The sequence below is a fragment of the Phyllobacterium sp. TAF24 genome (assembly GCF_052113785.1).
Taxonomy (GTDB): Bacteria; Pseudomonadota; Alphaproteobacteria; order Rhizobiales; family Rhizobiaceae; genus Phyllobacterium.
Window position 1 is genome coordinate 57,672 of record NZ_JBFRDN010000020.1, and the last position, 53,428, is coordinate 111,099.

Annotated in this window: 56 protein-coding genes, 2 tRNA genes and 1 pseudogene (1 of these 59 running past the window's edge); 25 read left to right on the forward strand and 34 right to left on the reverse strand. The window is 55.6% G+C overall.

What is annotated here, in order from left to right; genetic code table 11:
* A protein-coding gene (locus AB4Y96_RS17265; RefSeq protein ID WP_441918660.1) for a hypothetical protein crosses the window boundary here: on the forward strand, window positions 1-936 show its 3' portion. 588 nt of this gene lie to the left of the window's left edge; 936 of the gene's 1,524 nt are visible here — the last part of the coding sequence; its start codon lies off the left edge, out of view; the stop codon is at window positions 934-936.
* Window positions 937-1,225: 289 nt separating this feature from the next.
* On the opposite strand, the gene AB4Y96_RS17270 is transcribed toward AB4Y96_RS17265, so the two are convergent.
* Both AB4Y96_RS17270 and AB4Y96_RS17275 read right to left on the reverse strand, forming a co-directional pair.
* Window positions 1,226-1,302, reverse strand: a tRNA-Arg gene (locus AB4Y96_RS17270).
* A gap of 116 nt (window positions 1,303-1,418) precedes the next feature.
* Window positions 1,419-2,588: a M20 aminoacylase family protein gene (locus tag AB4Y96_RS17275; protein ID WP_441918662.1), complete on the reverse strand. Its 1,170-nt coding sequence runs from the start codon at window positions 2,586-2,588 to the stop codon at window positions 1,419-1,421.
* Between the two features lie 175 nt (window positions 2,589-2,763).
* Between AB4Y96_RS17275 and AB4Y96_RS17280 the strand changes: the two genes are divergently transcribed.
* Window positions 2,764-3,879, forward strand: coding sequence for a D-alanyl-D-alanine carboxypeptidase family protein (locus tag AB4Y96_RS17280; RefSeq protein ID WP_091879939.1), 1,116 nt, complete (start codon window positions 2,764-2,766; stop codon window positions 3,877-3,879).
* A 33-nt stretch (window positions 3,880-3,912) separates the two neighbouring features.
* A complete protein-coding gene (locus AB4Y96_RS17285) occupies window positions 3,913-5,091 on the forward strand; it encodes a CobW family GTP-binding protein (protein ID WP_441918740.1) in 1,179 nt (392 codons plus the stop codon).
* A 333-nt stretch (window positions 5,092-5,424) separates the two neighbouring features.
* Here AB4Y96_RS17285 and AB4Y96_RS17290 read toward each other — a convergent pair whose 3' ends face one another.
* A complete protein-coding gene (locus AB4Y96_RS17290) occupies window positions 5,425-5,649 on the reverse strand; it encodes a sulfurtransferase TusA family protein (RefSeq protein ID WP_091879940.1) in 225 nt (74 codons plus the stop codon).
* Between the two features lie 23 nt (window positions 5,650-5,672).
* Window positions 5,673-6,926 (reverse strand): L,D-transpeptidase family protein, encoded by a 1,254-nt coding sequence (locus tag AB4Y96_RS17295; RefSeq protein ID WP_091879941.1) that lies wholly within the window; start codon window positions 6,924-6,926, stop codon window positions 5,673-5,675.
* 319 nt (window positions 6,927-7,245) lie between these two features.
* On the opposite strand from AB4Y96_RS17295, the gene AB4Y96_RS17300 reads away from it, so the two are divergent.
* Window positions 7,246-7,713 (forward strand): SRPBCC family protein, encoded by a 468-nt coding sequence (locus tag AB4Y96_RS17300; RefSeq protein ID WP_091879943.1) that lies wholly within the window; start codon window positions 7,246-7,248, stop codon window positions 7,711-7,713.
* The gene (locus AB4Y96_RS17305; protein ID WP_441918666.1) at window positions 7,710-8,231 is read left to right on the forward strand and encodes a GNAT family N-acetyltransferase; all 522 of its coding nucleotides are present in this window, start codon (window positions 7,710-7,712) and stop codon (window positions 8,229-8,231) included. Before AB4Y96_RS17300 ends, AB4Y96_RS17305 begins: the two co-directional genes overlap by 4 nt.
* A 65-nt stretch (window positions 8,232-8,296) precedes the next feature.
* Here the strand turns inward: AB4Y96_RS17305 and AB4Y96_RS17310 are convergent, their stop codons facing one another.
* Together AB4Y96_RS17310 and AB4Y96_RS17315 are read right to left on the reverse strand one after the other, a co-directional pair.
* A complete protein-coding gene (locus tag AB4Y96_RS17310; RefSeq protein ID WP_091880272.1) occupies window positions 8,297-8,572 on the reverse strand; it encodes an HU family DNA-binding protein in 276 nt (91 codons plus the stop codon).
* 205 nt (window positions 8,573-8,777) lie between these two features.
* Window positions 8,778-9,719 carry a LysR family transcriptional regulator gene (locus tag AB4Y96_RS17315; protein ID WP_441918668.1) on the reverse strand — a complete coding sequence of 314 codons (942 nt, stop codon included), beginning with the start codon at window positions 9,717-9,719 and terminating at the stop codon, window positions 8,778-8,780.
* Window positions 9,720-9,887: 168 nt separating this feature from the next.
* Here AB4Y96_RS17315 and AB4Y96_RS17320 point away from each other — a divergent pair, with 168 nt between their 5' ends.
* On the forward strand, window positions 9,888-10,841 hold the full coding sequence (locus AB4Y96_RS17320) for a ring-cleaving dioxygenase (RefSeq protein ID WP_091879948.1): 954 nt from the start codon (window positions 9,888-9,890) through the stop codon (window positions 10,839-10,841).
* Between the two features lie 44 nt (window positions 10,842-10,885).
* On the opposite strand, the gene AB4Y96_RS17325 is transcribed toward AB4Y96_RS17320, so the two are convergent.
* The 6 genes from AB4Y96_RS17325 to AB4Y96_RS17350 all read right to left on the reverse strand — a co-directional run bounded on the left by AB4Y96_RS17325 (window position 10,886) and on the right by AB4Y96_RS17350 (window position 16,749).
* Window positions 10,886-12,439, reverse strand: coding sequence for a VOC family protein (locus AB4Y96_RS17325; RefSeq protein ID WP_441918671.1), 1,554 nt, complete (start codon window positions 12,437-12,439; stop codon window positions 10,886-10,888).
* 229 nt (window positions 12,440-12,668) lie between these two features.
* Window positions 12,669-12,818 carry a DUF1127 domain-containing protein gene (locus tag AB4Y96_RS17330; protein WP_091879951.1) on the reverse strand — a complete coding sequence of 50 codons (150 nt, stop codon included), beginning with the start codon at window positions 12,816-12,818 and terminating at the stop codon, window positions 12,669-12,671.
* Between the two features lie 181 nt (window positions 12,819-12,999).
* Complete coding sequence (locus tag AB4Y96_RS17335; protein ID WP_091879952.1) at window positions 13,000-13,383, reverse strand: low affinity iron permease family protein; 384 nt, start codon at window positions 13,381-13,383, stop codon at window positions 13,000-13,002.
* A gap of 63 nt (window positions 13,384-13,446) precedes the next feature.
* Window positions 13,447-14,223, reverse strand: a complete 777-nt coding sequence (locus AB4Y96_RS17340) for a hydroxypyruvate isomerase family protein (protein ID WP_441918674.1) — start codon at window positions 14,221-14,223, stop codon at window positions 13,447-13,449.
* A gap of 34 nt (window positions 14,224-14,257) precedes the next feature.
* The gene (gene otnK, locus AB4Y96_RS17345; protein WP_441918676.1) at window positions 14,258-15,511 is read right to left on the reverse strand and encodes a 3-oxo-tetronate kinase; all 1,254 of its coding nucleotides are present in this window, start codon (window positions 15,509-15,511) and stop codon (window positions 14,258-14,260) included.
* A 146-nt stretch (window positions 15,512-15,657) separates the two neighbouring features.
* The gene (locus tag AB4Y96_RS17350; RefSeq protein ID WP_441918678.1) at window positions 15,658-16,749 is read right to left on the reverse strand and encodes a hypothetical protein; all 1,092 of its coding nucleotides are present in this window, start codon (window positions 16,747-16,749) and stop codon (window positions 15,658-15,660) included.
* Window positions 16,750-17,096: 347 nt separating this feature from the next.
* On the opposite strand from AB4Y96_RS17350, the gene AB4Y96_RS17355 reads away from it, so the two are divergent.
* On the forward strand, window positions 17,097-17,225 hold the full coding sequence (locus AB4Y96_RS17355; RefSeq protein ID WP_281410732.1) for a hypothetical protein: 129 nt from the start codon (window positions 17,097-17,099) through the stop codon (window positions 17,223-17,225).
* 127 nt (window positions 17,226-17,352) lie between these two features.
* A complete protein-coding gene (locus AB4Y96_RS17360) occupies window positions 17,353-18,186 on the forward strand; it encodes a DUF6551 family protein (protein ID WP_441918680.1) in 834 nt (277 codons plus the stop codon).
* Between the two features lie 57 nt (window positions 18,187-18,243).
* Here AB4Y96_RS17360 and AB4Y96_RS17365 read toward each other — a convergent pair.
* From AB4Y96_RS17365 to AB4Y96_RS17385, 5 genes are all read right to left on the reverse strand, one after another.
* Window positions 18,244-18,320, reverse strand: a tRNA-Arg gene (locus AB4Y96_RS17365).
* 222 nt (window positions 18,321-18,542) lie between these two features.
* A complete protein-coding gene (locus AB4Y96_RS17370; RefSeq protein ID WP_441918742.1) occupies window positions 18,543-19,496 on the reverse strand; it encodes an acetyl-CoA carboxylase carboxyltransferase subunit alpha in 954 nt (317 codons plus the stop codon).
* A 180-nt stretch (window positions 19,497-19,676) separates the two neighbouring features.
* A complete protein-coding gene (locus tag AB4Y96_RS17375) occupies window positions 19,677-20,207 on the reverse strand; it encodes a hypothetical protein (protein WP_441918682.1) in 531 nt (176 codons plus the stop codon).
* A 50-nt stretch (window positions 20,208-20,257) separates the two neighbouring features.
* Window positions 20,258-21,184, reverse strand: a complete 927-nt coding sequence (gene xerD / locus AB4Y96_RS17380; RefSeq protein WP_441918684.1) for a site-specific tyrosine recombinase XerD — start codon at window positions 21,182-21,184, stop codon at window positions 20,258-20,260.
* A gap of 4 nt (window positions 21,185-21,188) precedes the next feature.
* Complete coding sequence (locus AB4Y96_RS17385; protein WP_441918686.1) at window positions 21,189-21,350, reverse strand: histidine kinase; 162 nt, start codon at window positions 21,348-21,350, stop codon at window positions 21,189-21,191.
* Between the two features lie 147 nt (window positions 21,351-21,497).
* Between AB4Y96_RS17385 and AB4Y96_RS17390 the strand changes: the two genes are divergently transcribed.
* From AB4Y96_RS17390 to AB4Y96_RS17405, 4 genes are read left to right on the forward strand one after another with little or no spacing between them, the layout of a single operon-like run.
* Window positions 21,498-22,103 carry a shikimate kinase gene (locus tag AB4Y96_RS17390; protein ID WP_441918688.1) on the forward strand — a complete coding sequence of 202 codons (606 nt, stop codon included), beginning with the start codon at window positions 21,498-21,500 and terminating at the stop codon, window positions 22,101-22,103.
* Window positions 22,100-23,215, forward strand: a complete 1,116-nt coding sequence (aroB, locus tag AB4Y96_RS17395; RefSeq protein WP_441918690.1) for a 3-dehydroquinate synthase — start codon at window positions 22,100-22,102, stop codon at window positions 23,213-23,215. The genes AB4Y96_RS17390 and aroB overlap by 4 nt, the downstream gene beginning before the upstream one ends.
* Window positions 23,212-24,501 (forward strand): HlyC/CorC family transporter, encoded by a 1,290-nt coding sequence (locus AB4Y96_RS17400; protein WP_441918692.1) that lies wholly within the window; start codon window positions 23,212-23,214, stop codon window positions 24,499-24,501. The genes aroB and AB4Y96_RS17400 overlap by 4 nt, the downstream gene beginning before the upstream one ends.
* A gap of 60 nt (window positions 24,502-24,561) precedes the next feature.
* On the forward strand, window positions 24,562-25,077 hold the full coding sequence (locus AB4Y96_RS17405; RefSeq protein ID WP_441918694.1) for a TerB family tellurite resistance protein: 516 nt from the start codon (window positions 24,562-24,564) through the stop codon (window positions 25,075-25,077).
* On the opposite strand, the gene AB4Y96_RS17410 is transcribed toward AB4Y96_RS17405, so the two are convergent.
* Window positions 25,074-25,376, reverse strand: a complete 303-nt coding sequence (locus AB4Y96_RS17410; RefSeq protein ID WP_091879967.1) for a BolA family protein — start codon at window positions 25,374-25,376, stop codon at window positions 25,074-25,076. The genes AB4Y96_RS17405 and AB4Y96_RS17410 overlap by 4 nt on opposite strands.
* A gap of 143 nt (window positions 25,377-25,519) precedes the next feature.
* Here AB4Y96_RS17410 and AB4Y96_RS17415 point away from each other — a divergent pair, with 143 nt between their 5' ends.
* The 4 genes from AB4Y96_RS17415 to AB4Y96_RS17430 all read left to right on the forward strand — a co-directional run bounded on the left by AB4Y96_RS17415 (window position 25,520) and on the right by AB4Y96_RS17430 (window position 30,184).
* Window positions 25,520-26,173: a J domain-containing protein gene (locus AB4Y96_RS17415; RefSeq protein WP_441918696.1), complete on the forward strand. Its 654-nt coding sequence runs from the start codon at window positions 25,520-25,522 to the stop codon at window positions 26,171-26,173.
* 94 nt (window positions 26,174-26,267) lie between these two features.
* Entirely contained in the window at window positions 26,268-27,254 is a 987-nt protein-coding gene (gene cobS, locus AB4Y96_RS17420; protein ID WP_091879970.1) for a cobaltochelatase subunit CobS, read from the forward strand.
* Window positions 27,255-27,267: 13 nt separating this feature from the next.
* Window positions 27,268-29,166: a cobaltochelatase subunit CobT gene (cobT, locus tag AB4Y96_RS17425; protein ID WP_441918699.1), complete on the forward strand. Its 1,899-nt coding sequence runs from the start codon at window positions 27,268-27,270 to the stop codon at window positions 29,164-29,166.
* Between the two features lies 1 nt (window position 29,167).
* Entirely contained in the window at window positions 29,168-30,184 is a 1,017-nt protein-coding gene (locus AB4Y96_RS17430) for an esterase-like activity of phytase family protein (protein ID WP_441918701.1), read from the forward strand.
* On the opposite strand, the gene AB4Y96_RS17435 is transcribed toward AB4Y96_RS17430, so the two are convergent.
* Window positions 30,157-30,807, reverse strand: a complete 651-nt coding sequence (locus AB4Y96_RS17435; protein WP_091879975.1) for a queuosine precursor transporter — start codon at window positions 30,805-30,807, stop codon at window positions 30,157-30,159. The two genes, AB4Y96_RS17430 and AB4Y96_RS17435, sit on opposite strands and share 28 nt — an antisense overlap.
* Before the next feature lie 88 nt (window positions 30,808-30,895).
* Window positions 30,896-31,195 carry a 50S ribosomal protein L28 gene (gene rpmB / locus AB4Y96_RS17440; protein ID WP_091879976.1) on the reverse strand — a complete coding sequence of 100 codons (300 nt, stop codon included), beginning with the start codon at window positions 31,193-31,195 and terminating at the stop codon, window positions 30,896-30,898.
* A 262-nt stretch (window positions 31,196-31,457) separates the two neighbouring features.
* Here rpmB and AB4Y96_RS17445 point away from each other — a divergent pair, with 262 nt between their 5' ends.
* Window positions 31,458-32,264, forward strand: coding sequence for a DUF3108 domain-containing protein (locus AB4Y96_RS17445; RefSeq protein WP_441918704.1), 807 nt, complete (start codon window positions 31,458-31,460; stop codon window positions 32,262-32,264).
* Window positions 32,265-32,336: 72 nt separating this feature from the next.
* Window positions 32,337-33,170 (forward strand): aromatic amino acid exporter YddG, encoded by an 834-nt coding sequence (yddG, locus tag AB4Y96_RS17450; protein WP_244518319.1) that lies wholly within the window; start codon window positions 32,337-32,339, stop codon window positions 33,168-33,170.
* Here the strand turns inward: yddG and AB4Y96_RS17455 are convergent.
* Both AB4Y96_RS17455 and gloB read right to left on the reverse strand, forming a co-directional pair.
* Window positions 33,167-33,601, reverse strand: a complete 435-nt coding sequence (locus AB4Y96_RS17455) for a cupin domain-containing protein (protein WP_441918706.1) — start codon at window positions 33,599-33,601, stop codon at window positions 33,167-33,169. The two genes, yddG and AB4Y96_RS17455, sit on opposite strands and share 4 nt — an antisense overlap.
* Window positions 33,601-34,371, reverse strand: coding sequence for a hydroxyacylglutathione hydrolase (gene gloB / locus AB4Y96_RS17460; RefSeq protein WP_441918708.1), 771 nt, complete (start codon window positions 34,369-34,371; stop codon window positions 33,601-33,603). The genes AB4Y96_RS17455 and gloB overlap by 1 nt, the downstream gene beginning before the upstream one ends.
* 159 nt (window positions 34,372-34,530) lie before the next feature.
* Between gloB and AB4Y96_RS17465 the strand changes: the two genes are divergently transcribed.
* Window positions 34,531-35,280, forward strand: coding sequence for a class I SAM-dependent methyltransferase (locus AB4Y96_RS17465; RefSeq protein ID WP_441918710.1), 750 nt, complete (start codon window positions 34,531-34,533; stop codon window positions 35,278-35,280).
* Between the two features lie 219 nt (window positions 35,281-35,499).
* Here the strand turns inward: AB4Y96_RS17465 and metW are convergent, their stop codons facing one another.
* Both metW and metX read right to left on the reverse strand, forming a co-directional pair.
* Window positions 35,500-36,114 (reverse strand): methionine biosynthesis protein MetW, encoded by a 615-nt coding sequence (gene metW, locus AB4Y96_RS17470; protein ID WP_091879986.1) that lies wholly within the window; start codon window positions 36,112-36,114, stop codon window positions 35,500-35,502.
* Window positions 36,111-37,298 carry a homoserine O-acetyltransferase MetX gene (metX, locus tag AB4Y96_RS17475; RefSeq protein WP_244518275.1) on the reverse strand — a complete coding sequence of 396 codons (1,188 nt, stop codon included), beginning with the start codon at window positions 37,296-37,298 and terminating at the stop codon, window positions 36,111-36,113. The genes metW and metX overlap by 4 nt, the downstream gene beginning before the upstream one ends.
* A 215-nt stretch (window positions 37,299-37,513) precedes the next feature.
* Between metX and hisC the strand changes: the two genes are divergently transcribed.
* Window positions 37,514-38,620 (forward strand): histidinol-phosphate transaminase, encoded by a 1,107-nt coding sequence (hisC, locus tag AB4Y96_RS17480; protein WP_441918713.1) that lies wholly within the window; start codon window positions 37,514-37,516, stop codon window positions 38,618-38,620.
* Window positions 38,621-38,623: 3 nt separating this feature from the next.
* Complete coding sequence (locus AB4Y96_RS17485; protein WP_441918715.1) at window positions 38,624-39,556, forward strand: prephenate/arogenate dehydrogenase family protein; 933 nt, start codon at window positions 38,624-38,626, stop codon at window positions 39,554-39,556.
* Window positions 39,557-39,847: 291 nt separating this feature from the next.
* On the opposite strand, the gene AB4Y96_RS17490 is transcribed toward AB4Y96_RS17485, so the two are convergent.
* Window positions 39,848-40,867 carry a DUF2125 domain-containing protein gene (locus AB4Y96_RS17490; RefSeq protein ID WP_441918717.1) on the reverse strand — a complete coding sequence of 340 codons (1,020 nt, stop codon included), beginning with the start codon at window positions 40,865-40,867 and terminating at the stop codon, window positions 39,848-39,850.
* 64 nt (window positions 40,868-40,931) lie between these two features.
* On the opposite strand from AB4Y96_RS17490, the gene AB4Y96_RS17495 reads away from it, so the two are divergent.
* Window positions 40,932-41,459, forward strand: coding sequence for a gamma-glutamylcyclotransferase (locus AB4Y96_RS17495; protein ID WP_441918719.1), 528 nt, complete (start codon window positions 40,932-40,934; stop codon window positions 41,457-41,459).
* Between the two features lie 198 nt (window positions 41,460-41,657).
* Here AB4Y96_RS17495 and AB4Y96_RS17500 read toward each other — a convergent pair whose 3' ends face one another.
* From AB4Y96_RS17500 to ftsE, 4 genes are all read right to left on the reverse strand, one after another.
* On the reverse strand, window positions 41,658-42,443 hold the full coding sequence (locus AB4Y96_RS17500) for a lysophospholipid acyltransferase family protein (protein WP_441918721.1): 786 nt from the start codon (window positions 42,441-42,443) through the stop codon (window positions 41,658-41,660).
* Window positions 42,444-42,510: 67 nt separating this feature from the next.
* Complete coding sequence (locus tag AB4Y96_RS17505; RefSeq protein WP_244518277.1) at window positions 42,511-43,239, reverse strand: YdcF family protein; 729 nt, start codon at window positions 43,237-43,239, stop codon at window positions 42,511-42,513.
* Window positions 43,240-43,335: 96 nt separating this feature from the next.
* Window positions 43,336-44,334 carry a cell division protein FtsX gene (locus AB4Y96_RS17510; protein ID WP_441918723.1) on the reverse strand — a complete coding sequence of 333 codons (999 nt, stop codon included), beginning with the start codon at window positions 44,332-44,334 and terminating at the stop codon, window positions 43,336-43,338.
* Window positions 44,327-44,986: a cell division ATP-binding protein FtsE gene (ftsE, locus tag AB4Y96_RS17515; RefSeq protein WP_091880275.1), complete on the reverse strand. Its 660-nt coding sequence runs from the start codon at window positions 44,984-44,986 to the stop codon at window positions 44,327-44,329. The genes AB4Y96_RS17510 and ftsE overlap by 8 nt, the downstream gene beginning before the upstream one ends.
* Before the next feature lie 327 nt (window positions 44,987-45,313).
* Here ftsE and AB4Y96_RS17520 point away from each other — a divergent pair, with 327 nt between their 5' ends.
* Both AB4Y96_RS17520 and hpt read left to right on the forward strand, forming a co-directional pair.
* Entirely contained in the window at window positions 45,314-45,520 is a 207-nt protein-coding gene (locus AB4Y96_RS17520; protein ID WP_139210434.1) for a hypothetical protein, read from the forward strand.
* A gap of 90 nt (window positions 45,521-45,610) precedes the next feature.
* Complete coding sequence (gene hpt, locus AB4Y96_RS17525; RefSeq protein ID WP_091880003.1) at window positions 45,611-46,147, forward strand: hypoxanthine phosphoribosyltransferase; 537 nt, start codon at window positions 45,611-45,613, stop codon at window positions 46,145-46,147.
* Between the two features lie 6 nt (window positions 46,148-46,153).
* Here the strand turns inward: hpt and AB4Y96_RS17530 are convergent, their stop codons facing one another.
* The 4 genes from AB4Y96_RS17530 to argH all read right to left on the reverse strand — a co-directional run bounded on the left by AB4Y96_RS17530 (window position 46,154) and on the right by argH (window position 51,763).
* Window positions 46,154-48,688, reverse strand: coding sequence for a TIGR02302 family protein (locus AB4Y96_RS17530; protein WP_441918726.1), 2,535 nt, complete (start codon window positions 48,686-48,688; stop codon window positions 46,154-46,156).
* A gap of 129 nt (window positions 48,689-48,817) precedes the next feature.
* Window positions 48,818-50,083: a diaminopimelate decarboxylase gene (gene lysA / locus AB4Y96_RS17535; RefSeq protein WP_441918728.1), complete on the reverse strand. Its 1,266-nt coding sequence runs from the start codon at window positions 50,081-50,083 to the stop codon at window positions 48,818-48,820.
* A gap of 11 nt (window positions 50,084-50,094) precedes the next feature.
* Window positions 50,095-50,283 carry an LPS translocon maturation chaperone LptM gene (gene lptM / locus AB4Y96_RS17540; RefSeq protein WP_091880008.1) on the reverse strand — a complete coding sequence of 63 codons (189 nt, stop codon included), beginning with the start codon at window positions 50,281-50,283 and terminating at the stop codon, window positions 50,095-50,097.
* A gap of 79 nt (window positions 50,284-50,362) precedes the next feature.
* On the reverse strand, window positions 50,363-51,763 hold the full coding sequence (gene argH, locus AB4Y96_RS17545; RefSeq protein WP_441918730.1) for an argininosuccinate lyase: 1,401 nt from the start codon (window positions 51,761-51,763) through the stop codon (window positions 50,363-50,365).
* Window positions 51,764-51,820: 57 nt separating this feature from the next.
* Between argH and tlpA the strand changes: the two genes are divergently transcribed.
* On the forward strand, window positions 51,821-52,501 hold the full coding sequence (tlpA, locus tag AB4Y96_RS17550) for a thiol:disulfide interchange protein TlpA (RefSeq protein ID WP_441918732.1): 681 nt from the start codon (window positions 51,821-51,823) through the stop codon (window positions 52,499-52,501).
* Window positions 52,502-53,221: 720 nt separating this feature from the next.
* Here tlpA and AB4Y96_RS17555 read toward each other — a convergent pair.
* A pseudogene (locus AB4Y96_RS17555) lies at window positions 53,222-53,428 on the reverse strand (hypothetical protein); the annotation flags it as partial.

Genomic DNA, 53,428 nt, shown 5'->3' on the forward strand with positions numbered 1-53,428 from the left:
TTCATACGCTCAGGAGGGTGGCTATCAGCTGCAGTTGCGAGTTTGGGTGTGTCGTTAATCGTTTTCTACAAAGAGACTTCAATAATACTTCCATCTGCTCTTGCTTTTTGTTGCTTTGCTAAAGCGGTTTATGCTGATCATAAATATAAAAATATACTTATTGTTGCTTGTCTTATAACAGCAATTCCGGTTGTAGTTTGGTTATCTCTATATGCTATTCTAATAATACCGCACATTACCGATAGGTATCATTCAACATCGACGTTTATCGATGCACTTGTTTATCAGCTGGAATCTCCGTGGATTTACCTGTGTCTCGGCGCTTCGATTTATCGGATCATGACGGGCAAGATTTTCGACCCCGTTTTTGATGCGCTGCCGCTCGCAGTTCTCGGGCACATTTTGGCTCTCGTTCTTTTGCAATTTGATATGCCCTACTACTCGGCATCTATCGCGCTTCTATCCATACTCTACGTGTTTTGGACATTTTCAGAGAGGACGAAACTGCTGTCTTTGATCGTAGCAGCATTGATAATCTGGCAAGCTCCCATCATGTGGAAGGATATTTCTGACAAGAAACAACTCACATACGCAAAAAGCCAGGCTGCCGATTTCCTGCTCAGCAAGATCCGGGATGGGGCGGTGATTCATATCTTCGGTTCAGCGTACGAAGCTGGTCTTTTCGGCGGATATCTGAAAGCTAAAAGCGGTATTGCCCTCGAGGTCGTCGTTCATACCAACAAATGGATGGGTGGAGATTGCTCACCCGATATCAAGATTTATTGCCATCCGCCTAGAGATATCAAAGGAGGCGAATACTTGCTTGGCTTGAGTGAAAAGCCCATTCTATCGGATGGCGACAATCTGGTTTTCGAGACGCAGCCTGCCCCAGAATTTTCAGGAAATTATCCTATGAAAGTTTATCAACGAAATTGACGATCTGCAGGAAATTGCATGTCTCAAGAAGATACACATAGCAATGAGTTTGACGCCTACAAATCGAGTTATGCTGATGCTGTAAATAAATCTATTTCGTTTCGGGTTTGAATGTTGTTTTTTTCATCCGTGCCAAGGCGGTTAGGCTCATCGATATTCTACGGAAGCATGGGACATGTCATCCGTTATTGCGCGGCCAAGTCGGAAAGATTTCTGGCATCGACCCATCGGCGGAATGCATTTCAGAAGCTGAGAGCAACAACCCGGATGTGGCCTGTGTTTGATTTTATGGTGATCCCGACTGGATTCGAACCAGTGGCCTACAGATTAGGAATCTGTCGCTCTATCCTACTGAGCTACGGGACCATGCGGCCAGACATACTGTTTTTCAGCGGCAACGCCAAGTCTCAACATGCAGGAAATACGCACATCTCTCAGAGCAGTTTCTGCATATGTTCAGGCAGAAACTGCTCGATGAGTAATCAGGATGCGGCGGGCAGGGCGCTTTCGGCAAGCTGTACCCAATAGCTGATGCCGTGCGGAATGACGTCGTCATTGAAATCATAGGCGGGATTGTGCAGCGAGGCACTCTCGCCATTGCCGATGAATATGAAAGCGCCGGGGCGTGCTTCAAGCATATAGGAGAAATCCTCCCCAGCCATCATCGGTGCAACTTCCTGATTGACCGCATTGTTGCCAGCCACACTCTGTGCCGTGCGGGCAGCAAACTCCGTCTCCTGATCATGATTGAACGTCACGGGGTAGTTGCGGTCGTATTCCAGCTTGGCAACCGCGCCGAGCGCCACCGCTACACCTTCGGCCACTTCGCGCAGGCGCTTCTCGGCAAAGTCGCGCATTTCCGGACGCAATGTGCGCACCGTGCCCGCAAGCTCCGCCTTCTGCGGAATGATGTTGTGGGCATCACCCGCATGGAATTTGGTCACTGACAACACAACAGAATCCAGCGGGTCGGTGCCGCGCGAAACAATGGTTTGCAGTGCGTTGACAAGCTGTGCGCCGATGACAACAGGGTCGATCGTGCGGTGCGGCTGGGCCGCATGACCGCCACGGCCTTCGATGGTGATGGTGAATTCGTCGGTTGCGGCCATGATAGGGCCTTTGCGAATGGCAAACTGGCCAATGGGAAGGCCGGGAATATTGTGCATGCCATAGACTTCGGAGATGGAAAAGCGCTCCATCATGCCTTCCTTGACCATTTCGCGGCCACCACCGCCGCCTTCTTCGGCGGGCTGGAAAATCACGGCCACCGAACCTTTGAAATTGCGGGTTTCAGCCAGATATTGCGCCGCGCCAAGCAGCATGGCGGTGTGGCCGTCATGGCCGCAGGCATGCATCTTGCCGGGGTTCTTCGACGCATAGGGCTTGCCGGTGATTTCATTGAGCGGGAGTGCATCCATGTCGGAGCGCAGACCAACCGTCTGGCCTTCGCCGTGGCGGCCATGAATGATGCCGACCACGCCTGTCTGGCCGATGCCGGTGACGACTTCATCAACGCCAAATGCATGCAGCTTATCAGCCACAAATTTCGCGGTCTCGTGAACATCGAACATCAGTTCCGGGTTCTCGTGCAAATGGCGTCGCCACTGCGAAACCTCTTCCTGCATTTCGATGGCGCGATTGAGCAAAGGCATTCTGGTACAACTCCAAACGTGCGGACTCTGACAATTCAGTGAACAGTTCAAAGGTGTTTTGCCTTTTGACTGCCACATAGGATAGATAAGGCCATTGCGACCCGGCGGGAAGCCCGGCAATGAAATCACAAGGCCATTTCCCTGGTTCTTTATACAGACAGGCTGGATATCTGGAATGCGTAAAACTGTAACACTCTTTCTTTCAGCTTGCATGGTGTCAACCATTGCGGGCCTGTCGACAGCAGCACTTGCGGGCCCGAACATCACTGTTGATGTGGGTACAGGCGAGATTTTGTCGCAGGAAGATGCGTTCCAGCGCTGGTATCCGGCGTCGCTTACCAAGCTGATGACGGCTTATGTGGCGTTTCGCATGATCGAATCAGGCCAGATCACACTGGACACGCCGATCAAGATGACGGCGCGCGCCGCAAAAGAGCCGCCGAGCAAAATGGGCTATAAGGCGGGCTCAGAGCTGACGCTCGACAATGCGCTCAAGATTCTGATGGTCAAATCCGCCAACGATGTGGCGATGGCTGTCGGCGAGACGCTGGGTGGCTCGTCGGAAAAGTTTGCCGTGCTGATGAATGCGGAAGCCAAGCGCCTTGGCATGTATGGCTCGCATTTCGTCAACCCCAATGGCCTGCATTCGGACGATCATTATACGACTGCCCGCGATCTGGCTGTCCTGACCGTGCAGATGCGCCATGAATTTCCGCAATATATGCATTACTTCGATATTGAAGCGATTGATTCCGGCAATAAAATTCAGGCCAACTTCAATGCGCTGATTGGCCGGTTCCAGGGTGCAGATGGTATGAAAACCGGTTTTGTCTGCCCGTCCGGTTTTAATCTGGTCGGTTCGGCCACGCGCGATGGCCGTAATGTCATTACTGTTGTTCTGGGTGAACTGAAGCAACCGGATCGCGCCACCAAGGCGGCGGAATTGCTGGCAAAAGGTTTTGAGACACGCGGCACCGGGACTACGCTGCAGGCATTGCAACCCTATGGTCCTGCAACGCGCGATGTCGCGGTGAATATGCGCCCGACCGTCTGCTCCAAGGAAGCTGCTGCTTCCGATAGCTGGGACGGCAAGGACGCGGAAGGTCATATCATTCAGGGCTCGCCCTATATGTACCGGATGGATCACGAGCCGCAGGCGGAACTCGTCGCGCTGCTGCCTTCGAAGATCGCTCCCAAAGGCAAGGATATGAGCCGTATTCCCATACCAATCCCGCGTCCTGATCGCGCATCGCTGAGCGATGCGGCGGATGCGGCAAAAACAGTGAACTGAACAATTCAAGCTTAGGATGATATCATGAGTGGCCTGCCTCTTCCCATTCCGGTTTCTGTACTCACGGGATTTTTGGGGTCGGGGAAGACCACCTTGCTCAACCGCCTGTTGAAAGATCCGGCTCTTGCCGACACGGCCGTCATCATCAACGAGTTTGGCGATGTCGGGATTGATCATCTTCTGGTGGAAACGGCGAGCGAGGGCGTTATAGAGCTCTCCGATGGCTGCCTGTGCTGCACGGTCCGGGGGGAGTTGGTTGATACGCTTGCCGATCTCATTGACCGTCTGCAGACGGGGCAACTGAAAAAGCTCAAGCGGGTCATCATCGAAACGACGGGTCTTGCCGATCCTGCGCCAGTCCTGCATGCGATTATGGGCCATCCGGTGCTGTTGCAGGCTTTCCGCGTTGACGGGGTGATTACCACTGTGGATGCGATCAACGGCATGGCCACGCTCAATGCGCATGAGGAAGCCGTCAAACAGGCGGCGGTTGCCGACCGTATTGTGGTAACAAAAACCGACATGCCGGAGGCCGCTGAAGGACTGTCCGCACTGCATGCCCGGCTTGCGGCGCTTAATCCCGGTGCTGATATTATTGATGTTGGCGACGCGCGCACGGGCTATGCGGCGCTGTTTGAATGCGGTGTCTATAATCCGCAAACAAAAACCATCGACGTGCAACGCTGGCTGAAAGCCGAAGCTTTTCGTGACCGGGAGCACGAACGTGAGGAAGCTGATCACCACGCCCATCACGAACATGATCACCACCATCATGACCATGCGCATCATCATGACCATGATCACGACGGGCATCATCATCACGACGTCAATCGCCATGATGCGGCGATCCGGTCGTTTTCGTTGACGCATGATAAGCCGGTGCCACGCGCTGGTTTTGAGATGTTTCTTGATCTTCTGCGTTCAGCCCATGGCGAAAAGCTGCTACGCATGAAAGGCATCGTGCAACTGGAGGATGATCCGGAGCGCCCGATGGTCATTCACGGTGTGCAGCAGATTTTCCACCCGCCAGTTCGTCTTTTGGCGTGGCCTGACTGCAAGCACGAAACACGTCTGGTGATGATCGTGAAGGATTTGCCTGAGAGTTACATCACGCAGCTTTTCAGTGCATTCCTCAATGAGCCAAACATTGATACGCCGGATCGGGCCGGGCTGTTTGAAAATCCCTTGGCCATACCGGGTATGAAAATTTAGCCATAAGCCGTTAATCCAGTTTGCTGCAATTCATGTAGTGCGTGGTTCGACAAGAGCTCACCATGAGGGGTGTTCATACCACAAGGGGCATACCTCTCCCCGTCATCCTCGGGCTTGACCCGAGGACCCATAATCAGAACGCGCCGAGCATCCAGATCATTTGATTTCCTTAGCCGTGGGTCCTCGGGTCAAGCCCGAGGATGACGGGGAGGGGTGGGATTGGGGGGAGTCTAGTTCTGCAACGTTGATCATTATCTTTGCAATCACCCATCTCTGTCATGGTGAGGCTGTTGAACCATGAATCATCGCTTTGCAGATATCTGGATTTATGGCTTAGCCACGCTCGATATGAAAGCGGTGACCGCCATCGATGGTCACCGTTTCAATCAGCCTGTGCCCATCGGTCATGCAGAAATTGGGCATGTCGATCACGGCGAGGGGATCGCTTGTTTCAACCCACAGCCGCGTGCCCTCGGGCATGGTTTCCAGACGTTTGCGGGTTTTAAGCACCGGCAAAGGGCAATTCAGGCCGCGCAGGTCGTAGATATCAGCGCTCATGCCGAATGCTCCGGATGGCTCACTTAGTTACCAATGATTTTCCACCAGGCCTTTTTGGCAGGCTGTTCCGCAACAGTCGCTGAAACGTCCTGCACCTGAGCTGGAGCAACGGATGGCACGGGCGCTACTGTCTGGGTAACAACCGGTGCTGATGCATTGGTTGCAACTTGATTGGCAGTTGAAGCCGGTATGGCGGCAACGGTCATGCGGTGCCGCTTACCTGCTTCTTTTTCGTCGCGCACCTTGTCGGCAGCCACTGCGGAAGCGAGGCGAACCATCACCTGCGGTTTCAGCGCTGCGTCCTTGTCCTGCGGCGACAGGGAGGGCGGCTCCTGCGTGACGCGTTCACCACGGGCGCGGCGGGCGCTCCATTCGGCGATGATCTTGGCTTCACTCAGTCCCTGGATCGAGCGGCTTGGCGGCGTGATGCTGCCTTTGCCTGCCATGGTCGAGAAGGCGGCTTCATAATTGTTCTGATAGCTCTGATAGGCCATCTTCAGCGTTTCAGGCTGCTGCATGGGCGGGCAGATAGCCGTCGCTGCAATCGGTGCATTCGGGTCGGTTGTGTGATTGAAGACATATTTCTTCTCGCACACATCCACCTTTGGCGGCACCTTGGTGATTTCGAAGTGGTCGTAACCTTCCTTCAGGTTCTTCCAGAAGCCATAGTTCGGATCGTCCTTGTAGCGCGCCATATTGGCTGCGGTCATACGGAACGGAAAGGCCTGCAACTGGATCGAATCCTGGCCGCCTTTGAAAGCGTCGCGGGCGAAAGCATAGATTTCCTGAACCTGCGCGTCGGTCATCGAATAGCAACCTGATGATGAACAGGCGCCGTGCACCATCAGATTGGCGCCGGTGCGGCCAAGGGCCTGATCAAGCGCGTTGGGGAAACCGGTGTTGAAGGACAGGTAATAGCTGGATTTCGGATTCATCTGGCCCGGACGCACGGCATAAAAACCTTCCGGTGCCTGACGGTCGCCTTCGATGAATTTCGGGCCAAGCTTGCCCGACCATTTGCAAATCTTGTAGCTCGTGACGATATCGTAGCGGCCATTGTCCTTGCGCTTCCACACTTCAAGAACGTTCTCTTCCTTGAAGATGCGAACCATAACCGGCGCGGTCATGCTCATGCCCTTGGTCTTCATCAGCTTGACCATTTTTTCGGACAGTTGCTGTTCGGACTTTGGCGCAAGATCAGAAACAGATGCGCCCTGACAACCTGCGAGAAACAGGGTCAGCATCAACGGTGCAAGGATATGTGTCGGTATTTTCATCTTCGCAGCTGTTACCAGTTCGCTTCGTCGAAATTGTGTGGATTGCTATCCACAACCCCCTATTTGCATCCGTTATAGTTGATAAAGCCTTACTGCAATGTAGCAAATTGCTCAATCACACAATCGTCACCTGCAATAAAGACAGGGCGGTTTTATGGCGAAATGCACTGTTTTCCCGGTATGATCTGCATTTTGTTGCCAGTATCTCTTCGAGAACGCGCCATTGACAGGAAGCATTCGCGCTCATCAATTGTTGTTTACTGACCCGCGGTCTCTCACATCAAATGTATGCTACACGACCCTTTCGGGGAGGAAAAGAATGGCAATTGCACCTTCATTGACGCTCAAACGCCATCTGAAAGCACCGCCGCGACTGGTCTGGGCTGCTTGGACCGATCCTGCCATGATTGTGCATTGGTGGGGTCCAACCGGTGCCAAAACCCTGAAAGCCGAGGCTGATCCGCGTGTGGGCGGCGCGTTTCGCGTGATTTTTCTTACGCCTGACGGGGAAGAGCACAATGTCAGCGGTGTCTATTGCGAAGTGCTGATCGAAAAACGTCTGGCTTTCACCTGGGTCTGGATCACTCTGCCCGATCGGGAATCGCTGGTAACGCTGGTGCTTGAGCCAGTGGACGGCGGCACGTTGTTCACTTTGATCCATGAGCGGTTTTTCGATGAAGCGGCACGTGATCGTCATCATGAGGGCTGGAGCGGGGCACTCGACAGTCTTGAAAAGTTTGTCGAACAACAGGCGGTTGCTCTCGCAACCGGGGGTAGCCGAACATGACTGAGAACCCTGCAATCAGCTTCCGCCCGGCCTCGCTGTCCTATCTGCCTTTGATGGCAAGATGGCTGATGACGCCGCATGTGCGCGCGTTCTATCAACCCGATCCTATCACGCCGCGGGAAGTGGCGGAGGAATATGGCCCGATGTTCACGGGCGAGACCCCCGATATTTGCCATATCGCCTATTATGGCGAGCAGCCATTCGGTTATCTGCAATGCTACAGCAATGCCGATTACGAGGAGTGGGTTGAGTCAACGGGAGCAGATGCCGGTATCAGCCTCGATCTTTTCATCGGCGAACCTGCCTATGTGGGAAAGGGTTTCGAACAGCTGATGTTGAAGCAGTATCTCGCACTGATCGCATTCTCGCATTTCGCCGATGAGCGCTTTGCTTACGTCTCCTATGAGGCGGAGAATCTTGATGCGATTGGAGCAGCGGAAACTGCCGGGTTCCGGCGCATTGATGAGTTTGATGAAGGCGGCGACCACATCATCGTTCTCAGGTTCGAACGGGATTGAGCCTACCACAAATGAAAAAGGCGGCGCCTGAGCACCGCCTTTTAAGAAATCAGCACCAACGGGGATTAGCCGTTGAGGGCATCCTTCAGAGCCTTTGCAGGCTGGAAGGCAACCTTCTTGGAGGCTGCGATCTTGATCGTTGCGCCAGTTGCAGGGTTACGGCCTTCGCGAGCGGCGCGCGACTGTACCTTGAACTTGCCGAAGCCTGGCAGCGAAACTTCGTCGCCTGCGACGACGGCATCGGTGATGCCCTTAAGAACGCTATCTACAATCGCCTTGGACTGAACCTTTGTAAGACCCTGATCAGCGACGAGCTTCTCGATAAGATCGGACGTATTCATGTTGGCGGTTTCCTCAGTATATTCGTTGATCGAAGGCGTCTGTATGGCACGCGTTGCCGCCTCTGTCATCAGGAATAGAGCGCATTTTCGGGGTTTATACCCAGTGTTTACAGGGTTTTTTGCAAATCCGGCTATGAATTTTCGGATGAGGGCCGGATCGGGCCTGCAAATTGACCCAGGTGATTCGCTCTCTGATTCTGTTCATTCAGGGCTGACCCGTCCGCAGAGCGTCGGGCATTTGCCATATTGGCGGCTCGCCAATATGGCGCGCTAGGTGATCGATAAAGGCTCTGACCTTGGCCGACACATGCCGGGTCGGTGGATAGACCGCATGGATGCGGTAGGGCAGCGGCTTGACTTGCGGCAGGACTGATATGAGCGTTCCATTGCGCAGGGCATCGGCCGCGATGAACATCGGCAGCAGCACCAGTCCCAGCCCGGCAATCGCCATGTCACGCATGGCCTCGCCATTATTGGCCACGATGCGCCCATGCATGGCGACGGAAACCGGTTCGCTTGACGATGCGGGATTTTCAAATTGCCAGAGCTGGCTGGTGTTGACGTTGGAATAGTCGATGCAGGCGAAGGAGCCAAGTTCGTCAAGATTATTGGGCAGGCCGTTTGCCGCCGCAAAAGCCGGGCTGCAACAAATGACGCGCGCGTCTGTGCAAAGCTTGCGGGCAATCAGACTTGAATCCTTGAGAATGCCGATGCGAACGCCAACGTCAAAACCGCCACGCACAAGATCGACCATGCGGTCATCAAGCTCGACGGCGATTTCAAGATCAGGATATTGCCGGGCAAAATCGGCGATCATGCGGCTGAGATAGAAAGTACCGAAGGTCATGGGCGCGGTAATGCGCAAAGTGCCGCGAATAGCGCTGTAGCGTTCACCTGCCGTATCAGCTGCCTCCATGATGTCGCGCACCAGCGGACGGACTCGTTCGACAAAGGCGTGGGCGTTATCAGTGGCGAGCAGTTTGCGCGGCGAACGCTGGAACAATTCTGTGCCGAGTGCCGCCTCAAGATCGGTGATGCGCTTGCTGACAACCGATTTTGACAGGTTAAGCCGTGCAGCACTCAAAGTAATGCTGCCGGTCTCCATGACATCAAGAAAAGTCAGTAAATCGTCGAAGCGCCATTTCATGGTTCTTTCATAACGGACTAATGGCGAATTTTAAAGCCTGTATGCGTGATATTGTTCTGTTTTATCGAACATGGGTTGCATGGAAGCGCTCTTTATATGCCTGCCGACAGCGCAGATATTCACCCCAACGGCGAATGAGCGCCAAGCAAACCAATTCAGGAGGCTTTCATGTCCTTACAATTGACCGGTATCCATCATCTGACTGCCATTACGGCGAATGCGCCGGAGAACCTGCGTTTCTACACGAAGACCCTCGGCCTGCGGCTTGTCAAAAAGACAGTCAATCAGGATGATACAAGTGCCTACCATCTGTTCTATGCGGATGGCGAAGCAACGCCCGGCACCGATTTGACCTTTTTCGACTGGCCTGTTGGCCCGGAACAGCGCGGCACGCATAGTATCTCGCGCACCGGTTTGCGCGTCGGTAGCAAAGCCAGCCTCGACTGGTGGAAGGCACGTTTCATCGAGCTTGGCGTCAAATCAGGTGAGGTTACCGAAATCGGTGGCTATGACTCGCTGGATTTCGAAGATGGCGAAGGCCAGCGGTTCCGCCTGATCAATGATGGCGGCGCAGCCCCCTCACATCCTTGGGACAAGAGCCCGGTTCCGGCTGAACATCAGATTCGCGGCCTTGGTCCAATCACCATCAGCGTGCCCGATATCACCAATACGGAAGCCATCCTTCTGCATGTGATGAACATGCGCCAGACCAGTAGCTATCCGTCACCTGATGGTGCCGGGCATGTGCATGTGTTTTCCATGGGTGAGGGCGGTCCTGCTGCCGAACTGCATGTGGCGGTGCAGCCGGATCTTCCCGTCGCGCGGCAGGGTGCGGGCGCTGTGCATCACGTGGCATTCCGTGCGCCTGATGTGCAGCAATTGCATGAATGGACCGAAAGGCTGAAGAGTTTCCGCATGCCGTCCAGCGGCGAGGTCGAGCGTTACTACTTCCGCTCGCTCTATTTCCGCGAACCCAATGGCATTCTGTTCGAGATTGCCACGGATGGTCCGGGCTTTACGGTCGATGAGCCTTTGGAAACACTGGGCGAAGGATTGTCGCTGCCGCCCTTCCTTGAGGGAAAGCGGGCTTCCATCGAGGCGAACCTGAAGCCTCTGGTCTGATCGGAATAAACAGGCCCGGCATGAAAGTGCCGGGCCTTTTCTATTTAGAAGGTGGCTTCAATCCACTGATGTACGGCGTCAATGTCATGCTGGCCGGTTTCGTGCCCGGCAAAAACGCGTTTCACCGTGAGGTCTGCTCCGGCCTCGCGCAACAGTGCTTCAAGGTCCGGGGTCTTGGCACCGAACAGGTCGTGCTCACCATTAACCATCAGAATATGCGTATTGCTCAAATCAACCTGTGGCGTTTCCTCCAGAACATTCATTGCCCGCAGGAGAACTGCATTTCTGACAAGACCGGGATGCAGCAACATGGTTGCAACCAGCATATTGGCGCCGTTGGAATAGCCGAGGAATATGGTCCGTTGCAGATCAAGGCGATAAGCTTCCACCGCGCCCTCGATGAAACCAGCGAGCGCTTCGGCTTCCGAACGGATATCGTTCTGGTCAAAGCTCAAAGGACCAAACCGCCGGAACCAGCGACCAATACCTTCCTCATTGCTGCGTCCGCGCAAGCCAATGAGCGTTGCCTGTGGTGCAGCATTGGCACCAAGCGGTAATAATGTGGTCTCATTGCCGTCAGAGCCATGCAAAAGCACAAGGGTCACGCCGTTCGGATGATCGGGCGTATAGACACGATGCACGAAAGGCAGCTCGCGATAGATGAACCGTTCTTCGCCGGGCAGACCAAACTGCGGCAGCATCACTTTGAGGTTTTCGGTTTCTTGGGCAAAATGCGGCGGAATGAACAATTTGCTGCCCAGTGTTTCCAGTGTCTCATCCAGAAGCATGCCGGGGCCGTCGGTTGCCATTTCAAACAGGGTGCCGCCCGGTTCCCGCACATAGATTGAATGGAAATATTTGCGGTCGTGCATGGCCGTTGCGTCCGAACCGTCCTCGATCAGCCTGTCATAGATGGTCTGGACATGGGCAATGTCGGGCGCACGAAAGGCGATGTGATCGATTGTTCCTGTGCCGGGTGCCGCGCTCCAGAACCCGGTTGCGTCCCTTACGTCGACACAATCACCCGATGCCGAGACCATCCGCGTGATGGTGTCGATTTGCTCACCGGCGGTGAAGCCGAAATAGGTTTCGAGAAATGTGCAGGTGGCAAGCGGCTGCTCGGTCAAAACGGTAGCGCCGCGAATCCGCAATATGGCGTCCGCTTCGGATATGCCATTACCGGTCCAGTTATCAGACCCCTTTACCTTGGATGTGCCGACAAGCTTGACGATAACACCATCAGGGTCTTTGAGACGCAGCACTGTTTCGCCGAATTCCTGCGAGGGGCCTGTCGTTGCAATATTGTGCTGGAGGGCGCGGGTCAGCCAGAAGCCAATGGCATCGGGGGCAATGGCAAGCGCGATTTCGCTGGGCTGGCCATAGCCGACACGTCCGAGCGATCCATCTTCCCAGACAAGAAAGGTAATCAGAGAACCCGGCGTTGCCGACGTGTCGCCGTAGAAGAGGTGGAGCTGGGTTGCGTCTTCATAACCGCCGGTGCGTTTGACAAGACGAAGACCAAGAAAGCCGACATAGAAATCCACATTCGCCTGAACGTTACGGGTGATCAGGGTGATGTGATGAATGCCGCTTGTCATGAAATTCCTCCGCCGGTGAGTCGGTTCGACTGATACGGGGAAAGGAGGCGGGGTGCAATATTGGGGAAAACTGTGTTGCGATCAGGCAGTGCCTGAAAAAACAACACCCACCGCGGGAGGAGGTGCGGTGGGTGCTATTTGTAAAGGCCGACTGGGAGGAGGAGTGCCGGCCTTTGAACGTTCGGGACCTGGGAGGAGGTTAATCCCGAACGCTAACAGTAATATTCTATTAGCGCGCTGCTGCGGCCTTCTTGGCAACGAAGGCGATATCGCCACGGGAGATGCCGAGGTCGTTCAGTTCACGTGCGGACAGGCGGTTCAGTTCTGTGACAGTGTCACGGTAACGGCGCCAGTTATTGTAAGAGCGGATCAGGTTCATTTCACTCACCTTGGTAACTTATTGTTTGTTGGATCATTTCTTGATCGTGAGCTGCATATAGTCGATGCCCTGCAAAACTTGCAGTGACAAGAATGCATAGCTGCTTTGCAGGAAGTGAGGAGTGGATGGCTAAATTGCGGCGGGCGGAATCACGTCAATTGTGACAGCTTTGAACAGCTGTTCATTTCTTGTTGCGGGCGGCGAGTTCCTTGTCAGCTTTGCGCGCTGCAGCTTCACACCGGTTGCGGAATTCTTCGACTTCTTCCTCGGTCAGATGCTCGATGCCGATAAAGACGTTTTCGCCTTTCGAAACCCGGAGCAGTTCATCGAGTTTGGCCTGAATGGCGACACCGTCGCGGTTCTGCGTGTTCTGGATGAGAAAGACCATCAGAAAGGTGATGATTGTGGTGCCGGTGTTGATCACAAGCTGCCACGTATCGGAAAAGCCGAACAGGGGACCGCTCACCGCCCAGACGATCACAACCAGACAGCACAGGATAAAGGTCAGCGGCTTGCCGGCATATAAGGCAACCCTATTGGCGACTTGGGTAAACAGTTTTCGCATCGTGCCACTCCTCTCACGTAGAGAAGAGAACTGCTGGCTCGCCTATTCGTTCCAGAAACGGCGTTACAGAGAAACGCCCAGAGTATGAACCCAACTTAGCCCGTCATCGGTTGCAGCGCGCGGTCTGTACTCGCAGCCGACCCAGCCGCTATACCCAAGCCGGTCCAGTTCCGCCAGAACGGCTGTGTAGGCAATTTCGCCCTCATCGGGTTCTGCCCGGCTCGGGACAGCGGCAATCTGGACATGGCCAATCAGCGGCAGGTACTTTTCCAGCCGTTTGAAGATGTCACCCTGACTGACGCCGACGTGGTAGACGTCGAACATAACAGTCAAATTGGGCGCACCGATTTCCTCAATCAGCGAAACGGCTTCCTCAATCGTCGAATAGAAGTAGCCCGGTTTGTCGCGCTGGTTGATGGGTTCGAGCAACAGGGTGAAATCCGCTGCCTTGTGTGCCGCGAGGGCGAGATTTTTGGCAAAGACAGCTCTTGCCTGCGGTTTTTGCTCCGGCGCAACAACACCAGCCATGACGTGGATCGACGAAGCGCCTGCGATACGGGCATAATCGATTGCCTGATCGAGCGATGCCTCGAAATCTGCCTCTCTGCCCTGCAATACGCCAAGGCCGAACTCACCTTTCGCCGCATCGCCCGTTGGGGTGTTCAGGCCGAGCAAAGTGAGGCCATGAGCGGCGCAGATATTGCGCACTTCAATTGCCGGAATGTCATAGGGCCAGTGCAGTTCCACGGCTTTGAAACCGGCGCGTGCGGCGGCTGATATGCGGTCGAGCAACGGGAGGTCGGGCCAGAGAAAGCCGAGATTTGCGGAGAATTTTGGCATGGTTCACGTCAATTCAATATGTGTTTTCAATGTATTATACCGTTCCCACCTGGAGAAGCGCTTTGGCAAAAAAGTCTTCGGCGCCGAAATTGCCGCTCTTCAACGCAAGGCCGATGGGTTGTTTGCCATCAGCCACCAATGCTGGAACGCCCGGATCAATTTCCTTGCCGATATGCAGGCTGTGCAGATTAAGCGCCTCGACCACCGCGCCAGATGTTTCACCGCCGCCCACAACAATGCGCCGCGTACCCTGACTGACCAGACGTTGCGCCAGTTCGCCAAAAAACCTTTCTATTTTTACCGCAACCGCTTCACGGCCGAATTCTTTTTGGGCGCCGGAGACAGCCTCCGGATTGGCAGTCGAATAGACAATGGGCGTGCTGCCGTTTTGCTGGCCAACCCAATTGAGAGTGCTTTCCACGGTCATTTTACCGGCCATCAGTGCGGCCGGATCAATGGCAAGGCCGGGATGCGCTTGCAGATAATTTGCAACCTGTGCCTGTGACGCGGTTGAACAGGAGCCGCAAAGCGCGATGCCGGGACCGCTGGCGAGGGGCAAGGAGTGGGGATTGTCCGAAAGCCTGCCCCGGTCGCGAAAATTCTGCGGCAACCCAAGCGCTATGCCTGAGCCGCCGGTAATGAGCTTATGATCCGCAGCCGCCGTGCCGATTATGCGCAAATCATCATCGGTTATGGCATCTGTCACGACAAGCCGCCGTCCGGCCTCGGTTTCTGCTGCGAAGGCTTCGGTCAAGGCGGAGGTGCTCTTGCGGACCGTATCGAGCAGGATACTGCCCACCTCGCCATCGGTCTGGCGGCGCAGCCAGCGGCGAATATCCGGATCGGTCATTGGTGTGAGCGGGTGATTTTGCATGCCGGATTCGCTCAGCAGCCGGTCCCCTACAAACAGGTGCCCCATGAAAAGACGTCGCCCCGTTGCCGGAAAGGCCGGGCATACGATTGCGATGTCAGCGCCAAGCAGATCAAGCAATGCTTCGGCCACCGGCCCTATATTGCCGTGGGGTGTTGAGTCAAACGTCGAGCAATATTTGAAGATGATCTGTTCACAGCCCTGATCGAGCAGCCACCGCGCGGCTTCGACCGACTGGTGTACCGCCACATCGGCAGGCACTGACCTCGTCTTCAGGGCAACGACACCCGCTTCGCAATCGGGCACGGCGGTATGGCCTGTCCCGACAAACTGCACCGTCGACATGCCGCCCTTGGCAAGAGTGTTGGCCAGATCGCTCGCGCCGGTGAAATCGTCGGCAATGGCTCCAAGCAGCATGTCAGGCTCCCGATAGTGTCAGTCTCATATCGGTGCAGGATAATGAACCCGCGCCTGCACACAACTCCCGTGCCCTTGTTTATTTCCGACCAAGATATCTCAGCCGTCAAATTTGGCGGACGGTCAAGAAAGCCGAATGTGGGAGATCAGTGACCCTGATTTCTGACCATCTTTACAACCTTTCGTATCGGTTGTGTGATCATCCATGACGTGCTTGAATAAATTGTGTTAATTTCTTCCTGAAGCCTGAAAATATGCTGGTCCTGTTCCTTTGATTTTTGAAGAAGTGCACTTAGATTTGCGTTGATCCGGTCTATCGTCGATTTTAGACTCGTAATCATTCCATTCTGAGCGTTGATTTCTTCCTGCGTTTCCAGGGCACGCTGATCTTTTTCAAGAATATCACGCTGAAAGCTTTCGACTTGGCTTTGTAGAGCGCTGTGTACGGAGCGTGCGTCGGTCAGATCTTGCATGGCTGCAATGTGGAGGTGCCTGAGCTTTCTGATCTCGCGTCGTAAAGCAATATTATCAAGCTGCTCTAATGATGGGTAGTCGTCAGCAGATGCCATGGGAGTATTGTTCGGTACTTGAAGCGCTATTTCAGCTCCAACTCTAACTTTGTCAGGCTCAACAATGCTTTCATGTATCGCTGTAACCGCCTCAAGCGTTGTCGATGGAGGAAGACAGTTTCGAAGGACTGAAAAGAGATACTCCGGGTCCTCGGTAAAACGTGGAAAGGCTAAAAGATAAATCGGTATTCCAGCGTGACTAAGCCGCTCTATGAGGTGGTGAAATCCTATAGCCAGCAAGCGGGCTTGATCCAAAGGGTTGAGTGAATAGAGAATACCACCAGGAGCGCCCGACCGCAGGTCCCATGTCTTATTTTCTTCTGCCATCCACTCATACGTTTGATGGATATTTTGCAGTTCTACGATAGTTCTGCTGCTCGCTGCTTCAATCAGATTGCGAACGGGAATGATGACACCATCAATAGTGATATCCTCGCGCGCAAGTACTTCATCTACAAATTGATATAGCCAAGGAGATTTGACGACGTAAGGTAGATTCTCTCCGCCGTGGAGTATTAAATCCTCCAGTCCGGCATTTGCATCCTCCAGCAGGTGTACTTGACCATTTGCTTTCGTAACGTGTGTGTCCAATCCCAACGCCGTGAAGTATTTGACCAGAAGACTTGTTCCTGCGCGACCGGTACCCGCTATAAGGAGATGATTTGACATTGTTGCCCCAACTTATTTTTTCTACCGAATACACGCATAAGAGGTGTGATAAAAGTTACAAAGTTGTCACGGTCCGTGAGAATGCAACCGGTAGGCGTTTGTGCCACTTGGTTCGAATTCTTAATTAGTCGCATTTGTTTATAATTGGGTGGGTCGCGTATATTACAGTTTGTAATTGCCCAAATTTCAAACTTATGAAGCCTCGCGGTGAGGACAGACTTTTCACTTGCGACGCCGACTCGGCAAATCGGAATTCCCATTGGCCGTGGAATGAGCATGGACTTGCTGTCTGTTTATGGTTGTCCCCGTCAGGATAGAGCTCCTGAAGTCCACGAGGATACGGTGCCTTGCACGAAGAATATGAAGACAAGCAATATTTCCATTACACGACACCCGTCTGGGTCCATTTGCTGGCATTCGGTGTTGTCGTTGGTATTGCCGTACTGATTTGTGAAGTCTGCCATTCTATTGGTTGATAGCGCTGCCTTAACCAAATTGGCTGATAATGAATCGCTTTTTTGAGCATGTTGTCTGATCGTTAAGATATGTCCTCAGAATGGGGATGCGTGCCTTTTTCGCGCATTTTTTAATAGGAAGTATTTTATGTTTCAGAAATTAGACCCAGCTCAAATTCCCGCGCCTCAAACCCAATATTCGCCCGGTCCCGCACCAATATTGAATTGGATCTCAACGGAGAAATTCGTCGTTGATCATACATATCAGCGGGAAGTTAGTCGCCGCGGGCGTCAGAATGTTCAACATATTGCGGAACATTTTGACTGGTCAAAATTTGCTCCTGTTATTGTAGCTCCTGTTGAAGGTGGCATGTTTGCAATTGTCGATGGTCAACATCGTACAACGGCGGCCATCTTGCGCGGTATTGAACAGGTTCCGTGTCAAGTGGTTCAAGCTGATCGAGCCCAACAGGCAGCAGCATATGCTGCTGTGAACGGAAACGTTACAAAGACGACGGCTCAGCAACTTTTCTATGCAAAACTTGCAGCGGGTGATGCGGATGCCGAGGCTCTCGCAGATGTTTGTGCTGCCGCAGGGGTCGAGATTTCCAGGAGAAATCTCATTTTGGCAAAAATGCATGTCGGTCAGACACAGGCTGTCGGTGCTCTCAATCGTTGTCTTCGGCAGTATGGCCGCGAAACGCTGATTACGGCACTTCAGTGCATTACCGAAACTGCAGATGGCAATGCAGGATTTGTTCGCGCTACCATCATTGAAGCGCTGTGCGAGGTGCTGAGCGCCAGTATCTGGCGTGATGCGGGTGAAACTCTTCTACGTGCAATGGACGACTTCTCGTTTCCAGACGCTTGGGGAGAGATAACTGACGGGCGCGATCAGATTTTCCCCGCTACCGTTCGCCGTCTGTTTGTAGAGAAGGTCGCCCGTCATCTGGCTGCGCGTTTGTCACAACAAGCTGCCTGATTTCTTAAAAAATGAGGTTCGCCAAATTGCGAGCCTCTTTCTTATACAGGGAAAGAATGGCGCGCCCGAAAGGATTCGAACCTCTGACCCCCAGATTCGTAGTCTGGTGCTCTATCCAGCTGAGCTACGGGCGCGTGCCACAAATGCGCGTTCGTCTGCGCAGGCCGGTTCGTAATCGGTTGGGCTGTGAATTGCAAGCAGCTTTGGCAAAAAACCGCAACAATTTTTTGCCAGACTGTCGCGCCCCGAATTATTCGGCGGCTTAACTCAGCAAAAGCGGGTTTTCCGGCAGCTTAGCCAAGCAATTCGTAGAGAAAAGAAAAGGCCCGGAGAATGTCCGGGCCTTTGTTTCGATATTAAAGGCTGCGTCCAATGGCGAGAAATTTGTCGCGTCGGTCTTTTCTGAGCGCTTCGCGGTCCATGGATGCCATGGATTTGAGCGCAACATTAATGATGTTGCCGGTGGCCTCGATCACAGCATCCTTGCCGCGATGGGCGCCACCCGTGGGTTCGGGGATGATGCCGTCAATAATCTTCAGCTCATACAAATCCTGAGCCGTGATGCGCATGTTTGTGGCAGCATCCTTGGCGCGGGTGGAATCGTGCCAGAGAATCGATGCGGCACCTTCAGGCGAAATGACAGAGTAAATCGCATGCTCGAGCATGTAGACGCGATTCGCCGTGGCAATCGCGATGGCGCCGCCGGAGCCGCCTTCACCGATGATAACCGAAACCATCGGCACTTTCAGGTTAAGCGATGCAGCCGTGGAGCGCGCAATGGCTTCCGCCTGTCCGCGCTCTTCTGCAGCGATACCCGGAAATGCGCCCGCCGTGTCGACAAGCGTGATGACAGGAAGGTTGAAGCGGTCAGCCAGATCCATGATACGCACGGCCTTGCGATAACCTTCGGGCATGGCCATGCCGAAATTGTGCTTCAGGCGGGATTTTGTGTCGTTGCCCTTTTCCTGACCGATCACTGCGACGGCCTGACCATTGAAACGGGCAAGACCTGCCTGAATGGCTTCGTCCTCGGCAAAGTTGCGGTCACCGGCCAGCGGTGTGAAGTCGGTGAAGAGCCGGGCAATATAGTCGACGCAGTGCGGGCGGTCCGGATGGCGGGCAATCTGTGCCTTCTGCCATGGCGTCAGCTTGCGATACAGATCGCGCAAAGCTTCTGCCGAGCGCTTTTCCAGACGGGTGATCTCGTCATTGGTGTCGAGGGCACCGCCTTCTTCAGCGAGCTTCTTCAGTTCGATGATCTTGCCATCGAGATCAGCAACCGGCTTTTCGAAATCGAGATAGTTGTACATGGACGAGGTGTCTGCCTGCAAAACGGTGGATTTTTCACGACCTAACTGGCTGTTGCGGACGCGCATGTCAAGGAAGCAAGGCTTACAAGGCGTGTTCGCGGGGCCAGTTATAGAGATAATTCGGGCGAAGGTATGATTGAATCCCGTGGATAAGGGTGGCGATCAGGCCCTTGTGCGGCGCTATGCGCCCGGCTTTTTCGGTGATCTTGGACGTTTGACCGGCGCTGTCTTGGGTTTTGCGGCTGGCTTCTTTGCCGCGTTGGCGCGCTTTGCAGGTTTGGGACGCCGCCAGCCGAGCCACTGGCCCTCGCCGGCATAATAGTGAAAGCCGCCTGCTGCATTGTGGAGGCCCTTGCGCAGTTCGTCGCGATCAAGATCGGGCATATTCTGCAAAAGGGCAGGCGGAAGATTGTCGATATTCAGCCAGTCCGCGTCAAAATAGATGTGTTCGGGGCCATTTTCGTTTTCAACGATGATGAACCATTCGCTTTCCATGTAATCGCCAAACCACGGGTCGGGAAACATGGCCTGTTTGAAGGAAAAGCCGAAACCGTCGATCTCGTCCCAGTTCCAATGCTCCCGCCAGCCCATGTCGCGGATCAACTGGCTGGACCGCGTGAACCCCGTCTGGTCAAAGCGGATTACTTCGCTGTCAGCCGTGACAGTCGATGGTTCCGGTCCCGAAAACAGCTTTTTCAACAGCCGCCACATAGAGTTTCCCGCCAAAGTCTATGGTCCCGCCTGTTTCGCGGGTAGATGGGTTAGTCTGCCAGAGGGTGGTGCTCCGTGACAAGGCGGTGCAGCCGCTCCTCCATGACATGGGTATAAATCTGGGTCGTTGAGATATCCGAATGACCCAGCAATTGTTGTACCGCACGCAGGTCCGCGCCATTCTGCAGGAGATGGCTGGCGAAAGCATGCCGTAACACGTGGGGTGAAATTGCCGAAGTAACAAGTCCGGCACGAGCGGCCAACCCCTTCAATTCACGGGCGAAAACCTGCCGCGCGAGGAAGCCGCTTTCGGAAATTGCCGGGAACAGCCAGGGATTATCGTCAAGGTTAGGCAGGGCATCGCGCACGGCAAGATATTTGCTCATCGCCTGGCGCGCTTTGCCTGAAAGTGGCACCATACGATCTTTCGAGCCTTTGCCGCGCACCATCAGAAAGCGATGGTCGGAACGCGCCACTGTCACAGGCAGCCCAACCAGTTCTGAAACACGCAAACCTGTCGCATAGAGAATTTCCAACAGCGCGTGCAGACGCAGAGCCCGCAAATGATCACTTGCCGGTGCAGCTGCATCAAGCGTTTCTAGTTCAGCGCGCGCCAGCAGTTTCTCCACGTCCATCTCGCTCAGGATTTTGGGCAGGGAGCGATCTTTCTTGGGCGCATCAAGTGTGCCCGTCGGATCATCGGTGCGGATATTCTCCGTATAGAGAAAGCGGAAGAACTGACGCAGGGCGGAGAGACGCCGGGCCTGCGAGGTAGCTGCATAGCCACGCCCGGCAATATCATCGAGATAGGCGCGGATTGTTCCAGGCTCCGCCAAGGTCAGCTGTATGCCCGTCGCGCTGGCAAAGGCAGCGGCATCATCCAGATCGCGGCGATAGGAATCGAGCGTGTTTTGCGCCGCGCCGCGTTCGGCGCTCATCATCTCAAGAAACGTCTCTATGGCTGCTGCTGCACGCATGGGTTTACTTTGGATTGCTAGGTTTAGGATTGAGCTTTTCGGTGGGAATGCGAATGGTCAGTTCGGTTTGCGTCGGATGGACAAAGGTGACAAGCGCCAGCATACCGGCATAAACGAGCCCGGCGAGAACCGCGAGGGTTAGGATCAATCGGGTCAGTGTCGGCATCAAATCGTCTTTGCAGGCTTGCTTCAGGTGTTCCATAATCTTGCAATGGAAACTCTTATGAATTGATGAAGGTCCGGCAGACTGAGAAACCCGCACTTTGCCATAGTTTGCTTGACGAAAGCCCGGTTTTCCTGTCGAAACGCATTTATGAACAGCATTGACGATATTCCTGGCACAGCAGAGGTTCCGGAGTTGGCACGATCCATCCGTGAACGGCTGGGCCATCGGTCTATTGTGCTCGTCGGATTGATGGGTGCAGGCAAATCCACCGTGGGTAAAAAACTGGCTTCGCTGGTCGAATTGCCATTTTTCGACGCGGATAACGAGATTGAAAAAGTCTCGACCATGACCATTCCTGAGCTGTTCGAGGCCTATGGCGAAGCAGAGTTCCGTGATCTGGAGCGCCGGGTTATTGCGCGTATGCTCGAGGATGGGCCGATTGTTCTGGCGACGGGCGGCGGCGCCTATATGAACGAGCAGACCCGCGGTACAATCGCTGCGGAAGGCATATCGATCTGGCTCAATGCGGAACTCGACGTGCTGATGAACCGTGTGGTGCGCAAGCAGAACCGGCCGCTTCTCAAAAATGACAATCCGCGCGCGGTCATGGAACGGCTGATGAGCGAGCGCTACCCCGTATATGCGCAGGCGGATCTCACTATTCATTCGCGTGAGGAAAAGAAGGAAATCATTGCCTTTGAGGCAATGCAGGCCGTTGCACAGCATCTGGACGACAAGGAATCGCTGATATGAGCGAGCAGACGACAGTTCCCGTAAAACTGGGAGACCGCTCCTACGATATTCTCATCGGCTCGGGCCTGATCGAACGTGCAGGGCAGGAAATCGCCGCGCGCACCGGCGCGAACCGTGTTGCCATTGTCAGCGACGACAATGTTGCAGCCCTGCATCTGCAGCGCCTGACCGAAAGCCTCAAAGCGGGCGGGATTGATTCAACGCCGATCCTTGTAACGCCGGGCGAAAAGTCGAAAGGCTTTGCCACGCTGGAAACCGTTACCAATGCGATCCTCTCCGCACGGCTGGAGCGCGGTGATATCGTGATTGCCTTTGGTGGCGGTGTGATCGGTGATCTTGCCGGTTTTGCCGCAAGCATTGCACGGCGCGGCATGGGCTTTGTGCAGATACCTACATCGCTTCTGGCGCAGGTGGATTCGTCCGTTGGCGGCAAAACAGGCATCAACACGGCGCATGGCAAGAACCTGGTCGGCGCTTTCTACCAGCCGCAACTAGTGCTTGCTGATACGGATGTGCTGGATACGCTGAGCCCACGCGAGTTTCGTGCGGGTTATGCGGAAGTTGCCAAATATGGCCTGATTGACCGACCGGATTTCTTTGAATGGCTTGAGAAGAACTGGCAGGGTATTTTTGACGGCGGTCCGCAGCGAACCCACGCTATTGCCGTGTCGTGCCAGTCAAAAGCCGATGTTGTGGCGCGCGATGAGCGTGAAACTGGCGATCGGGCGCTGCTCAATCTCGGCCATACTTTTGGTCATGCACTGGAAACCGCGACGCATTATGATTCCACCCGCCTCGTGCACGGCGAAGGTGTTTCCGTCGGCATGGTCCTTGCGCATCAGTTTTCGGTCAAGATGAACCTAGCGAGCGCCGACGATGCCAAGCGGGTTGAGGCGCATTTGCGTCATGTGGGCCTGCCTGTCTCCATCAGCGACATTCCGGGCGAACTGCCCACGGCGGAAAAGCTCATGGATTATATTGCGCAGGATAAAAAAGTAGCGCGCGGTGCGCTGACCTTTATCCTGACGCGCGGCATTGGACAGTCCTTTATCGCCAAGGACGTGCCGCCATCAGCAGTGCTCAGCTTTTTGCAGGAGAAGCACCCAAAATGAACCTTGAACTCTGGATCTTTTGCGGAATCATCTTCCTTCTGATCCTGATGTCTGGTCTTTTTTCAGGATCTGAAACAGCGCTGACCGCCGTGTCGCGCGCCCGGATGCACCGGCTTTCCAAGCGCGGTGACGACCGGGCGACAGTGGTAGAAGGTCTTATCGAGAAGCGCGACCGGCTGATCGGCGTCATGCTGATCGGCAACAATCTGATCAATATTCTCGCATCGTCCCTGACAACGAGCATGTTGCTCAACCTGTTCGGGCAGGCGGGTGTTGCCTATGCGACTGCGATCATGACCGTACTTCTGGTGATTTTTGCCGAAGTCCTGCCGAAATCCTGGGCAATCTCCAGCCCTGATCGCAATGCGCTGGCGCTGGTGCGGTTCGCGCAACTCGCGGTGTTCATTTTTGGCCCGTTATCCGATCTCATCAACTGGATCGTGCGGCTTATCCTCCGCCTGTTTGGTATTGATCTCGGTTCGGTCAAATCAATGCTTTCGGCGCAGGAGGAACTGCGCGGCGCCGTCGATCTTCTGCATCGGGACGGCTCGGTGGTGAAACGCGACCGCGACCAGATCGGCGGTCTGCTCGATCTGCGTGAGCTTGAAGTCTATGACGTGATGATCCACCGGACGGACATGGATTCAATCAATGCCGACGATCCGATCGAGGATATCGTCAACCAGATCCTTGCCAGCCATCACACCCGCATTCCCGTCTGGCGCGGTGACAATGACAATATTGTCGGTGTTGTGCACGCCAAGGATCTGGTGCGCGCTATTCGCGACGCCAACCGCGATTTTTCCAAGATCAACATCATGAAGGTGGCAACCAAGCCGTGGTTTGTGCCTGATACAACCACGCTGCAGGACCAGCTCAATGCCTTCCTGCGCCGCAAGGCCCATATTGCCATCGTCGTTGATGAATATGGCGATGTGCAGGGTCTGATCACGCTCGAGGATATTCTTGAGGAGATTGTCGGTGATATCGCCGACGAGCACGATATCGATGTGCAAGGCGTTCGTCCGCAGCCCGATGGGTCGGTGCTGGTCGATGGTTCCGTGCCGATCCGCGATCTTAATCGTGCACTGGATTGGCATTTGCCGGATGCGGAGGCCACAACCATCGCTGGTCTTGTCATTCACGAGACCCAGAGCATTCCGACCGAAAAGCAGGCCTTCACCTTCCATGGCAAGCGATTCACCGTGCTGAAGCGGGAGAAAAACCGCATCACGCGGCTTCGTATTCGACCTTTGGAGGATGACGAGAAAGCCAAATCGAATTAATCTCGATCTCTGATCGAGGCTCTCACAGACCGTATTCCCAGCAAATGTATCGAGGGTTGCATGCATATTATTATTGCGGTTCTAGGTGCAGCCGCGTTGATTTTTTACTGGATACTGAGAGCGCAATCAGCCGCCCGCGCGGTGCGTGAGCTGGATCGGGATACAAAGGGTCTGAGGAGCAAGGCCAAATACAGGTTTGAAGGTTTGATCGGCTCTCGTTACCGGCGAATCCATGATCCGCGGCTGGCGGCAACGGTTCTGATGATCCAGCTGGTGCGCACCGGCACACCACTCACCACCGACGAAAAGCTCAAAATCATAGAACTGATCAGCGGCCCGCTCCAGATTGACGACCCCGATGCAATGTTCAAGAGAGCCTGGCAATACACCAAGCAACGGGGTTTCTTTTCGCCTATTGCCGATGAAATGGTGCCGATGCTGCGCGACCGCCTGACAATGGACGAGCGCTTCCAGCTGATTGACATGTTGCGGCAAACAGCTTCTGCCTATGGCGAAGCGAGCGAATTGCAAACGGGAATGATTTCGCGTCTCAAGCGCCAATTGGTGCAGGTTTAGCGGCGTGTCGCTTCACCCGGTGCTGTTGGTTCCAGCGCCAGAGCATGGACGCTGCCTGCCAGTTCGTCCTTCAACACGTCATTGATTGCCCGGTGGCGTGCAACCCGTGAGAGGCCGGAAAAGGCATCCGCGACAATGCGCACGCGAAAATGCGTTTCACCCGAACCGTCAAATGTGCCATGATGCTCGCTGTCTTCATGGTGGTGGCCGGCATGAAGATGACTTTCGTTGATGACGGTCAGTGAAACAGGATGAAAAGCCTGCGTCAGTTTGTTTTCGATAGCTGACTGAGTGGACATTTCGTTCTCCTGCGCCCATATGGTAATTTCATTTGGCAAATCCGTACATGATCACAAATTTACCGCCATTTCAGGCGTTAGGTTGATCCATGGGCAATTGTCAATTCTTGTCTTGTAAACCAATCCGTTGATAATCGTACGCAATGACCTCAAATTCGAAATATTTTGACAGTATCCGTATCCGCCCGAAAAAGGCGGAAGAGGAGAAATCGCGCGKTCCCGTGTGCCAGTGGGATGGCTGTGAAAAGCCCGGTCCGCACCGTGCGCCTGTTGGTCGCATGAAGGAAGGCGAGTTCTTCCATTTCTGCATCGATCATGTTCGCGAATATAATAAAGGCTATAATTATTTTTCCGGCCTTTCCGACGTGGAAGTTGCGCGCTACCAGAAGGAAGCGCTGACAGGCGACCGCCCCACCTGGACCGTTGCAGGTCTGCCGGGAAGCGGTGCCGGTGCCAGCGCGGCAGCCGCCGCTACAGGCGGTGCCAAGACATCGCCTGATTTTTCCAAACTGCGTTCAGGCCGGGCCGCCTATCAGAATCGCTTCCGTGACCCGAACAGCGTGTTCGGCGATGCAAGGCCGGCTGCGCGCCTGCGCAAAGCCAAGCCTTTGGAGGCAAAAGCGCTGGATACGCTGGGTCTTGATGTAAAAGCCACTGGCGAAGACATCAAGTCGCGCTATAAGGAGTTGGTGAAGCGCCATCATCCCGATGCAAACGGCGGTGATCGGGCTTCCGAGGATCGTTTCCGCGACGTTATCCAGGCTTATCAATTGCTCAAACAGGCTGGTTTTTGCTAGGACCGTGTTTGGCTGAATTCGAAGCCTCCCATTTGAGGCTTCATGGGTGTGACTATTTTATTGCGTCTGCGCGTGCAGTCGCGCTGGAGGCATGATGAATAAGGTTGATCGCGATATTGCGAATTTGCCGGATACAACGGTTTCTGCCGCAAAGCTTTTCGGATTTGATACCGACATGATGGTTCCTGCCTATAAGGCAGGTGATGCATATGTACCGGAAACCGATCCGGATTATCTGTTCGACAAGCAGACCACGCTCGCCATTCTGGCCGGGTTTGCCTTCAACCGACGCGTCATGGTGTCCGGTTATCACGGCACAGGTAAATCAACCCATATCGAACAGGTCGCCGCCCGCCTCAACTGGCCATGCGTGCGCGTCAATCTTGACAGCCACGTCAGCCGTATTGATCTTGTTGGCAAGGATGCGATCGTCGTCAAGGAAGGCATGCAGATCACGGAATTCCGTGATGGCATCCTGCCATGGGCCTATCAGCACAATGTTGCGCTGGTGTTCGACGAATATGATGCGGGTCGCCCCGACGTTATGTTCGTGATCCAGCGTGTTCTGGAATCCTCCGGCCGCCTGACCCTGCTCGATCAGAGCCGCGTTATCCGTCCGCACCCGGCTTTCCGCCTGTTCTCAACGGCAAACACCGTTGGTCTCGGCGATACAACGGGTCTTTATCACGGCACGCAGCAGATTAATCAGGCGCAGATGGATCGTTGGTCCATCGTGACGACCCTCAACTATCTGCCGCATGACAATGAGGCTGCAATCGTTCTGGCAAAGGCCAAGCACTACCAGAACAAGGAAGGCAAGGAGATCGTCTCGAAGATGGTTCGCGTTGCCGACATGACCCGTGCGGCCTTTATCAATGGTGATCTGTCGACGGTGATGAGCCCGCGTACGGTTATCACCTGGGCCGAAAATGCCGATATCTTCAAGGATGTCGGCTTTGCGTTCCGCCTGACCTTCCTCAACAAGTGCGATGAACTGGAGCGTCCTATCGTTGCCGAGTTCTATCAGCGCGCGTTCGGCAAGGAACTGCCTGAGTCAACGGCCAACGTGGTCATAGGCTGAGCGTCATCAGAGCATGGCGGGACCCGGAGACAATTCACGCACAAATCCGAAAGGTCCGGTTGATTCCGAGCCTTTCAAGCGCGCGGTTACGGCCTGCATGCGGGCCATTGCCGGCGACCATGAGATGGAAGTCGGATTTGGCAATGATCGTCCGGCGCTGACAGGGCACCGGGCGCGCTTGCCCGATCTGCCAAAACGCCCCACGGCGAACGATATTGCGGTGACCCGCGGCATCGGCGATTCCATGGCCCTGCGCAAGGCCTGCCACAATGACCGTGTCCATGCGACGCTGGCGCCTGAGGGCAAGCAGGCGCGGGCGATTTTCGATGCGGTCGAACAGGCGCGCGTCGAGGCTATCGGCGCGCTGCGCATGGATGGCATGGCTGAGAATCTGACCTCCATGCTCTCAGACAAATACTCTCGCGCCAATTTCCCTGCTATTACCGACAAGGCCGAAGCGCCGCTGGAAGAAGCAATTGCGCTCATGGTGCGCGAGAAGCTGACGGGCCGCAAAGCGCCCGAGTCGGCTGGGAATGTCGTAAACCTCTGGCGTGACTGGATTGAGGAAAAAGCTGCGGCTGACCTTGAACATCTCGGTGCCAAAATCAACGATCAGAATGCCTTTGCCCGGGTTGTGCGTGAAATGCTGGCTTCCATGGAGATGGCTGAAGAGCTGTCACAGGAAAGCGAGCAGGACGACGAGCAGGAAAACAACGACGACGCGCCTGAGCCCGAAGAGAACAATGAGGGCGGCTCCGACGAAGATCAGGGCAGCGATGCCTCCGAGGATGATGATTCGGAAAGCGCCAGCGATGACAGCCAGTCGGGTGAAACCGAAGCGGCGGATGCTTCGTCGGACGATATAGATGATGACGCGGATACGGATGCGGAAATGCCCGGTGAGGCGCGCCGTCCGAATCAGCCTTTCTCCAATCTTGGCAGTGAGAGCGGCTATAAGGTCTTCACGCAGGAATTCGACGAAACCACCGATGCGGAAGAACTCTGCGACGATGCGGAACTGGAGCGCCTGCGCGCATTCCTTGATAAGCAGCTCGCCAATCTTTCCGGTGTCGTCGGGCGTCTGGCAAACCGTTTGCAGCGCCGCCTGATGGCGCAGCAGAACCGCTCGTGGGATTTCGATCTGGAAGAGGGCTATCTCGATCCGGCGCGCCTTGTGCGCGTTGTCATCGATCCGACCCAGCCGCTTTCCTACAAGCAGGAACGCGATACGGATTTCCGCGATACGATCGTCACGCTGCTGATTGATAATTCCGGCTCCATGCGTGGCCGCCCTATCACGGTTGCGGCGACCTGTGCTGATATTCTGGCGCGCACGCTCGAACGTTGTGGTGTGAAGGTCGAGATTCTCGGCTTCACCACCAAGGCATGGAAGGGCGGTCAGGCGCGTGAGGCATGGCTGGAGCGCGGCAAACCCGCCAATCCCGGACGCCTCAACGATCTGCGCCACATTGTCTACAAGCGTGCTGACGCCCCATGGCGCCGCTCACGGCGCAATCTCGGCCTGATGATGCGTGAAGGGCTCTTGAAGGAAAACATCGATGGCGAAGCCCTGATCTGGGCGCACCAGCGTTTGCTGGGACGGCCTGAACAGCGCAAGATCCTGATGATGATTTCTGACGGTGCGCCTGTTGATGATTCCACCCTGTCGGTTAACCCAGGCAATTATCTTGAGCGGCATCTGCGCGCGGTCATTGAAGAGATCGAAACACGCTCGCCGGTCGAGCTGATCGCTATCGGTATTGGCCATGATGTGACGCGGTATTATCGCCGTGCCGTGACCATCGTCGATGCGGAAGAATTGGCGGGTGCCATGACCGAACAGTTGGCTTCGCTGTTTGAAGAGCAGGAACAGCGCCGCGGTGCCGGTAGATCATCTGCGCGGAAACGTTAGCATGAACCGTATTGCGCTGATCTTGCGGCGCATACGGTTCTTACCCGTCCTTGCCATTCTGGGTGCGTTGCCATCCCTTGCGCAAACAAATGCCGTTGCAACGGCAGTGGTCACAGCCCGGCCTGTCTCCTATTTCCGCATCGGTTCGACCGAAACCCGCTTTGGCGACCTCGAATTTGTTGGCGGTCTGGAACTGCGGTCAAACAATGGCAATTTTGGCGGCATGTCGGCGTTCCGCTATCTCGATCAGGGCAAATCCTTTCTCGGCATCACCGACACAGGATTCTGGTATGCGGGCGACATGCAGCGGGATGCAAAGGGTGTTCCAATCTCCGTCAGCGATTTTCGTCTGGCCCCGATTCAGGATGCCGGAGGCAATGCCGTTGAAGGCAAACGCAATGCGGATGCGGAAGGCATGGCCGTATCAGGCAAAACGGTTACGGTCTCGTTCGAGCGTATCCACCGCATTGCCGAATTCGATCTTGATCTGAAGGATTTCGCCTCACGACCGAAAGATTTGCCGCTGCCTGTTCCGAAAGCCGAACTGCGCAACAATCGCGGTTTTGAAACGGTCGCCTACGCACCTGCGGCGAGCCAGTTGAAGGGCGCGCGGGTCGCGGTTACCGAGAAGAGCATCAACAAGGCAGGCGATATCTATGCCGCTGTGCTGGAAGGACCCGGCAGGGGTATCTTCTTCGTCAAGCGGCTGGATAGTTTCGATATCAGCGACGGGGATTTTCTGCCTAATGGCGACCTGCTGCTGCTGGAGCGCCGGTTCAATCTTGCCAGCGGCGTCATGTTGCGCATCCGCCGGATTGCCGCTGCCGATATCAAGCCGGGTGCGACTGTGGATGGTCCGTTCATCCTTGAGGCCGATATGCGCGATCAGATCGACAATATGGAAGGGCTGGCTGTCTGGCGGGCCGGGGATGGCTCGACCCGCATCTCAATGATGTCCGATGACAATACGTCGATCCTGCAGAGAAATCTCTATTTGGAATTCCGGTTGGCCGAATAGATTGCGGGGGCGAAAATGGCAAGGATCGCGCCATAGGGCACCAGCATCACCACCGCCATGACAATCTTTACCATCAGGTCACCGAAACCGAGTGAAGCCCACAGGGGTATCATCTGGCCAAGGAACGGCACAGGCATGGCCAGTGACGAGTCGGCCTGTCCCGTGGCCGCATCGATCCATGCAAATTGCGCGGCAAAGGCGATGGAGAAGAACAAGAGCGTATCAAGCAATGAGCCGAAGACCGCCGATGCAAATGGCGCTTTCCACCACGTCAGTTGACGGAGCTTGCTGAACACCGTGATGTCGAGCAGTTGCGCGCAAAGAAATGCCGTGCCCGATGCGATGGCGATGCGCGGCGTTGCCAGCCAGATCGACAGGATCACCGCAATGAAGAAACCGGCATAGACGACCTTGCGAGCGAATTCCGGCCCAAAACGGCGGTTCGACAGATCATTGACCAGGAAGGCGATGGGATAGGTGAAAGCCCCGTAGGTCAGGATTTCGCCCAATCCGAAATGCTGGAATGGATACTGCACCAATATGTTTGATGCTGCCACCACTGCACACATGGCGAGGACGGGGAGAATGAAATCTGACAGGGTATAGGCGCGCGAAAGCGGCATTTTTTTATCCTGGGTAATGGAACCAGCAACAATAAGGCCAGCATGCGCTGGCCTCAAGCGATTATGATTTTAGAACCGTGTTGCCCGATCAGGCAGCAACAGGCGCTTCAGCCGACTTCTTGGCAATCTGGCGCTTCAGGAGGCGGGCACGCTGTGACAGCTCCTTCTCGTCAGCCTTGTTCAAGAATGCATCCAGACCACCGCGATGTTCAACGGTGCGCAGGGCATGGGCCGAAACACGCAGACGGAAGCTCTGACCGAGAGCTTCGGAGATCAGCGTAACGTGGCACAGGTTTGGCAGGAAGCGGCGGCGCGTTCTGTTGTTCGCGTGGCTCACATTGTTGCCGTACTGTACCGATTTAGCGGTCAATTCACATGTGCGGGACATTTGGGTCTCACCTTCAAAATTCATTACCTATAGCCCGAATGTTCTTTTTACCATCACACGTCGCCGTGCAGCGGCGCGCTTATCGGACAGGCGGCCTATTGGGAAGTCGCGTTTCTATAGTGATATGAGCCGCGCGCGTCAAGTGTGCTTGTGCTCTGGTTTTGTGTATTTAACCGACCTCGCGTAATGTTTAACACAACTTTGCCTGCTTTGTACGGTCTCACCACAGGCAATTCTTACATATACGACTTAGGAGCAGGACATGACTGGTCCCATTCAGCGGCCCGGCTACAGGAATACAGTGTTGGCTGCGGCGTCATTATTGGCGATTCTCTGTGCAGTGCCCGCCAGCGCAGAGGAAATCTATAAATCCGACTACCGGGTTTCCCTGCTTGGCCTGACAATCGCCAAGTCGTACTTCACGACCCGCGTTGCTGACGGTGCCTATGAAGTCTCGGGCAGTTTGCGCAGTTCAGGACTGGTTACTGTGTTTGACGACACCAAAGGTACGATTGACGTCAAAGGTCAGTTTGCCAAAACCGGAGCAGTGCCCAATTCCTATGTGGTCAAATACCGGCATGGCAAGAAGGACAAGAGCACTTCGATTGCCTTCGCCAAGGGCAATGTGACCGAGACCACCAATGTTCCGCCCGTTCAAAAGAAAGACAAATGGGTGGAGCTTGCGCCTGAGTCCCTGCTGGGCGCCGCAGACCCGATTTCCGGCGTCATGGTCGCAGCCGATAGCATCGGTCAGGTCTGCACCCAGACTTTGCATCTTTATGACGGGCAGACGCGGGTGGACCTTAAACTTTCTCCCGTGGGCGCTCCACAACCGTTCTCTACCAAAGGTTTCAAGGGCGATGCGGTCACCTGCTCGGTCAAATTCATTCCCATTGGCGGCTACCGGCAGGGCCGCGATGCGATCGAATATCTGAAAAACAAGAGCAAGATCAGTCTCACCTTTGCATCGCTGGGCAAGTCCGGTATCTATTCGCCCGTGCAGGCAAAGATCAGCACGCAGATTGGGACGGTTACCGTTTACGCGACCCGTTTTGAAAAGATGCAATAGAAGCGGCAGGGGCGCCGCTCTTTCCTAGTGGGGCGGCGCGTGGCTACGGTTGTCGGTTTTCTTGCGGTTATCATGTGGGCGATGCTCGCGCTTTTCACCGATATGTCGGGCAAGGTGCCGCCGTTTCAGCTGACAGCCATGACATTTGCCATTGGCGCCAGCCTTGGACTGATTTCATGGCTCTGGCGGCCGGGTGCAGCAAAGCATCTGCGCCAACCGGCAAAGGTCTGGCTGCTCGGCGTTGGCGGCCTGTTCGGCTATCATTTCCTGTATTTTACCGCCCTGCGCAATGCGCCCACAGTTGATGCGAGCCTCATTGCCTATCTCTGGCCGCTGTTCATCGTGGTCGGCTCGGCGCTGATGCCGGGCGAGCGCCTGCGCTGGTTTCATGTGGCGGGAACATTGCTCGGCCTTGCCGGTACGGTGCTGATCATCACCAAGGGCGGTAATGTCGGCTTTGAAGCCAGATATGCCTTTGGTTACGCGATGGCCGGGCTCTGTGCGATCACATGGGCTGCCTATTCGCTGCTGTCGCGGCGCTTTGCCAGTGTGCCCACCGATGCGGTGACAGGCTTCTGCCTGGCAACGTCTGTTTTGTCGCTGATTGCGCATTTGCGGCTTGAACAGACCGTATGGCCCGAATCGCCAACGCAATGGCTGGCGGTGCTTGGGCTTGGGCTTCTGCCTGTCGGTGCGGCGTTCTATTGCTGGGACTTTGGCGTCAAGCGCGGCAATATTCAGGTTCTGGGCGCGTTGAGCTATGCATCGCCGCTTTTGTCGACGCTGGTGCTGATCATCGCCGGCGCCGCAGAACCAACTGTTCGTGTTCTCGTGGCCTGTCTGCTCATCACCCTTGGCGCGGTGCTTGCCGCCAAGGAGATGATCTTGCGCAAACCGAAGCCTTAGGGCTGCCAGCCCAGTTCGGCCAGTTCGAACTGGGCAAACTCAAAGCCCGGCGCAACCGTGCAGCCGACAAGCGTCCAGTCGCCAAGAGATTTGGCCGTCTGCCACTGCCCGGCGGGAACGACGGCCTGCGGGCGTTCACCGGCGAGAAGATCAAGCCCGAGCGTGTGGGTTTCGTGCGGGCCGCCTTCTTCGGCAATGGTGAGCGCCAACGGTGCCCCGCCATACCAGTGCCAGACCTCGGCCGCATCCTTCACCCGGTGCCATGCGGACACTTCACCCTTTTCCAGAAGAAAATAAATGGCCGTGGAATGTCCGCGCCCGCCGACCGGCCAATCACCCTGATTGTCACGGAAAGTCTGGATATAAGCACCGCCCTCCGGATGCCGTTCCAGCCCCAGTGCCTTGCGGATTTGATCTGCGGTCAATGTCATCAAAAATTATCCTTCCGCTTGCGGATTTCAGTGAAAACAGCCTCGTCGCTGGCATTTTCCAGTTTCAGGTTTCGACGGATTGCCGGATCGTGCCAGCGCAGGAATGGATTGGTGGCCATTTCCCGCAGGATGGTGGTGGGCAGTGTCGGCAGCCCCGCTTCACGCAAGGCATAGATTTCTTTGGCTCGCTCTTTCAGCGCCGAATTATCGGGGTCAATTGTCAATGCGAACCGCGCATTGCTCTCCGTATATTCATGGCCGCAATAGATCTGTGTATCGACCGGCAGCTTGACCAGATGGTTCAAGGATTTGAACATGGTGGCCGGTGTTCCCTCGAACAGGCGCCCGCAGCCAAGCGAAAACAGCGTATCGCCGGTGAAGACGACCTTGGCATCGGGAATATAGTAGGAAATCTCGCCCGCCGTATGGCCGGGTGTCGAAATAACCTCGACGTCAAAATTGCCGAAGCGGAAATGGTCGCCGTGCTTCAGCGCGCGGTCAATGCCCGGTATATTGGCCTTCTCTGCATCAGGGCCGAGGATTTCCAGCTTGAAACGCTTTTTCAGCGCCAGATTGGCACCGACATGATCATTGTGGTGATGGGTCGAGAAAATATGCGTGAGTTTCCAGCCCCGGCGTTTCAGGGCTTCCAATACGGGCTTTTCTTCCGGCGCGTCGATGGATGCGGTGAGATTGGCGTCGGGATCGTGGATCAGCACGCCGAAATTATCGCTGAGCGCGGTGAATTGTTCTATCTGGAGGTTCGACATGGGAGGGCCTGTGCGGTTTGAACTTTGCCGTCAGGATAGCCAGCTGTCTCCAAGGTGCAACCCATCTTCAAGCCATTTTCTTGATGTTATGATTTGCTGTCTGGAACAACGGATATTCCAATGGTTCCATTTGAATATCCGTTGCTCTAGGCTGATCTCATGCATCTCGACATTATCGACCTTCGCGCCTTCTATGCTTCCACTCTTGGTCATCTGACCGAGCGGGCGATTTCCATGGCTCTTATGCCGATCTGGCCGAAATTGCCGGGGGAGCGCCTCGTCGGTCTTGGCTATGTCGTGCCCTATCTCGACCGGTTTCGCGGCGACACGGAGCGGACCTTTGCCTTCATGCCCGCCGGGCAGGGGGCGATCAGCTGGCCGCCGGCCGAAGCCTCATCCACGGCGCTGGTTTTTGAAGAAGACCTGCCACTGCCTGACTCCGCCGTGGACCGTATTTTGATGGTGCATGCGCTTGAGCATGCGGAAGACCCGCGCGAAACTTTGAAAGAAATGTGGCGAGCGCTCGCGCCTAATGGCAGGCTTGTTATTGTCGTGCCAAACCGGCGCGGGCTCTGGGCGCGTTTCGAGCATACGCCGTTCGGCAGCGGGCGGCCCTATAGCCGCGGGCAGCTGATCCGTATTTTGCGGGAAACCAATTTTACGCCGGGACCATGGGCAGAAGCCTTGTTTTTTCCGCCATCGTCGAAGCGCTGGATAATGCGCCCTTCCGGATTGTTCGAGCGGATCGGGCGGCGTTTTTGGCCGGTGTTTTCGGGGGTGCTTATCGTGGAAGCACAAAAGCGAATTTATCAGGGGCTGCCGGTCGCCAAGCGTTCATCACGCCGTGTTTTCGTGCCTGTGTTGTCACCGCAAGGTACAGCGATGCATCATAAGCCTCATGAAGACTGAGTAGTTTGCGTCAGCATTGTGCGTGGTTCGTGGTTCGTGGTTCGACAAGCTCACCATGAGGGAGATGGGGGATGAACGATAATCGCAAAGATCGCAGATCACAAAGGTTGTAGAGATTGCAATTCACAAAAGTTGCAGAACTTGACTCCCTTTCATCACCTCTCTCCCTCATGGTGAGCTTGTCGAACCACGAACCACGAACCACTCAACCCGCAGTGCTCAACGTCTCAGCAAAAACACCGCCTGTTGCCCAAAGAGGTTCCAGAAGCCCCAAGGCATATTAAACCCAAGCCGCTGCCCCAATGCATTCAGGGCCACAGCCGTTTCCACTTGCGCGCCGACTTCCTTTGTCATGTCGACAAAATCGTTGATGGTGCAGAAATGGATATTGGGCGTGTCGTACCAGCTATAGGGCAGTTCTTCCGTCACCGGCATGCGGCCATTGACCAGCAGCGAAGCGCGCATGCGCCAATGGCCGAAATTCGGGAAGGATACGATAGCCTTTTCGCCGATACGCAGAAGTTCGCTTAAAACATTCTTCGGATTGCGCGTGGCCTGCAATGTCTGCGACAGGATTACATAGTCAAAGCCGTCATCGGGATAATATTTCAGATCGCTGTCCGCATCGCCCTGAATGACCGAAAGACCGCGCGCCACGCATTCATTGACACCCTTCTGCGACAGTTCAACGCCGCGCCCGTCGACATTCTTGGTGTTCTGCAACAACTCAAGCAATTGGCCATCATCGCAGCCAACATCAAGCACCCGTGCGCCGGGGTTGACCAGTGATGCGATGACGTCGAAGTCGACGCGGGTGGTGGTGTTGATGCTCATGGTTGCAAAAGCCCCTTGGCGCGCGCTGCGGAGCGAATGAAACCATTGATGGCCGAAAACATCTCAGGCTCATCCAGCAGGAAAGCGTCATGGCCGCGATCCGTCTCGATTTCAACGAAGGATACGGATGCACCGGCAGCATTCAGCGCATGGGCAACGGTGCGGCTTTCGCTTGTCGGGAACAGCCAGTCGCTGGTGAAGGAGACAATGCAGAACCGTGTCTTTGACCCGGCAAAGGCCTCGGCCAGCCGCCCCTGATGCTCCGCCGCCAGATCGAAATAATCCATGGCGCGGGTCATATAGAGGTAGGAATTGGGATCGAAACGATCGACGAATGACATGCCCTGATGGCGCAGATAGCTTTCGATCTGGAAATCTGCATCAAAACCAAAGGTCACATTCTGCCGGTCCTGCAGGTTGCGTCCGAATTTGCGGTGCAGGGCCGTTTCCGACAGATAGGTGATATGCGCCGCCATGCGGGCCACGGAGAGGCCTTTGCGCGGGATGGTGCCTTGTTCCAGATAGCGGCCTTCCTTCCACTCAGGGTCCGCCATGACTGCCTGACGGCCTACTTCATGGAAGGCAATGTTCTGCGAGGAGTGCCGGGCACCGGTGGCAATGGCAACAGCAGAAAAAACCCGGTCGGAATGGCTGGATGCCCATTCGAGCACCTGCATGCCGCCCATGGACCCGCCGACGACAGCAAACAACTGTTTTATGCCGAAATGGTCGACCAGCATCGCTTGTGCCCGCACCATATCGGCAATGGTGATGATCGACAGATCAAGCGCATAGGGCGCGCCCGTGGCGGGATTGATAGAGGCTGGGCCTGTGGAGCCAAGACAGCCGCCAAGCACATTGGAACAGATAACGAAGAAACGGTCCGTATCCACAGGCTTGCCGGGTCCCACAAGCGTCTCCCACCAGCCATTCTTGCCGGTCACAGGATGAACGTTTGCCACATGCTGGTCGCCTGTTAGCGCATGGCAGATGAGGATGGCATTCGACTTGTCTGAATTGAGCTCACCGTAGCTCTGATACGCGATGCGGAATGGTGAAAGCACAACACCGCTATCGAGACGCAACGGCTTGTCGGCGCCAAAATCCACCACAGGACTATGGGGATTTGTCGCTTCCTGACTTCTCTGGTCGTTACCGGCGGGCGCTTTGTTTGGCTTGGTCATGTTCACATGGTTATATCTTTATGGGTGGTTAGCTATGGTCGCGCTACCCGCAAAGTCAATGGTTTCTTTGATTTTCGAGGCCGCGTGTCGCAAGTTGGGCTCGACATCGGGCCTATTGGCGGTTATGCCCCGTGACTTGAGCCTTTCCTGTTTGGACAGAAAAGGCGCGCCTGCGATGACCATCGATTTCAACGATGCTACGGATCTTGAGAATCATGACAACCACATTGAAAGACACGCGTCCTACTCCGAAGCCCGGTATTCTTGATATTGCCGCCTATACGCCCGGCAAGGAATCGGCCCCCGGCGTTGCCAAGGTCTATAAGCTCTCTTCCAATGAAACTCCTCTGGGCGCGAGCAAGCACGCGACCGAGGCCTATCATGCTGCCTCTGAGCGCCTTGAAATCTATCCGGATGGTCAGGCTGCGCTGCTCAAGAAGGCAATTGCCGATGTTCATGGCCTGAACGCCGATAATATTCTGTGTGGCAATGGCTCGGACGAACTGCTTGGCCTGTTGTGCCAGACCTATCTCGCACCGGGTGATGAAGCCATTTATACCGAGCACGGTTTCATGGTGTACAAGATTTACATCATGGCCGCTGGTGCAACGCCGGTTATCGCCAAGGAAAAGAATGAGCAGGCGGAAGTCGACGCCATTCTTGCCGCGGTGACACCGCAGACCAAGATCGTGTTCCTCGCCAATCCGAATAACCCGACCGGCACCTATATTCCGTTTGGAGAAGTGCGGCGTCTGCATGCGGGCTTGCCAAAGAATGTACTGCTCGTGGTCGATGCGGCCTATGCGGAATATGTGCGCCGTAATGATTACGAAGCCGGTGTCGAACTCGTTTCGTCATTTGAAAACGTCGTGATGACCCGCACCTTTTCGAAGATCCATGGCCTTGCAGCCCTGCGTATCGGCTGGATGTTCGCGCCAGCACATGTCATCGATGCTGTTAACCGCATCCGTGGTCCGTTCAACCTGAATTCCGCCGCTATCGCTGCCGGTGCTGCGGCTATCCGCGACCGCGCGCATGTGGATAAGGCAGTCGCTTTCAACGAAAAGTGGTTGCCATGGCTAACGGATGAACTGTCGGCACTGGGCCTGCGGGTAACACCGTCGGTTGGCAATTTCCTGCTCGTCCATTTTCCTGACGGTGCGGCGAAGTCAGCGGAAAAGGCCGATGCCTATCTCACCAGTCGAGGCTATATTTTGCGCCGCGTTACGGGCTACGGATTCCCGAACGCGTTGCGCCTTACCATTGGGTCCGAGGAAGCCAATCGCGGCGTAGTCGCTGCACTCTCCGAATTCATGAAGTAGCAAATGTCTAAAATTCATTTCGATACAATTGCACTGATCGGCATTGGTTTGATCGGTTCGTCGCTGGCGCGCGTCATCAAACGCGAAGGTCTGGCGGATCACATCGTCATCTCAACCCGCAGTGAAAGCACGCTGAAACGCGCAGAGGCGCTTGGCCTTGGTGACAGCTACGTCCTCGACAGTGCGCAGGCCGTCGGGAATGCTGATCTCGTCATCATTTCCGTGCCCGTCGGTTCATCCGGTGCCGTTGCCAAACATATTGCCGGATCGCTGAAACCGGGTGCAATCGTCACCGATGTCGGTTCGACCAAGGGCTCGGTTATCGCGCAGATGCAGCCGGAGCTGCCTGCAAACGTCCATTTCATTCCGGGCCACCCACTGGCGGGTACGGAATATTCAGGCCCGGATGCGGGCTTTGCCGAACTCTTCTCCAATCGCTGGTGCATCCTGACCCCGCTAGAGGGGACTGATCCTGTGGCGCTCGACCGGCTGACCAAATTCTGGGAAGCCTGTGGTTCGCGTTTGGATACGATGGATCCCACGCACCATGACCGGGTGCTGGCTATCGTTTCACACCTTCCGCACATCATTGCCTACAACATTGTCGGCACGGCAAGTGATCTGGAAGAAGTGACCAATTCGGAAGTGATCAAATATTCCGCTTCCGGCTTTCGCGATTTCACCCGCCTCGCGGCTTCAGACCCGACCATGTGGCGCGATGTGTGCCTGCATAACAAGGACGCAATCCTTGAAATGCTGGCGCGGTTTTCCGAAGATCTCGCTTCATTGCAGCGGTCAATCCGTTGGGGTGATGGCGACGCGCTGTTCGATCTCTTCACCCGCACCCGCGCTGTCAGACGTGGGATTATCGATGCGGGTCAGGAAGTGGATGCGCCTGATTTTGGTCGGCAAAAGGCGAGTGCTTCAGGTTCTTGATGTAGTGAGGATGTAGGCATTGGCTGCATGACTGTGGTGCTTGGTGCACAAGCTCAGGAAGCTCGCCGGTGCTTTACCAGCGCTCCGGCGTTGATTTGAGGTGTTCACCCCCCTCTGTCCTGTCGGACATCTCCCCCACAAGGGGGGAGATCACATTGACATGAACGCTTTCCCACAACAGGAAACGTTGCAGATTGTGCAAAGGCGGCAATACAGCTGATCTCCCCCCTTGTGGGGGAGATGTCCGACAGGACAGAGGGGGGTGAAGTATCGCAGCCAACCTCTTTACCCTCACAATGAAGGCAAGCGCCCGATACTGATGAAGCCCACCGACATCTTCCCGTTTTTCACCGTGACGGGAAGGGTTGGGGCGCCGCTTGCGTCCTTTGGCACAAAGGCCATGGCCTGCACCACGGATGAAATGATCTTTTCCTGACCGGGGAGCACGGACTTGACCGTACTGGCAACGCTTTCAGGATTGCGCATGGTTATCTTGAAATCACCGCTGATACGGCCATCATCTGCAACGGAAAACGGTCCTGAAATAGCAATGCCGCTACCATCGGGCAAAGCGAGATCAACACGGCGCAGCATGCCGGACTGTCCGCGCAGGACCGACAGATCGCGTTCCGGCTTGCCGATCAGGGCAAAACCGTTTGCCAGCTGGATATCGGCTGCGCCAGTCAGTTCCGGCAAAGGCTTGTCGTAAACGGTGTTGTCGGCAATTTTCAGGCTGCTGAAAGACAGGGCGATGTCCATAACAGGCTCGATGGCGCGGAAATGCAGCTGGCCATCCTTCAGCGTTGCCAAGGGTGTAGCTGCACCAGCTGGATTGTGCTGGTTGATCACGACATTGCGCCCCTCAACCGAGAGACGGCGCGGGATCGGCTTATCAAGCCGAACGCTCGATTTGAGATTGTCCCAATTCAGATCAAGCGGTGCCATACCCGGCACGCTGACCGAGGCAGGGCTGTCAACCTCGCTGACGATGTGGAATGGCGCATAGATCTGCGCGGCCGAGCGAAAAGCACCCGTATGAACTGAGACATTCTTGGCCTGATCGACCCATGAAACGCTGGAGCAGTTGAGGCCAAGGCGGAAAGGATAACCACTGGCCCCGGCATTTTCGCAGGCGGCATTGATGCCCTTGGCTTGCAGACCGGCAATATTGGTGGCAACGCGCGTTTCCAGCATATTGGCGAGATAATACCATCCACCCGTATAGAGCAGGCCAACGATGACGATACCTGCGGCAAGGAAACGGATGCGCCTTCCGGCATTGTAGCTTTTGTCTGATGTCCTTGACGTCATGGTCCGTGTCTCGCTATCGGTCAGTAAAGAAGCTTCGCATCGAAGCACAGCTATCAGGACGGATATGGGCGATTTTTGGGTCTTTGGCTATGGTTCTCTCATGTGGAAGCCCGGCTTTGCACATGTTGAAACGATGCATGCGCGGCTTCATGGCTACCGGCGGGCGCTTTGCGTGCATTCCTATGTGCATCGCGGAACGCCAGAGCGTCCCGGACTGGTGCTTGGGCTTGATCATGGCGGTTCATGTCTCGGCCTCGCCTTCCGGGTTCCCGGCGATCTCGAAGAGGAGGTGGTCGCCTATCTGCGCGAGCGGGAACTGGTGACGAATGTTTATCTGGAAAAGCGGCTGGCGGTGCGTCTCAAAGACGGGCGCAAGGTCGAAGCGCTGACCTATGTGGTCGACCGCAAACATGTGCAATATGCCGGCGCGTTAACCGTGGAGCAGGCTGCAGCCATCGTGCGCGGTTCGGTTGGCCAGTCAGGCCGCAACGAGGACTATGTGCACAGCACGCTGGAGCACATGCGCAAAATGAATATTCGTGACCACTGGTTTGAAACGCTGGTGGCTGCAGTTGATAGCAAGCAGGGATAGGTGCAAATTTAGGGTGCTTGGTTCTTGGTGCGTGGTTCGACAAGCTCACCATGAGGGAGGGGGGTGATGAAGGCGAGCCAAGTTCTGCAATGTCTGCGATTAGCCTTGCATCCTCACTCTCCCTCATGGTGAGCTTGTCGAACCACGAACCACGCCCCCCACCAAGAATTGCACATGCAAGGTGGGTTCATCCCCCACTCAGATCGTCACCCCAAGTTCCTTCAGCCGCTGCACTGCTGTTGGCGGCATAGGCGGTGGATTGTCAGACCGTGCGGCTTCAATCAACAATTCATCACAGGCGGCTTCCGTCACCTCCTGCAGCTTTCGCAGGAAGGCCTCCGCATCCAGACCCGGTTGGATCGGGGGCAGGATGCGGCAGCGGATTGTGCCGGGAAAGCGCCGGAACTTGCGGCGCGGCCAGTATAGACCGGCGACATGGGCAATCGGCAAAACAGGCACACCAAGTTCGCTGTAGATATGCGCCACGCCATATTTATAGGCGGGCGGTGCGCCGGGGGCCGTGCGTGTGCCTTCCGGATAGATCATCAGCTGGCGTCCTTGCGAAACCGCGTCCCGCGCACCCCGGACAGCCGCCTTCATGGCAACGGAGCGCTTGCCCCGGTCAATCGGCACCATCTTCATCTTGAGAATGTACCAACCGAACAGCGGTATCCACATCAACTCGCGTTTGAGGATGTAAACCGGATCGGCAATCTGCGGCAGGAACGCGTAGGCATCCCAGAAGGACTGGTGCTTTGGGGCGCAGATATAGGGACCGTCAGGGATATTCTCGAGGCCTTCGACCACATGATCAGTGCCCGCCAGTACCTTCTGCAACCAATGGTTGGACTTCGCCCAGTTCTTCGGCACGCTCCACGCATTTTTGCGGGGGCTGAGGAAATAGTAAGGGGTGAATATAATCATCTGAACAATCAGATTGATATAAAAGGCGATGTTGAAAACAATTGATCGGATGATCGTCATGGGGGTCCCGGTCATGGCGGTTGGATAGGTCTTCGTTACAGCAAGTTGACCTCGCCGTGAACCACTATCAGGCGTCTTTGACCCAACGGACGAGGGTTTGTGTGACAGCCGATAGATTATCCGGCAGAGCCGACCGAATGACAGCACCAAGATATTTTACATATTCGACCACAAGCACGCGCACCACCTGACCACGGGCCAGCCAGTCGCCGTTGCGCAAATCGCTGTTGACGATGGGGTAGGGGATGAATTCGATATCCTGCGAGGCGCGTCTGAGTTCAACCAGCGTGCGGGGCATGTGGTAATTATTGGTGACCACGATGACGCGGCTATAGTGATTGGCCTTGGCCCATTTGATGCTTTCGGATGCATTGCCGATTGTATCCATGGCGGATCGGTCGATATCGACGCAGCATTCAAACAGGGTGGCATCGCCGCGCGTCACACGCTGCAATTCGCCGCGTTTGGTCGAAGGATGCACGCCGCTGATGAAAAGCCGCTCGCCACGTTTGTTCTTGAGGAGATCGAGAGCGCCTTCAATGCGCGAATAGCCACCGGTCAGGACGACAATACCATCCGCCGGTTCAACCAGATCCGGTGTCTGCATGGTGCTGACATGATCGCTGAAAACAATGAAGCCGCCGAGGAAAAGGCCGAGCGCCAGAACCCCGAGCAAAAAGAATGGCCGGGCAATCCGCTTGCGCAGCGCAGACGCGATCCCACCTGTGCGGCCTTCTGGGCCTGCGGGTGGTTGATTGCTGCTGTCGTTCGCGCCTTCCATTTTCGGGTCACGCATTGCCTTGTTCGTGGGTCATGTTACCGGGAGCTTATAGGCCTTGCCGGCAAACCTCCCCTAAATTTTTGTCGTCAAATTGAATCGAATCGGCGGGGTTCAGTTATCGTGACTTTCGCCAGCCCTTCCATCAACCTGCCGCAAATGCGCTATGACTGTCATTCGTGTTGTAATCATGGTCAAAACACTGACTGCAAGTATGATCAGGACGACGCCGGTATAGCCGCCCGAACCGATGGAAAAGTTGCCAAACAGGGCTGTGGCCTGATCGGCTTCCGGGGTTGCCAGATTACGCGACGACCACCAGCCGATGATCAGGAAGATCAAAATGGCCAGCGCACCGCCGCATAAAGCGCCTTTCAGGGCAGTCCAGAAAAAATGCCGCTCGAATTGCCGCGCGACGAATTTCTGTTCCGCGCCGATAAAATGCAGCACTTCGATGATGTGACCATTACCGGCCATGGCGCCGCGCGTGGCAAAAATAACCGTCAGAACCGTCGCTGCGACCACCAGTCCAAGCACTGCCATGCCGATCAGAACCGTGGAACGGGCCATGGAGACAAGCCGGTCGACCCAGTTGCGGTGATCATCGAAACTGGCGCCGGGAACGTTTTTCACAAGCTCGCTGCGCAGTGTGGCAAAATCCGGCGGGGAGGCTTCATCAAGGCTCACAACCACGAGCCGGGGAACCGGCAGATCATCAATGTTAAGCCCGGTGCCGAGCCATGGCTCCAAGAGCCGTGCCGTTGCCGCGCGGTCAATCACACGGGTTGATTTAACCCCGGCAAAGCCTTCTGCCAGCTTGCTTGCCTGCACCAGCAGCTTTTCCATGTCCTGTCCCTCGACAGGGCGGATCTGGATGGTGGCTTCAGTGGAAATCTGGCTTTGCCATGTGGCGGCTGTCGATTGGACAAGGCTGACCGCTCCAATGGTCAGGCAGGCGAGGAATGTCATGATGGCGATGACAATCATCAGCGCATGACCGACGACGTTACCCGCCGGGACAATTGGCGCTTGACCCGTCTTGCCACGCACAAACTCTATTGCCCGGTCCATGAGATCGAGGGCCAGTACCCGGAGGCGGGCGACATCAATCATAAATATCGAGCCTCCCCTGATCCAGAATCATGCGCCGGGCATTGACCTGATCCATAAGGGTGAGATCATGAGTGGCGATGACAACGGCCGTCCCGGAACGGTTAAGCTCGCCGAACAGGCGAAGCAGGCGGCGGGCCAGCGGCGGATCGACATTGCCTGTTGGCTCGTCGGCCAGCAGGATTTCCGGCTGGTCGATGAGCGCGCGTGCGATGGCGGCGCGCTGCTTCTCGCCGCCCGACAGAACAGGCGGCAGAACATGCATCCGCTCGCCCAGGCCGACCCAGTGCAGCAGCTCTTCGACCTCGGCGCGATAGGTCGCCTCTTCCTTGCCGCGCACCCGCAGTGGCAGGGCGACATTCTGATAGGTCGTCATATGATCGAGCAGACGGAAGTCCTGAAACACCACACCGATCCGGCGGCGCAGCATCGGCATTTCTTTCGATGAAATGGTGGCAATATCCTTGCCGAAAACCGTGATAAGGCCGCGTGTGGGCTTGAGGGTCATGAACAGCAGACGCAACAGCGAGGTCTTTCCAGCGCCCGAAGGGCCGGTCAGAAACTGGAACGAGCGGGGTGAAATATGGAGGCTGACATCACGCAGAACCTCCGGGCCCATCCCGTATCGTAAACCGACATTCTCAAAACGAATCAAGCGAGACTTTCCAAGTTTTTCATCCAAGCGTGTTTTATTCAGCGCGGACGGATTTGACCACCCATCAATCGCCGCATCGGTTCGTCGAAACATTAATTATTGAGCGGTAGATTTGGGCCATGATTCGGAGGAACATGACTGCAACATGGCAGAGCGACCGGAAAATGCATGATTGCACGATTTAAAACGACCAGCGGCGATTGCGCCTCGCATATCGGACCCTCCCTCCACTTCGACAAAGGCGGAGCGGAAGATGCAATGTATGAGTCACTGTCGCCCCAGATTTTACAAGGCATGCCATTAGCAGGATCACCTGCAAACAATCGTATGGCAATTCTACAAAAGTCGCAGCAGGCGGATGCGCGCATGCCCGGCTTTGCCTACTGGCTGCTGGTACTGCTGGTTGCCGCGTCAACCTTCTGGATTTGCGGCGGATATGTATTGTTCAGCCCGCCATATAGCGTCAAGCCGCATGTATCAGGGTCAACAGCGCTTGATCTGTCGCAGCAACGCTATTCCGTCACCGGGCATTGATTTCCTTTCCAACAGTCGTTCAGCTTTTGCTTTTCTGGCTGATATCGGGCTATAGGGAGCCTCACTTGTCGGAAAATCAGGAAAAGTTGCATGCCGAAGGTTGGCGAGAAAAATATCGATGTTCTGTTCAGCGCCGAGACGATTGCCGCGCGCAATCTTGAGCTTGCCGAGGACATCGTCGCAAAGCATTTCGACAATCTGCTTGTCATCTCGATCCTCAAGGGATCGTTTATTTTCGCCGCCGATCTGATCCGCGCCATGCATGATGCGGGTGCCGAGCCCGATGTGGAGTTCATCACCGTCTCCAGCTATGGCAAGGGCACGGAGAGCAAGGAAGTGCGGCTCTTGCGCGATATTGACAGCGATGTGCATGGCCGTGACGTGCTTCTGATCGACGATATTCTGGAATCAGGCAAGACGTTGAAATTCACGCGCGAACTGATGCTGGAACGCGGCGCGCGCAGCGTTTCCATTGCTGTTCTGCTCGATAAGAGCGTGAAGCGCAAAACCGATATCGAAGCGGATTTCAAGGGCTTTGAATGCCCTGATTATTTCGTTGTCGGTTATGGCATGGATGTCGGGCATTCGTTCCGGCAGTTACCCTATGTGGGTGTCGTGCGCGACTGATCCCGGTCAATCGAATTTCAGCAGACGTTCCAGATAGTCCTTTTCCATCTGCGGGCTGAGCGCATTGCCGAGCCTTTGGCGGATTGCATCAAGAATTTGTTTGGCGCGCTGGATATCGGCTTCGCCGGGGAGCATGGGCCTGTCGACATCGGAATAGGAACTGGTGCCGTCCTTGCCTTGCGGGCGTCCCAGGGGATCGAGGCCGCCTTGCTCGCCTTTGCCCTTGCCCGTCTGCCCCATGGCCTGCATCTGCTTCATCATGTCCTGACCGCCCTTGCGCAGGGAATCAAGCGCATTGCTCTGCTGGTCAAGTGCCTGTCCGCTGTCCGCATCGCCGAGTGATTTTTTGGCTTCACCCATGGATTTACCGGCGTCGCCGAAATCCTTGTTGGGGGTAATGCCCTGACCGTTCAGATCATCCATCAGCTGCTGAAGGTCCGACTGAAGCTTGCCCTGACCTTCCTGCAGGCCCTTGAGTGCCTTGGCAATCTCTTCCTCGGACATCTGGCCCTGCTGGCCATCCTGCCCCATCTGGCCATTGTCCTGCATCATGCCGTTCTGGCGTTGCTGTTCCAGCCGGTGCGTCTCATTCATTGTTTGCTGCTGGCGCCGCATCAGGTCGCCGAGTTTGTTCATCTGCTGCTTCATTGAATCGCCCTGGCCATCTTTGCCCTGAGCCTGACGCATCTGCAGATTGTTCAGCATGTCATTGAGCTGCGAGAGCAATTGCTGGGCCTGTTCCTTCGAGCCCTGCTTGGCCAGTTCTTCGATCTGCTTGAGAATCCGGTCAATATCCTCCTGCCGCAGCTCGCGCGCATTGGGATCGGCCTGCGCCATCTTCGGGTTGCGCTGCGCCTGCTGGGCAAGCTCGCGCATATATTTGCTCATGGCTTTGCGCAGATCGGCCATGCGTTTTTCGATTTCCTCGGGGCTGGCATTCTGCTCGATCGCCTGCCGCAATGCTTCCTGGGCCTCGCGCAGGCTGCGTTCCGCTTCGGAGAGTGCTCCATCTTCAATACCGCGTGCCACCTGCCACATATAGGCAACGACATCGCGCAACTGATCATCGCTGCGGGCAATGTTCAAACGCGAGCGGATGCTGCGCAGGGCCAGATAATGGGTCGGGTTCTTGATGGTTTCCTCAGGCCAGAGGGTGATGGCATCCAGCATGTTGAGCACATCAGGCTTGGTATTGGCATTGAGGGCAAGAATACGCCGCTGTTCCACGACAGCGCGGGCCAGTGGATTGGAGAATGGCCGCTCCGGCATGACCCAGGTTCTGGTTTCGCTTCTGGCTTCCTGTTTGGCATCATCAACTGCAAGAAGGGTTATGCGGATTTCCGATCCGGCCCAGACATGCTCGGTGAGGTCCTTGGTCGTCTTGGTGTCGCCGCCTTGCGCGCCGCGTTTTGGAAGGCTCAGCGGTATTTCAGGGGCGGCATAAAGCGGGCGTGCATTCTTGGCGGGTGGCGCGATCTGTTCGACCTTCGCCTGCGCACTGGCAGCGCCGTAATCGTCCTTGATCTCGTATGTCAGCTCCATCGTGCCATTGACGGCGCTTGACGGTTCCTTGGTAAAGCGGATCGTTGGCGGCTGATCCGGCAGAACTGTAAATGCCCATTCGGAATCGACATTGTTGCTGTCAGTCAGCTTGATAGCGGTGTTGGTCTCAAGCGCCACTTCGAAATTGCGCGGCTGGTCCTTGGCAGCTGTGGCCTCTTCCGGCTTTGCCGCGTCCTTGACGGCGACCTCAGTAGGCTTGCCATCAGGCAGGGTCTTCGTGACTTTCTCCGAGCCGGTGCCGCCGATAATACGAATAACCAGCGTGCTGTTCTGCGGAACAGTGAACTGCTTTTCCTGATTGTTGGCAGCCGAGGTGAGAAAAACCGGGGGGCGGCCCGTATAGCGCGGCGGCGTAACCCAGGCATCGATGCGAGGCGGCAAGGCATTGCTGGCGCTATGGCTTTTGAATGCATCGCTGAGGCGTCCACCGAGCGGACCACCGGAAAAAGCGAAGGCGATAACGAGGAGCAATCCGACAACGGCCCGCAGGCCCCAAGGGTCGATTTCCGGAATATTCGTGCGTGGCAGCCCGCTTCTCAGACCCTTGATGCGCTCTGCCATGCGCCTGCGGTGCTCGTCCCACAAGGCTTGCGCGAACGGATCATCCTTGCTCGTCGCTATCGTTTCCGACTGGACGGCAATGGGCTGGTGATCAAGTGTGTTGACGTCTTCGAGATGACGGCTGACTTCCGCATGATCAGGCAGGCGGAATTTCAGCAGGATATAGAGGCAGGCCGGCAGTGAGAGCACGAACAGCGCCAGCAATCCAAGCCGCGCCAGATCGGGCAGGCTGCGGAAAATGCCGAACCAGGCAAAGATCACGAACAATGCGATGACAAGCAGTGTCGGCAGGATCAGCGGCCAGAGCCGTTCAAAGGCGAGGGTCAACCACGCGGACAAGCGAAGGCGATCGATATTCTTGAAAATATCGAACCTGACCCTTTCAGCGTCCCGTTGGTCCGGGTGTTGACCGGTCATCCTCACTCCATCTCGTCAACTGCATGAATCTTTATGACGCGTTGACTTAACCTTGAGAATACCACTCATCGTGGCAAAGGCGAGGCCTTGGCGCAAAAAGCTGTTCACCGTTGTGTGTATGCCGGTGCTCTAAAGCCAGTCGGGTATCGAATCGAGGCCTATCAGTTCCTCGTAGCTCGTGCGCGGGCGCACAACGTGGAACTGGTCGCCGTTCACAAGCACTTCGGGAACGAGCAGGCGGGTATTGTAGGTGCCTGCCTGAACCGCGCCATAGGCTCCAGCCGTGCCAATGGCAATCAGATCGCCGGGCGCTGGACGCGGAAGGTCGCGGTCAAGCCCGATATAATCGCCGGTCTCGCAAACCGGGCCGACCACATCGCCGCGAATGCGTGGATGGCTTGGCGTTGCTTCCTTGACCGGACGGATCGTGTGGAATGCGTCATAGAGTGTTGGCCGGATAAGGTCATTCATCGCCGCATCGACAATGATGAAATTGCGCGCATCACCCTCTTTGACGAAAATGACTTCACTGACCAGAATACCCGCATTGCCGACGATCAGGCGTCCCGGCTCGAAAATCGTCTTCAGCCCCAGCGGCTTGATATGCTTGGTAACGATGGCCGCATAGGCATCGGGCAGGGGTGGTGGGTTGTTGTCGAAGTGGTAGGGAATGCCGAGGCCGCCGCCGAGATCGACATGGTTGATATCATGGCCGTCGGCTTTGAGATTGCCGACCAGCTGTGCGAGCAGGGCAAAGGCATCGTCAAACGGTTCCAGATCGGTGATCTGGCTGCCGATATGCATATCAACGCCCCGGACCTTGAGACCGGGCAGCTTTGCCGCACGGGCATAGACGGAACGCGCCTTGGCCAAGGGAATGCCGAACTTGTTCTCGGACTTACCTGTCGAAATCTTCTTGTGCGTCTTGGCGTCCACATCGGGATTGATACGCAGCGACACCGGCGCGATCTTTCCCGCTGCAACGGCCCGGCTGGAGAGAAGCTCCAGCTCCGGCTCGGATTCCACATTGAAGCAGTGAATCCCGGCACTGAGCGCAAAGTCCATTTCGCCCGGCTTCTTGCCAACGCCCGAAAAGACGATCTTGCTGGCTGGGATGCCCGCTGCGAGCGCACGGCGCATTTCGCCTTCCGACACCACATCGGCACCGGAGCCGAGACGTGCAAGGGTTTTCAGCACGGCCTGATTGGAATTGGCTTTCAGCGCATAGCAGACCAGTGCATCCATTTCGGCAAAGGCTGCGGCGAACACCTTGTAGTGCCGCTCGATGGTTGCCGTCGAATAGCAATAGAAAGGGGTGCCGACCGCCTTGGCGATATCGGGAATGCTGACGTTCTCGGCATGGAGAACGCCGTCCTTATAATCGAAATGGTTCACGAAAAATCAGCCTAGATTATCGAGTCGAGGAAAAAGCGCTTGTCTTCAACGGGTGGTTTGGCAGGTTTGGCCTCGCCCGGTGCCGGTGCGGTTACCGATGCTGGCGGCAGTTCAAGCGGGCCCTTGCGGCCACAGGCCGATACCGCGCTTACGATTGCAACCGCCATCAGAATTGTCGTGAGGTAAGAACGGCTTCTCATAGATTTTGATCCTGTCGTCCGGAAATATGTTGTCCTGTCTAACGTATGGGAACGCTATTTGCATCCCCCATCGTCAGACTTACGATTTCGTGATGCGTTTTTGCCAGAACTTGATCTGTTTGCGAACCTGTTCTGGAGCCGTGCCGCCATAGGATTTGCGGCTGCGCACGGATTTGTCCACGGTCAGATAGCCAAACACCGCATCGGTGATCCCAGGGTGGATGCCTTTCAAGTCATCAAGCGTCAATTTACCAAGCTCGGCTTTCTTCTGTTCGGCAAGCGCCACGGCACGGCCGGTCACATGATGTGCCTCGCGGAACGGCAGGCCAAGCTCGCGCACCAGCCAGTCGGCAAGATCGGTCGCCGTTGAATAACCGGAGCCTGCAGCCTTCTTCATGGCCGCAGTGTTGATAGTCATATCGCCGACCATGCCGGTCATGGCGGCCAGCGCCAGTTCAAGCGTTTCGGCGGCGTCGAAAACGGCTTCCTTGTCTTCCTGCATGTCCTTGGAATAGGTCAGCGGCAGGCCTTTCATAACAGTCAGCAACCCGACCAGCGAGCCGGTGATACGGCCTGTTTTGGCACGCACCAGTTCGGCGGCATCGGGGTTTTTCTTCTGCGGCATGATGGACGAGCCGGTGGAGAAGGAATCCGACAGGCGCACAAAGCCGAATTGCGGTGTCGACCAGATGACGATTTCTTCGGCGAGCCGCGAAAGATGGGTTGCGGCAATCGCCGCCAGCGACAGGAATTCCAGCGCGTAGTCGCGGTCGGATACGCTATCGAGCGAGTTGCGGGTCGGCTCACGAAAGCCGAGTTGTTTCGCCGTCATATGCCGGTCGATGGGAAAACCTGTTCCGGCAAGCGCTGCAGCACCGAGCGGGGACTCGTCCATACGTTCGATAGCGTCCTTCACCCGGCTCAAATCACGGCCGAACATTTCCACATAGGCCATGCAGTGATGGCCGAAGGTGACGGGCTGTGCCGTCTGCAGATGGGTGAAGCCGGGCATCAGTGTTGCCGCATGTTCTTCGGCGCGCTTCAGGAAGGCTTCGATGAGCTTTTTCAGCGCGGCCGCTGTTCGTTGCAATTCTTCCTTGACCCACAGGCGGAAATCGACGGCAACCTGATCATTGCGCGAACGGGCTGTATGCAGGCGGCCAGCCGGTGCGCCGATGAGTTCGGCAAGGCGCGACTCGACATTCATGTGAATGTCTTCAAGTTTGCGTGAGAAAACGAACTTTCCGCTCTCGATTTCTGACAATATCGTGTTCAGGCCCTTTGCGATCTTGTCGTGATCATCAGCTGCGATTATGCCGGTTTTCGCAAGCATGGCAGCATGAGCAAGAGAACCGGCGATATCCTGGGCATAGAGTTTCTGGTCAAAACCGATGGAAGCGTTGATTTCTTCCATAATGGCAGCTGGACCCGAGGCAAAACGGCCTCMCCACATTTCATTGCTGTTTTTCTTGTCGGACATTGTAAACCTTGGGTGAGCCTTTGGTGAACCGGGGTGGATAGACGGAAAGTGTAAAATATGAGCGACGGCAACGAACCACAGAAAACCACGTCAGGCGGCAACAGGAAAATCATTCTTCTTGCTGCGCTCGCAGGCATAGTTGCCGGTGCGGTTGGGGTATACGTGATGGAGCGGCCTTCTGGCAACATTGTTGCCGGAACAAACACGACCGATCAATGCACAGCCAAGACCGATGCAGCCAAGAAGATCGATGCGGCAGCCACTGGCGCCGTTGCCGCCATGCGCGGAGCCGAGAAGCCGCAATCCATGTCGGCGCTTTCCTTCACCGGTCCCGATGGCAAGCCGATGCGGCTGGCGGATTTCAAGGGCAAGACCATCCTCGTCAATCTCTGGGCCACCTGGTGCGCGCCCTGCCGTGAGGAAATGCCCGCGCTTGATGCGCTGCAAACCAAAAAGGGCGGCGATAATTTTCAGGTCGTGACGATCAATATCGATACGGGCGACGATCAGAAGCCGAAGGGCTTTTTGAGCGATATCGGCGTGAAGTCCCTGACGCTTTATCGCGATCCCACCATGGGTGTGTTCAATGAGTTGAAGCGCAAGAATCTGGCATTTGGCCTGCCGGTGACGATGATCGTCGACAAGGACGGCTGCCAGATCGCCGCAATGAATGGTCCTGCACCATGGGAAAGCGATGATGCTGCCAAACTGATCGATGCGGCGATATCGGCGCAGTAGTCTGAGAGCCGTTCTTTGCCAACAGGCTTGAACATGCAGCGTGGTTCGACACGCTGACCATGAGGGAGAGCGGTGGATGCAACGATAATCGTAAAGATTGCAGATCACAGGGCTGCGGAACTTGACACCCTGCAATCCTCACTCTCCCTCATCCTGAGCTTGTCGAAGGGCGCGACAACGGTTCTGCAATCAACATATTAAGCTTCCCTATTGCCACGCCCGCTTTTGCGTCTGGCTATTGAAAGGTGGGAAAGACGGGCGATCCAAAGGGGAACGCGTAAGTCTTGGCATTGGTAGTGTAGTTAGTGCGTTCCCCGGAGATTTTCCTGTTTTAACCAAGAAAATAACCGGATCACCCGTCTCGATGACTGGTTTTACCCTTGTGAGATAAAACCTTTCCTCTGCTGTTGGGTTCTCCCCGCAGACGAAATCACCGATCCTTTCCTGACTTCGAAAGTTTTCCGGAGCATTCCCGCCGGAAAGGACACCATCAGAATAAGCGAGGTGGGATGGTGTTGGATAAGTTGGTGTGATTTTTTTGAGAATGGATGGCTGTGTTGATGTGGTTCGTGGTTCGACAGGCTCACCATGAGGGAGAGAGGTGGGTTGCAGGGAGCCAAGTTCTGCAAGCTTTGCGCTGCACTCTTTGCGCTGCAATCTCTGCGATTATCGTTGCATCACCCAAGTCCCTCATGGTGAGCAACTGTGTTTGGGTGTTGATCAGATTTGGTGTTCTAATCTCCATGGTGTGTCGGTTTTGATGATGGCGTTGATGATGACGATGAGTTTTCGCATGATGGCCACAATTGCAACCTTGAAGGGTTTTCCAGCGGCTCTGAGTTTCTGGTAGAAGCGTGCCAGTGGCTGGCTCTTGGCCCTTATGATGGAAAGGCACGCCATGTAGAGGATGCGCCTGATATGAGGGCG

Bases quoted from the DNA above. Each gene is read 5' to 3' on its own strand.
- AB4Y96_RS17275 (WP_441918662.1), bottom strand. From the start codon at position 2,588: ATGCCTTTGCTCAATCGCGCCATCGAAATGCAGGAAGAGGTTTCGCAG.
- AB4Y96_RS17280 (WP_091879939.1), top strand. From the start codon at position 2,764: ATGCGTAAAACTGTAACACTCTTTCTTTCAGCTTGCATGGTGTCAACC.
- AB4Y96_RS17290 (WP_091879940.1), bottom strand. From the start codon at position 5,649: ATGAGCGCTGATATCTACGACCTGCGCGGCCTGAATTGCCCTTTGCCG.
- AB4Y96_RS17295 (WP_091879941.1), bottom strand. From the start codon at position 6,926: ATGAAAATACCGACACATATCCTTGCACCGTTGATGCTGACCCTGTTT.
- AB4Y96_RS17300 (WP_091879943.1), top strand. From the start codon at position 7,246: ATGGCAATTGCACCTTCATTGACGCTCAAACGCCATCTGAAAGCACCG.
- AB4Y96_RS17305 (WP_441918666.1), top strand. From the start codon at position 7,710: ATGACTGAGAACCCTGCAATCAGCTTCCGCCCGGCCTCGCTGTCCTAT.
- AB4Y96_RS17310 (WP_091880272.1), bottom strand. From the start codon at position 8,572: ATGAATACGTCCGATCTTATCGAGAAGCTCGTCGCTGATCAGGGTCTT.
- AB4Y96_RS17315 (WP_441918668.1), bottom strand. From the start codon at position 9,719: ATGAAATGGCGCTTCGACGATTTACTGACTTTTCTTGATGTCATGGAG.
- AB4Y96_RS17320 (WP_091879948.1), top strand. From the start codon at position 9,888: ATGTCCTTACAATTGACCGGTATCCATCATCTGACTGCCATTACGGCG.
- AB4Y96_RS17325 (WP_441918671.1), bottom strand. From the start codon at position 12,439: ATGACAAGCGGCATTCATCACATCACCCTGATCACCCGTAACGTTCAG.
- AB4Y96_RS17330 (WP_091879951.1), bottom strand. From the start codon at position 12,818: ATGAACCTGATCCGCTCTTACAATAACTGGCGCCGTTACCGTGACACT.
- AB4Y96_RS17335 (WP_091879952.1), bottom strand. From the start codon at position 13,383: ATGCGAAAACTGTTTACCCAAGTCGCCAATAGGGTTGCCTTATATGCC.
- AB4Y96_RS17340 (WP_441918674.1), bottom strand. From the start codon at position 14,223: ATGCCAAAATTCTCCGCAAATCTCGGCTTTCTCTGGCCCGACCTCCCG.
- otnK (WP_441918676.1), bottom strand. From the start codon at position 15,511: ATGCTGCTTGGAGCCATTGCCGACGATTTCACCGGCGCGAGCGATCTG.
- AB4Y96_RS17350 (WP_441918678.1), bottom strand. From the start codon at position 16,749: ATGTCAAATCATCTCCTTATAGCGGGTACCGGTCGCGCAGGAACAAGT.
- AB4Y96_RS17360 (WP_441918680.1), top strand. From the start codon at position 17,353: ATGTTTCAGAAATTAGACCCAGCTCAAATTCCCGCGCCTCAAACCCAA.
- AB4Y96_RS17370 (WP_441918742.1), bottom strand. From the start codon at position 19,496: ATGTACAACTATCTCGATTTCGAAAAGCCGGTTGCTGATCTCGATGGC.
- AB4Y96_RS17375 (WP_441918682.1), bottom strand. From the start codon at position 20,207: ATGTGGCGGCTGTTGAAAAAGCTGTTTTCGGGACCGGAACCATCGACT.
- xerD (WP_441918684.1), bottom strand. From the start codon at position 21,184: ATGCGTGCAGCAGCAGCCATAGAGACGTTTCTTGAGATGATGAGCGCC.
- AB4Y96_RS17385 (WP_441918686.1), bottom strand. From the start codon at position 21,350: ATGCCGACACTGACCCGATTGATCCTAACCCTCGCGGTTCTCGCCGGG.
- AB4Y96_RS17390 (WP_441918688.1), top strand. From the start codon at position 21,498: ATGAACAGCATTGACGATATTCCTGGCACAGCAGAGGTTCCGGAGTTG.
- aroB (WP_441918690.1), top strand. From the start codon at position 22,100: ATGAGCGAGCAGACGACAGTTCCCGTAAAACTGGGAGACCGCTCCTAC.
- AB4Y96_RS17400 (WP_441918692.1), top strand. From the start codon at position 23,212: ATGAACCTTGAACTCTGGATCTTTTGCGGAATCATCTTCCTTCTGATC.
- AB4Y96_RS17405 (WP_441918694.1), top strand. From the start codon at position 24,562: ATGCATATTATTATTGCGGTTCTAGGTGCAGCCGCGTTGATTTTTTAC.
- AB4Y96_RS17410 (WP_091879967.1), bottom strand. From the start codon at position 25,376: ATGTCCACTCAGTCAGCTATCGAAAACAAACTGACGCAGGCTTTTCAT.
- cobS (WP_091879970.1), top strand. From the start codon at position 26,268: ATGAATAAGGTTGATCGCGATATTGCGAATTTGCCGGATACAACGGTT.
- cobT (WP_441918699.1), top strand. From the start codon at position 27,268: ATGGCGGGACCCGGAGACAATTCACGCACAAATCCGAAAGGTCCGGTT.
- AB4Y96_RS17430 (WP_441918701.1), top strand. From the start codon at position 29,168: ATGAACCGTATTGCGCTGATCTTGCGGCGCATACGGTTCTTACCCGTC.
- AB4Y96_RS17435 (WP_091879975.1), bottom strand. From the start codon at position 30,807: ATGCCGCTTTCGCGCGCCTATACCCTGTCAGATTTCATTCTCCCCGTC.
- rpmB (WP_091879976.1), bottom strand. From the start codon at position 31,195: ATGTCCCGCACATGTGAATTGACCGCTAAATCGGTACAGTACGGCAAC.
- AB4Y96_RS17445 (WP_441918704.1), top strand. From the start codon at position 31,458: ATGACTGGTCCCATTCAGCGGCCCGGCTACAGGAATACAGTGTTGGCT.
- yddG (WP_244518319.1), top strand. From the start codon at position 32,337: ATGTGGGCGATGCTCGCGCTTTTCACCGATATGTCGGGCAAGGTGCCG.
- AB4Y96_RS17455 (WP_441918706.1), bottom strand. From the start codon at position 33,601: ATGACATTGACCGCAGATCAAATCCGCAAGGCACTGGGGCTGGAACGG.
- gloB (WP_441918708.1), bottom strand. From the start codon at position 34,371: ATGTCGAACCTCCAGATAGAACAATTCACCGCGCTCAGCGATAATTTC.
- AB4Y96_RS17465 (WP_441918710.1), top strand. From the start codon at position 34,531: ATGCATCTCGACATTATCGACCTTCGCGCCTTCTATGCTTCCACTCTT.
- metW (WP_091879986.1), bottom strand. From the start codon at position 36,114: ATGAGCATCAACACCACCACCCGCGTCGACTTCGACGTCATCGCATCA.
- metX (WP_244518275.1), bottom strand. From the start codon at position 37,298: ATGACCAAGCCAAACAAAGCGCCCGCCGGTAACGACCAGAGAAGTCAG.
- hisC (WP_441918713.1), top strand. From the start codon at position 37,514: ATGACAACCACATTGAAAGACACGCGTCCTACTCCGAAGCCCGGTATT.
- AB4Y96_RS17485 (WP_441918715.1), top strand. From the start codon at position 38,624: ATGTCTAAAATTCATTTCGATACAATTGCACTGATCGGCATTGGTTTG.
- AB4Y96_RS17490 (WP_441918717.1), bottom strand. From the start codon at position 40,867: ATGACGTCAAGGACATCAGACAAAAGCTACAATGCCGGAAGGCGCATC.
- AB4Y96_RS17495 (WP_441918719.1), top strand. From the start codon at position 40,932: ATGGGCGATTTTTGGGTCTTTGGCTATGGTTCTCTCATGTGGAAGCCC.
- AB4Y96_RS17500 (WP_441918721.1), bottom strand. From the start codon at position 42,443: ATGACGATCATCCGATCAATTGTTTTCAACATCGCCTTTTATATCAAT.
- AB4Y96_RS17505 (WP_244518277.1), bottom strand. From the start codon at position 43,239: ATGCGTGACCCGAAAATGGAAGGCGCGAACGACAGCAGCAATCAACCA.
- AB4Y96_RS17510 (WP_441918723.1), bottom strand. From the start codon at position 44,334: ATGATTGATGTCGCCCGCCTCCGGGTACTGGCCCTCGATCTCATGGAC.
- AB4Y96_RS17520 (WP_139210434.1), top strand. From the start codon at position 45,314: ATGGCAATTCTACAAAAGTCGCAGCAGGCGGATGCGCGCATGCCCGGC.
- hpt (WP_091880003.1), top strand. From the start codon at position 45,611: ATGCCGAAGGTTGGCGAGAAAAATATCGATGTTCTGTTCAGCGCCGAG.
- AB4Y96_RS17530 (WP_441918726.1), bottom strand. From the start codon at position 48,688: ATGACCGGTCAACACCCGGACCAACGGGACGCTGAAAGGGTCAGGTTC.
- lptM (WP_091880008.1), bottom strand. From the start codon at position 50,283: ATGAGAAGCCGTTCTTACCTCACGACAATTCTGATGGCGGTTGCAATC.
- tlpA (WP_441918732.1), top strand. From the start codon at position 51,821: ATGAGCGACGGCAACGAACCACAGAAAACCACGTCAGGCGGCAACAGG.